This window comes from Micromonospora sp. ALFpr18c, assembly GCF_008868155.1.
Taxonomy (GTDB): Bacteria; Actinomycetota; Actinomycetes; order Mycobacteriales; family Micromonosporaceae; genus Micromonospora.
In genome coordinates, this window is the sequence record NZ_WBKR01000013.1 from 1 (window position 1) to 57,671 (window position 57,671).

41 protein-coding genes and 1 pseudogene (1 of these 42 running past the window's edge) are annotated in these 57,671 nt (G+C 72.2%); 19 read left to right on the forward strand and 23 right to left on the reverse strand.

Annotated elements, in window-relative coordinates; genetic code table 11:
* Nucleotides 1-167: pseudogene (locus F8271_RS04680) on the forward strand (abortive infection protein); the annotation flags it as partial.
* Nucleotides 168-320: 153 nt separating this feature from the next.
* Nucleotides 321-2,504: a molybdopterin-dependent oxidoreductase gene (locus F8271_RS04685; RefSeq protein WP_151488405.1), complete on the forward strand. Its 2,184-nt coding sequence runs from the start codon at nucleotides 321-323 to the stop codon at nucleotides 2,502-2,504.
* A gap of 124 nt (nucleotides 2,505-2,628) precedes the next feature.
* Here F8271_RS04685 and F8271_RS04690 read toward each other — a convergent pair whose 3' ends face one another.
* The gene (locus F8271_RS04690) at nucleotides 2,629-3,813 is read right to left on the reverse strand and encodes an acyltransferase (protein WP_151488406.1); all 1,185 of its coding nucleotides are present in this window, start codon (nucleotides 3,811-3,813) and stop codon (nucleotides 2,629-2,631) included.
* Nucleotides 3,814-4,093: 280 nt separating this feature from the next.
* On the opposite strand from F8271_RS04690, the gene F8271_RS04695 reads away from it, so the two are divergent.
* Nucleotides 4,094-5,341 (forward strand): cytochrome P450, encoded by a 1,248-nt coding sequence (locus tag F8271_RS04695; protein ID WP_151488407.1) that lies wholly within the window; start codon nucleotides 4,094-4,096, stop codon nucleotides 5,339-5,341.
* 73 nt (nucleotides 5,342-5,414) lie between these two features.
* Nucleotides 5,415-6,635, forward strand: coding sequence for a cytochrome P450 (locus F8271_RS04700; RefSeq protein ID WP_151488408.1), 1,221 nt, complete (start codon nucleotides 5,415-5,417; stop codon nucleotides 6,633-6,635).
* Here the strand turns inward: F8271_RS04700 and F8271_RS04705 are convergent.
* Complete coding sequence (locus F8271_RS04705) at nucleotides 6,619-7,200, reverse strand: TIGR03086 family metal-binding protein (RefSeq protein ID WP_151488409.1); 582 nt, start codon at nucleotides 7,198-7,200, stop codon at nucleotides 6,619-6,621. The genes F8271_RS04700 and F8271_RS04705 overlap by 17 nt on opposite strands.
* 101 nt (nucleotides 7,201-7,301) lie before the next feature.
* Complete coding sequence (locus F8271_RS04710; protein ID WP_225854163.1) at nucleotides 7,302-8,687, reverse strand: aspartate aminotransferase family protein; 1,386 nt, start codon at nucleotides 8,685-8,687, stop codon at nucleotides 7,302-7,304.
* 315 nt (nucleotides 8,688-9,002) lie between these two features.
* Between F8271_RS04710 and F8271_RS04715 the strand changes: the two genes are divergently transcribed.
* From F8271_RS04715 to F8271_RS04735, 4 genes are all read left to right on the forward strand, one after another.
* Nucleotides 9,003-9,818, forward strand: coding sequence for a hypothetical protein (locus F8271_RS04715; protein ID WP_151488410.1), 816 nt, complete (start codon nucleotides 9,003-9,005; stop codon nucleotides 9,816-9,818).
* A gap of 34 nt (nucleotides 9,819-9,852) precedes the next feature.
* Nucleotides 9,853-10,086, forward strand: coding sequence for a hypothetical protein (locus F8271_RS04720; RefSeq protein ID WP_151488411.1), 234 nt, complete (start codon nucleotides 9,853-9,855; stop codon nucleotides 10,084-10,086).
* Between the two features lie 80 nt (nucleotides 10,087-10,166).
* Entirely contained in the window at nucleotides 10,167-11,522 is a 1,356-nt protein-coding gene (locus F8271_RS04725) for an NAD(P)/FAD-dependent oxidoreductase (RefSeq protein WP_225854164.1), read from the forward strand.
* Nucleotides 11,523-11,786: 264 nt separating this feature from the next.
* Complete coding sequence (locus tag F8271_RS04735) at nucleotides 11,787-13,103, forward strand: DUF4872 domain-containing protein (protein ID WP_225854165.1); 1,317 nt, start codon at nucleotides 11,787-11,789, stop codon at nucleotides 13,101-13,103.
* Nucleotides 13,104-13,106: 3 nt separating this feature from the next.
* Here F8271_RS04735 and F8271_RS04740 read toward each other — a convergent pair whose 3' ends face one another.
* Nucleotides 13,107-14,681, reverse strand: coding sequence for a 4-hydroxyphenylacetate 3-hydroxylase family protein (locus F8271_RS04740; protein ID WP_151488414.1), 1,575 nt, complete (start codon nucleotides 14,679-14,681; stop codon nucleotides 13,107-13,109).
* A gap of 263 nt (nucleotides 14,682-14,944) precedes the next feature.
* On the opposite strand from F8271_RS04740, the gene F8271_RS04745 reads away from it, so the two are divergent.
* Nucleotides 14,945-16,570, forward strand: a complete 1,626-nt coding sequence (locus F8271_RS04745) for an MFS transporter (RefSeq protein WP_151488415.1) — start codon at nucleotides 14,945-14,947, stop codon at nucleotides 16,568-16,570.
* Nucleotides 16,571-16,817: 247 nt separating this feature from the next.
* Here F8271_RS04745 and F8271_RS04750 read toward each other — a convergent pair whose 3' ends face one another.
* Nucleotides 16,818-18,212, reverse strand: a complete 1,395-nt coding sequence (locus tag F8271_RS04750; protein WP_151488416.1) for an NAD(P)/FAD-dependent oxidoreductase — start codon at nucleotides 18,210-18,212, stop codon at nucleotides 16,818-16,820.
* Between the two features lie 298 nt (nucleotides 18,213-18,510).
* Here F8271_RS04750 and F8271_RS04755 point away from each other — a divergent pair, with 298 nt between their 5' ends.
* The 4 genes from F8271_RS04755 to F8271_RS04770 all read left to right on the forward strand — a co-directional run bounded on the left by F8271_RS04755 (nucleotide 18,511) and on the right by F8271_RS04770 (nucleotide 22,525).
* A complete protein-coding gene (locus tag F8271_RS04755; RefSeq protein ID WP_151488446.1) occupies nucleotides 18,511-19,527 on the forward strand; it encodes an RNA polymerase subunit sigma-70 in 1,017 nt (338 codons plus the stop codon).
* Nucleotides 19,528-19,765: 238 nt separating this feature from the next.
* The gene (locus tag F8271_RS04760; RefSeq protein ID WP_192580141.1) at nucleotides 19,766-20,965 is read left to right on the forward strand and encodes an acyl-CoA dehydrogenase family protein; all 1,200 of its coding nucleotides are present in this window, start codon (nucleotides 19,766-19,768) and stop codon (nucleotides 20,963-20,965) included.
* A 31-nt stretch (nucleotides 20,966-20,996) separates the two neighbouring features.
* Entirely contained in the window at nucleotides 20,997-21,419 is a 423-nt protein-coding gene (locus F8271_RS04765; protein WP_151488418.1) for an SgcJ/EcaC family oxidoreductase, read from the forward strand.
* Nucleotides 21,420-21,511: 92 nt separating this feature from the next.
* Nucleotides 21,512-22,525 (forward strand): SDR family NAD(P)-dependent oxidoreductase, encoded by a 1,014-nt coding sequence (locus F8271_RS04770; RefSeq protein WP_151488419.1) that lies wholly within the window; start codon nucleotides 21,512-21,514, stop codon nucleotides 22,523-22,525.
* Nucleotides 22,526-22,589: 64 nt separating this feature from the next.
* Here the strand turns inward: F8271_RS04770 and F8271_RS04775 are convergent, their stop codons facing one another.
* The 4 genes from F8271_RS04775 to F8271_RS04790 are packed head-to-tail and all read right to left on the reverse strand — an operon-like array spanning nucleotide 22,590 to nucleotide 30,400.
* Nucleotides 22,590-23,972, reverse strand: a complete 1,383-nt coding sequence (locus tag F8271_RS04775) for a condensation domain-containing protein (RefSeq protein ID WP_151488420.1) — start codon at nucleotides 23,970-23,972, stop codon at nucleotides 22,590-22,592.
* Nucleotides 23,973-23,986: 14 nt separating this feature from the next.
* The gene (locus F8271_RS04780; RefSeq protein ID WP_151488421.1) at nucleotides 23,987-25,495 is read right to left on the reverse strand and encodes a tryptophan 7-halogenase; all 1,509 of its coding nucleotides are present in this window, start codon (nucleotides 25,493-25,495) and stop codon (nucleotides 23,987-23,989) included.
* 31 nt (nucleotides 25,496-25,526) lie between these two features.
* Nucleotides 25,527-27,134 carry a tyrosine 2,3-aminomutase gene (gene cmdF, locus F8271_RS04785; RefSeq protein ID WP_151488422.1) on the reverse strand — a complete coding sequence of 536 codons (1,608 nt, stop codon included), beginning with the start codon at nucleotides 27,132-27,134 and terminating at the stop codon, nucleotides 25,527-25,529.
* A gap of 5 nt (nucleotides 27,135-27,139) precedes the next feature.
* Nucleotides 27,140-30,400, reverse strand: a complete 3,261-nt coding sequence (locus tag F8271_RS04790) for an AMP-binding protein (RefSeq protein WP_225854169.1) — start codon at nucleotides 30,398-30,400, stop codon at nucleotides 27,140-27,142.
* Between the two features lie 277 nt (nucleotides 30,401-30,677).
* Between F8271_RS04790 and F8271_RS04795 the strand changes: the two genes are divergently transcribed.
* Nucleotides 30,678-30,968, forward strand: coding sequence for a phosphopantetheine-binding protein (locus tag F8271_RS04795; protein WP_151488423.1), 291 nt, complete (start codon nucleotides 30,678-30,680; stop codon nucleotides 30,966-30,968).
* A gap of 151 nt (nucleotides 30,969-31,119) precedes the next feature.
* Here the strand turns inward: F8271_RS04795 and F8271_RS04800 are convergent, their stop codons facing one another.
* The 13 genes from F8271_RS04800 to F8271_RS04860 all read right to left on the reverse strand — a co-directional run bounded on the left by F8271_RS04800 (nucleotide 31,120) and on the right by F8271_RS04860 (nucleotide 50,401).
* Nucleotides 31,120-31,809 carry an O-methyltransferase gene (locus F8271_RS04800; protein ID WP_151488424.1) on the reverse strand — a complete coding sequence of 230 codons (690 nt, stop codon included), beginning with the start codon at nucleotides 31,807-31,809 and terminating at the stop codon, nucleotides 31,120-31,122.
* Nucleotides 31,806-33,176 carry a cytochrome P450 gene (locus F8271_RS04805; protein ID WP_151488425.1) on the reverse strand — a complete coding sequence of 457 codons (1,371 nt, stop codon included), beginning with the start codon at nucleotides 33,174-33,176 and terminating at the stop codon, nucleotides 31,806-31,808. Before F8271_RS04805 ends, F8271_RS04800 begins: the two co-directional genes overlap by 4 nt.
* Nucleotides 33,173-33,754 carry a flavin reductase family protein gene (locus F8271_RS04810; protein WP_151488426.1) on the reverse strand — a complete coding sequence of 194 codons (582 nt, stop codon included), beginning with the start codon at nucleotides 33,752-33,754 and terminating at the stop codon, nucleotides 33,173-33,175. The genes F8271_RS04805 and F8271_RS04810 overlap by 4 nt, the downstream gene beginning before the upstream one ends.
* A 19-nt stretch (nucleotides 33,755-33,773) precedes the next feature.
* Nucleotides 33,774-34,208, reverse strand: a complete 435-nt coding sequence (locus tag F8271_RS04815) for a thioesterase family protein (protein WP_151488427.1) — start codon at nucleotides 34,206-34,208, stop codon at nucleotides 33,774-33,776.
* Nucleotide 34,209: 1 nt separating this feature from the next.
* Nucleotides 34,210-39,954: a type I polyketide synthase gene (locus tag F8271_RS04820; RefSeq protein WP_151488428.1), complete on the reverse strand. Its 5,745-nt coding sequence runs from the start codon at nucleotides 39,952-39,954 to the stop codon at nucleotides 34,210-34,212.
* Nucleotides 39,951-40,964, reverse strand: coding sequence for an enediyne biosynthesis protein (locus tag F8271_RS04825; protein WP_151488429.1), 1,014 nt, complete (start codon nucleotides 40,962-40,964; stop codon nucleotides 39,951-39,953). Before F8271_RS04825 ends, F8271_RS04820 begins: the two co-directional genes overlap by 4 nt.
* Before the next feature lie 5 nt (nucleotides 40,965-40,969).
* Nucleotides 40,970-42,919: a CRTAC1 family protein gene (locus F8271_RS04830; protein WP_151488430.1), complete on the reverse strand. Its 1,950-nt coding sequence runs from the start codon at nucleotides 42,917-42,919 to the stop codon at nucleotides 40,970-40,972.
* Nucleotides 42,920-43,295: 376 nt separating this feature from the next.
* Nucleotides 43,296-44,282, reverse strand: coding sequence for a DUF1702 family protein (locus F8271_RS04835; RefSeq protein ID WP_151488431.1), 987 nt, complete (start codon nucleotides 44,280-44,282; stop codon nucleotides 43,296-43,298).
* 70 nt (nucleotides 44,283-44,352) lie between these two features.
* On the reverse strand, nucleotides 44,353-45,414 hold the full coding sequence (locus F8271_RS04840; protein WP_151488432.1) for a carboxymuconolactone decarboxylase family protein: 1,062 nt from the start codon (nucleotides 45,412-45,414) through the stop codon (nucleotides 44,353-44,355).
* Entirely contained in the window at nucleotides 45,411-47,066 is a 1,656-nt protein-coding gene (locus F8271_RS04845; RefSeq protein WP_151488433.1) for an FAD-dependent oxidoreductase, read from the reverse strand. The genes F8271_RS04840 and F8271_RS04845 overlap by 4 nt, the downstream gene beginning before the upstream one ends.
* Entirely contained in the window at nucleotides 47,063-47,593 is a 531-nt protein-coding gene (locus F8271_RS04850) for a DUF5987 family protein (RefSeq protein WP_151488434.1), read from the reverse strand. The genes F8271_RS04845 and F8271_RS04850 overlap by 4 nt, the downstream gene beginning before the upstream one ends.
* Nucleotides 47,594-47,887: 294 nt before the next feature.
* On the reverse strand, nucleotides 47,888-49,420 hold the full coding sequence (locus F8271_RS04855; protein ID WP_192580142.1) for a polyketide synthase dehydratase domain-containing protein: 1,533 nt from the start codon (nucleotides 49,418-49,420) through the stop codon (nucleotides 47,888-47,890).
* A 30-nt stretch (nucleotides 49,421-49,450) separates the two neighbouring features.
* Nucleotides 49,451-50,401: a DUF1702 family protein gene (locus F8271_RS04860; protein ID WP_151488436.1), complete on the reverse strand. Its 951-nt coding sequence runs from the start codon at nucleotides 50,399-50,401 to the stop codon at nucleotides 49,451-49,453.
* A 458-nt stretch (nucleotides 50,402-50,859) separates the two neighbouring features.
* Between F8271_RS04860 and F8271_RS04865 the strand changes: the two genes are divergently transcribed.
* From F8271_RS04865 to F8271_RS04885, 5 genes are all read left to right on the forward strand, one after another.
* Nucleotides 50,860-51,675: a TIGR03084 family metal-binding protein gene (locus F8271_RS04865; protein ID WP_151488437.1), complete on the forward strand. Its 816-nt coding sequence runs from the start codon at nucleotides 50,860-50,862 to the stop codon at nucleotides 51,673-51,675.
* A 539-nt stretch (nucleotides 51,676-52,214) separates the two neighbouring features.
* On the forward strand, nucleotides 52,215-52,874 hold the full coding sequence (locus F8271_RS04870) for a helix-turn-helix transcriptional regulator (protein WP_225854167.1): 660 nt from the start codon (nucleotides 52,215-52,217) through the stop codon (nucleotides 52,872-52,874).
* Nucleotides 52,875-53,516: 642 nt separating this feature from the next.
* On the forward strand, nucleotides 53,517-54,965 hold the full coding sequence (locus tag F8271_RS04875; RefSeq protein WP_192580143.1) for an MFS transporter: 1,449 nt from the start codon (nucleotides 53,517-53,519) through the stop codon (nucleotides 54,963-54,965).
* Nucleotides 54,966-55,017: 52 nt separating this feature from the next.
* Nucleotides 55,018-55,527: a helix-turn-helix domain-containing protein gene (locus F8271_RS04880; protein ID WP_151488440.1), complete on the forward strand. Its 510-nt coding sequence runs from the start codon at nucleotides 55,018-55,020 to the stop codon at nucleotides 55,525-55,527.
* A gap of 106 nt (nucleotides 55,528-55,633) precedes the next feature.
* The gene (locus tag F8271_RS04885) at nucleotides 55,634-56,989 is read left to right on the forward strand and encodes a cation:proton antiporter (protein WP_151488441.1); all 1,356 of its coding nucleotides are present in this window, start codon (nucleotides 55,634-55,636) and stop codon (nucleotides 56,987-56,989) included.
* Between the two features lie 49 nt (nucleotides 56,990-57,038).
* On the opposite strand, the gene katG is transcribed toward F8271_RS04885, so the two are convergent.
* Nucleotides 57,039-57,671, reverse strand: partial view of a catalase/peroxidase HPI gene (gene katG, locus F8271_RS04890; RefSeq protein WP_151488442.1) — the end only. The gene runs 1,644 nt beyond the window's last position; the window shows 633 of its 2,277 coding nt (coding positions 1,645-2,277); its start codon lies beyond the right edge, outside the window; its stop codon occupies nucleotides 57,039-57,041.

The window sequence follows — 57,671 nt, forward strand, 5'->3', positions numbered from 1 at the left end:
CCCCCGACCCCCGCCTCGACCTGGACACCGCCAGCATGGCGATCGTCAAGACCATCCGGGACGACTTCGCCGACACGAGTTCGACCTACCGGGTCGAACCGAAGGAGTCCTTCCACGCGGTCGCCGACCACTACGCGCACCTCGGCTTCCAGGCGGCCCGCCGCTGACCCTCCCGGCCGACCGGGACACCGTCCGGCCCGACAACCCACCGTCACCGCAGCCCGCGCGTCCGCGTCGGCACCCGGCCGGGGGACCTCGATGGTCCCCCGGCCGACCGGCGTCCCACCGTCGGCGCCGGGCCCGACCCCTCAGGGAGCACCATGCGAACCGCGCACCGGACCTGCCCGATCTGCGACGCCGTCTGCGGCCTGCGGCTTACCCTCGACGACCACGACCACGTCACCGCCGTCCGGGGTGACCCCGACGACCCGTTCAGCGGCGGGTACGTCTGCCCGAAGGGTGCCAGCCTCGGCCGGCTCGACGAGGACCCGGACCGGCTGCGCACGCCGATGGTGCGCGACGGGGACCAGTGGCGGGAGGTGACCTGGGAGGAGGCGTTCCGCCGGGTCGACGAGGGCCTGAGCGGGGTGATCGCCGAGCACGGCCGCGAGGCGCTCGCCGTGTACTTCGGCAACCCGACCTACCACACCATGGCGGGCTTCATGTACCGCGAGCCGCTGACCCAGGCGTTGGGCAGCCGCAACATCTTCTCCGCCAGCACCATCGACCAGATTCCGAAGCACGTCTCGACCGGCTACATGTTCGGCGACCCCTTCGCCATCGCCGTGCCCGACGTGGACCGGACCGACCACCTGCTGATCATCGGGGCGAATCCGTTGGAGTCGCACGGTTCGCTCTGCGCCGCACCGGACTTCGCCGGCCGGTTGCGGGCGCTGCGGGCACGGGGTGGCCGGGTCGTCGTGGTCGACCCGCGCCGGACCCGGACCGCGGCGTTCGCCGACGAGCACCTGCCGGTCCGACCCGGCACCGACGCGTTCCTGCTCCTCGGGATCGTCCACACGCTGTTCGCCGAAGGGCTGACCCGGGTCGACATCGAGGTGGAGGGGCTCGACGAGATGCGCGCGCTGGCCGCCGAGTTCAGCCCGGAGGCGGTCTCCCCGGTCTGCGGGGTCGGCGCCGCCGACGTCCGGCGGTTCGCCCGGGACCTGGCCGCGGCCCCCACCGCCGCCGTCTACACCAGGGTGGGTACGTCCACCGTGGAGTTCGGCACGGTGGCCCAGTGGTTGGTCGACGTGGTGAACATCCTGACCGGCAACTTCGACCGCCCCGGCGGGGTGATGTTCACCCGGACGGCGGCGCTGGAGATCTTCCGCACCGGGCAGCCGTTCGCCACGGGCCGCTGGCACAGCCGGGTCCGCAAGCTGCCGGAGGTGCTCGGGGAGATCCCGGTGGCGACCCTCGCCGACGAGATCGACAGCCTGGGCGAGGGGCGGATCCGCGGGTTCGTCTGCATCGCCGGCAACCTGGTGCTCTCGGCGCCGAACGGGCCACGGCTCGACCGGTCGCTGCCCGACCTGGACTTCATGGTCGCGATCGACCCGTACCTCAACGAGACCACCCGGCACGCGGACGTCATCCTGCCGCCGCCGCGGATCCTCCAGATGCCGCACTACGACTTCCTGCTGCTGATCGTGACGGTCCGCAACTACACCCGGTTCTCGCCGCAGATCCTGCCGCTGGCACCGGGCCAGCCGTCCGAGGCCGAGATCATGGCCCGGCTGCTGCTGATCATCTCCGGTCAGGGCGCCGACGCCGACCCGGCGCTGGCCGACGAGGCGATCCTCGACGCGGTGCTGCGCGGCGGCACCTCCGTACCGGGCTCACCGTTGGCCGGCGCGGACGTGGCGCAGCTGCGCGCCGAGCTGACCGGTGACAGCGGCCCGGAGTTGATGCTCGACGCGATGCTGCGGCTCGGCCCGTACGACCTGTCGCTGGAGAAGCTGCGGGCCAACCCGCACGGCATCGACCTGGGTCCGCTGGAGCCGCGCCTGCCGGAGCTGCTGCGCACCGCCTCGGGGCGGGTCGAGCTGGCCCCGCCGCAGCTGACGGCGGACGTGGCGCGCCTGCGGGCCCGCTTCGCCGGGCCGCAGCCGGAGTTCCTGCTCGTGGGCCGCCGTCAACTGCGCTCGAACAACAGCTGGCTGCACAACACCTCCACCCTGGTGGGCGGCAGCAACCGCTGCACCCTGCACGTCAACCCGGCCGACGTGGCCCGGCTCGGGCTCGACGGGCATGCCGTCGTCCGGTCCGCCGCCGGCGAGGTGGTCGTCGCGGTCGAGGCGAACGACACGGTCATGGCCGGCGTGGTGAGCCTGCCGCACGGCTGGGGGCACCGCCGGACCGGACAACGGCTGGCGGCCCTGGACCCCGGGGTGAACGCCAACGCGCTCACCGACGAGACGGTCGTGGACGTGCTGTCCGGCAACGCCGTGTTCAGCGGGGTGCCGGTGACCGTCGCGCCGGCGCTGGCGCCGGCCGACTGACCCGCACAGCGCGGCGCCCCCGCCCGATCCGGCGGGGGCGCGTCGACGGGCGGATCCCCGGCGGGTTGGCGACGCTGCCACCCACCGGGGATCGTCCACCGGCCGGCCGGGGCCGGCGGCGGGGTCAACGGGGTACGGCCGGAGCACGCTCGCCGCGTCGGGGGTACGCCCAGAGCCGCATCGCGGGCCGTTCGACGAGGGTGTAGAGCACCCAGGAGACGAGGATGCAGACCAGGTAGACGCCCACCAGGAACGCGATGCCGGTGACCGTGTCGAACTGGTACGGCTGATACGCCGCCCGCACGCCGAGCTGACCGTTCACCGCGGCGTGCAGCAGGAACAGGACGTGCACGTGGACCAGGAAGAAGGCGTAGGAGATCTCGCCGAGCCACACCATCGGCCGGTTGTTCAGCAGTGATCCGCGCCCGGCCACGTCGCCCGCCGCGGCGGCGGTGATCAGCAGGGCCATCGGCACGAGCAGCACCGACTGGTAGCCGTCCATCAGGCTCAGCGGCACGGTCGCCGCGTAGACCACCACCAGCAGCAGCGCCGGCAGCAGGGGACGCAACCCGATCCAGCGACCCGAGATCAGGATCCGGGCCATCACCATGCCGACCAGGAACTCGAACAGTCGCGCCGGCGGGAAGAAGTAGACGAACCACTGTTCGGTCCAGCTCAGCGTGGTCGACATCGGGCTCAGCGGCGAGTCCGGCAGCGCCGCTCGGGCGATCACCGGCAGCAGCATCGCGCCGGCGGTGAACAGCCCGGCGGTGAGCCAGAGCCGCTGCGGCCGGATCCGGTTCACCAGCGGCAGCAGTGCCGGGAAGAGCGCGTAGAACAGCAGCTCGACCGAGAGCGACCAGGTGACGCCGTTGACGGCGAACAGGTGGTAGTTCGGGTCCGGGAGGAAGCCCTGGATGAGCGGGAGGCTGGCCAGGGTCGGCCCGAGCATGACCGGCAGACCGGCGACCAGCATCAGCGCCAGCACGCCGAGATAGACCACCACGTGATTGGGAAAGATCTTGAAGAAGCGTCGGCGGTAGAACGATCCGGTGGTGTCGGTCGACCGGGCCGACCAGGTGAGGACGAAACCACTGAGGACGAAGAAGAAGGCGACGCCGACCGAGCCGGTGTTGTGGGCGAGGATGCCGTACACCTCGTTGACGTCGTCGTTGCGGAACATCGGGTAGATCAGCCCGTGCCCGATGAACACCAGACTCGCGGCGATGATGCGCAGTGCGGTCAGGGATGGGAGTCTCGTCGGAACGGACTCCTTTGCCTGCGTCGCCGCCTCGTCTATCGCTGTCATATTCGCGGCCGTCCTTTCCAGGCGCCAGGCTTGTCTACACGGCTAACGCGACTGGCATTTGCGTTGCCGGCAATCTAGCAACGTGGATCCCTCGCCAGTTCTCTCGAATTGCGGAATTGCGGGTGGGTGCGGCCGGCCGGACCGGGCACCCGCACCGCCCATCGCAATCCGGAGGATGCGCAGGCCAGCCGAGGGACGAGACGGTTGACAGCGTCGTGTCAGCAGCAGACCGCGCCGTCCGCGGGACGAGGAGTTCCGCCTTTCCTCACGAGGGGTGGCCATGGCCGTGCCAACGAAGACCACATCGGAGCCGGGCTCGGCGGAGCTGCCGAGCTACCCGATTCCCCGGGAGTGCCCGTACCGGCCGTCGCCGGAGACCGCCCGGCTCCGTGAGCCTGGACCGATCTCGAAGGTCCGGCTGTACGACGGCAAGGTCGCCTGGTTCATCACCGGGCCGACCGAGGCCCGCGCCCTGCTCGCCGACCGCCGGGTCTGCAACCGCTCGGACTTCCCCAACTACCCGGTGATGGACGAACGCCACACCCGGATGCGGGCGACCCGCGAGATGGCCAAGGAGGAGGAGGGCGGCTTCGCCGGTGCCCTGTTCGGGGTGGACCCCCCGGAGCACACCCGGCAGCGGCAGATGCTCGTGCCACGGTTCACGGTGCGGCGGGTGGCGGTGCTCCGCCCCGAGATCGAGCGCATCGTCGAGGAGTGCCTGGACGCCCTCATCGACGAGGGATCGCCCGGCGACCTGGTGTCCACCTTCTCCACCCCGGTGCCGACCCGGGTGGTCTGCGCCTACCTCGGCGTGCCGTACGCCGACCGGGCCATCTTCGAGCCGCTGACCCGCGACCTGTTCGAGCCGGAACGGGCCGACGAGGCGATGGAGTGGCTGACCGCGTACCTGACCGGCCTGGTCGAGGCGCGGCAGGCGCAACCGGCCACCGGCCTCATCGACGACCTCATCGCCGGGCAGGTCTCCCAGGGCACCCTGACCCCGAAGGAGCTGGTCTCCTTCGCGATGGCGATCCTGGTCGCCGGCACCATCACCACCTCGAGCATCATCGGGCTGGGCACCCTGGCCCTGTTGGAGAACCCGGACCAGTACCAGCGCCTGGTGGCCGACCCCGACCTGGTGCCCGGCGCCGTCGAGGAGATGCTGCGCCACATCTCGCTGGTCGAACAGCTCGCCCGGGTGGCCGTGGAGGACATCGAGATCGGCGGACACGTGATCCGGGCCGGAGACGGCATTCTGGTCAGCTTCGCCGGCGCCAACCTCGACCCGACCGTCACCAGTCACCCGGACACCCTGGACGTCACCCGGCCGCCGTCCAACCACCTCGCCTTCAGCTACGGCATCCACCACTGCCTGGGGCACAACCTGGCCCGGCTGGAGCTGGACATCGCGTTCCGCGCCCTGGTGCGGCGGCTGCCCGACCTCCGGCTCGCGGTGCCGGCCGCGCAGATCCCCACCTTCCAGAGCGGGGACGTCCAGCGCCTGGCCTGCCTGCCCATCGTCTGGTGAGCCGCCCTCCGACCGCCACACCGGGCGCCCCGCCCGACGACCTGCCCACCCGCCGCAGTCCACGAGGAGTCCGATGCACAACCCAGACGGCGCGGTCGCGCTGAGCACCGAGGTGTTCGCCAACCCGTTGGCGCTGCTCACCGAGTTGGGCGAGCGACGCCCGGTTCACCGGGTGACCCTGCCGGACGGCATGCCCTCCGTCCTGGTCACCGGCAACCGCGAGGCGCGGGAGGCGTTGTCCGACCCCAGGTTGGTCCGCAGTGTCGAGGCCGCCGATCCGGAGCTGCACAAGTACCACCCGCTGGCCAGCGACGACTACCCGCTCTCCCGGCACATGCTCTTCGCGGACCCGCCGGACCACGCGCGGCTGCGGCGGCTGGTGTCCAAGGCGTTCACCCGCCGCCGGGTCGAGCAGATGAAGCCACGGATCCAGGAGATCACCGACCGGCTGCTCGACGCCGTGCTCGCGCAGGGGCAGGCGGACCTCGTCCGGGACCTGGCGCTGCCACTGCCGATCGCGGTGATCAGCGAGATGCTCGGCGTCCCGTTCGAGGACCGCGCCGAGTTCGAGCACCATGCCGAGACCCTCACCGGGATCAACGCCTCCGCCAGCTTCGACTCCATCATCGCCGCCGGCACCTGGTTCGACCAGTACCTCGGCGACCTGGTCGAGCTACGCCGCCAGGATCCCCGCGACGACCTGATCTCCGCCATGATCGCCGCGCAGGAGAAGGACGACCGGCTCAGCGACCTGGAGCTGCGCTCCAACGCGCTGCTGCTGCTCAGCGCCGGCTTCGAGACAACCGTCAACCTGGTGGCCAACGGGCTGCTGGCGCTGCTGCGTCACCCCGACGCCGCCGAGCTGCTGCGGTCCACCCCGACGCTGATGCCGAACGCGGTCGACGAGCTGCTGCGCTACGACAGCCCGGTCTCCTGCGTGACCTACCACTTCGCCCGGGAGCCGCTGGAGATCGGCGGCTTCGAGATCCGTGCCGGCGAGCACGTGGTGATCGCCGCCGCGGTGGCGAACCACGACCCGTCGGTCTTCACCGACCCGGGCCGGCTCGACGTGCGCCGCGAGAACAAGGGGCAGATCCTCAGCTTCAGCCACGGCATCCACTTCTGCCTCGGGGCGCCGCTGGCCAAGCTGGAGGGCGAGGTGGCGTTCGAGACGGTCCTGCGCCGGTTGGAGGGCCTCGCGCTCGCCGTACCGGCCGACGACCTGACGTGGAAGGCGAGCTTCGTCCTGCACCGTCTGGAGCGGCTGCCGGTGACGTTCACGCCGCGCCCCTGAGCGGGGCTCCTCGACGGCCGTCGTCGTGTCGGCCCAGGTACGCCAGGAGGCGGGCCTGCGCGTCGGCGTCGTCCGGGGGCGGGACCGCCGGCCCGAAACCGAACCGGACCTCCTCCTCGCCGACCAGCTCGATGGTGTGCCAGAGGTGATCCACGTCGGCCGGGTCGATGCGGGCCCGCCAGCCGAGGGCGCGAGCCAGGTCCCACTGGTGCACCACCAGTTCCATGCCGATCGCCCGGTCGACGACCTGCGTGTACGTCCAGTCGCCGAGCCGTCCGCCGACCCGTGCGCCGGCGACGTCGACGTCGGCGAGCGCGGCCTGGACCTGCTCCCGGATCGCGTGCCACGCCCCGGACGGGTCCTCGGCCAGCGACGGCACCGGCCGTGGTGTCACCCCGACCCGGCCGAAGTGGATGAGGTTCATCTCGGCGACGTGGGCCACCAGGTCCCGTACCGTCCAGTCCCCGCAGGGCGTCGGAGCGCCCCAGCCGGTGTCCGGCACCGTCGCGGCGGCGCGGGCGAAGGTCTCCACGCGCCGCACGTACCGGTCCGCGACCTCGTCCATCCCGGCACTATAGGACGCGTCCGGTGTCGGGACGGTCCACACGCGCCGGTGCCCGGCATCGGCGGGGACAGCCGTTACCGGGCACCGGGGATCGGGATCGGTCAACTGGGGTTGACCTTGCCGGCCTTGACGTCCAGCCGGGACAGCACGTCCACGATCGCCGAGGACGCCCGCTTGGCCTGCTGGTCGTCGAGGACCAGCGGCGGGGAGAGCACCAGCGTCGGGCCGTAGTTGCGGGTGATGACCCGGTGGTTCTCGTAGAGCTCGTCGGCGACGGCGAGGGCGAGGTCCGGCGCGACCGGCTCCCGCGTCTCGGGGTTGCTGACCAGCTCGATGCCGACGGTGGCGCCCTCGACCCGGACCTCGCCGACGGCCGGCAGCGCCGCGGCCGGCGCCAGCCCTGCGCGCAGCCAGTCGCCGATCTCCAGGGACCGCTTCAGCAGCCCCTCGTTCTCCAGCAGGTCCAGGTTGGCCAGGGCGACCGCGCAGGCGGTCGGGTGACCGGAGTAGGTGTGGCCGTGGAAGAAGCTGGCCTCCCCGGCGGCCATCACGTCGGCCACCCGGTCGCGCATCAGCACCGCGCCCAGCGGCAGGTAGCCGCTGGTCAGGCCCTTCGCGGTGACGATGATGTCGGCGTCCATGCCGCGCTCGGCGGAGTCGAACCAGGCGCCGGTACGCCCGAACGCCGTGATCACCTCGTCGGCGATCAGCAGGATGCCGTAGCCGGTGAGCAGCTCGCGCACCCGCGGCCAGTAGTCGGAGGGCGGCGCGATCACGCCGCCGCCGCCGAGGATCGACTCACCGATCATCGCGGCGACGTTCTCCGGCCCCAGTCGCTCGATCGTCGCCTCCAGCTCCCGCAGGAGGAAGTCGGTCGGGTCCGCGCCGCCGTACATCTCGCTGTGGTACGGGTACGGCGGGGTGACCTTCTCCACGTGCGGCAGGTTCGGGCCGACGCCGACCTGCATGTCCGGGATGCCGGTCGCGGTGCCGCCGCCCAGCGTGGCGCCGTGGTACCCGAAGTGCCGGGCGATGATCCAGTTGCGCTCGGTCTGCCCGCGCCGGTGGTGGAACAGCCGGGCCAGCTTGATGGCGGTGTCCACACCCTCGGAGCCACCCGAGGTGTAGAAGACGCGGTTGACGTCGCCCGGCGCGAGGTTGGCCAGGCGCTGGGCGAGCAGCGCCGACTTGTCGTTGCCGAACTCGAAGAAGCTGGTGAAGTGGGCCAGCTCGGTGATCTGCGCGGCGGCCGCCTCGGCCAGCTCCCGGCGGCCGTGGCCGACCTGGGCGACCCAGATGCCGCCGCCGAGCATGTCGAGCAGCTCCCGCCCCTCGGCGTCCCAGACGGTGGAGCCGACGCCGCGCACGATCATGCGGCGGAACGGCCGCTGGTCGCGCTGGTGCGAGTGCAGGACGTAGCGCTTGTCCAACTCCCCCAGCTCGGCACCGGACACGGCGCGCCCGGCTCTGGACGTAGAAATCGTCACGTGACTACTCCCTCGTTGCAGACGATGCGGGCTTCCCGGAACGTGGTGGCGACGACCGCGCGGGCAGGGTCCACTGTGGGCGCTACCGCACCGGCCGGCCGGGCGGTGGACTCCCCGAAACAATGGCAGCCGGTCGGGGCCCGAACATCTTCCGGCGTGCGCAGCGCCGGTCACGGTCGCGGCGGCGACCGGGCCGGGGAAATAAGCATTCTGGAAGATGCAAGCCGGCGGGGCCGCTGATTACCGTACGCGTTCGAGATGACGGTGCCGACACAGAGCGGAATGGACACCGCATTTACCAGGATGGGGGGAAAGATGCCTGTACGGGGCGGAAAGATAACCACGGCGGTGGCCGCGGTGTTGCTGGTGCTCACCGCCGGCTGCGCCGACGGCGGCTCGGGCGGCAGCGACGCCAAGGCCGAGGCGCCGGCCCCGGCGACACCGAAGGCGCCGGCCGACCTCAAGGACCTGCTGACCAACCCGCACGAGGACCAGAGCAAGGACGAGGTGCTGACCTTCGACTTCAAGCAGGTGGCGGAGAAGTCGCTGCTGGCGCCTCCGAAGGGGATGGCCTTCACTCCGGACTCGTGCGTGAACTACGTGACCATCGGCGACGCCGCCAGCACCCCGCTGCAGACCGCGCCGGCGGCCAGCATCGCCGGCCTGAACGGGTACATGCAGTTCAACACCGCGAGCCCGGTGGGCAAGGACCACAACCTGGGCCACGACAACTTCTTCGCGCAGTTCGTGGTCGAGCTGCCGGAGGGTCCGAAGCTGGAGGCGATGCACAAGGCCGCGACGGCGTGCGCCAAGGGCGACATCACGCTGGACGGCAAGGTCCCCGGCACGTTGAGCAACGTCGACTTCCAGACGCCACCCCTGGCCGGCGCCGAGACCAAGGGCCTGATCCAGCGGATCACCTTCCCGCCGCAGAAGGACAAGGCCGGCACCGACGTGCTCAAGACGTTCTACGGTGCGGTCGGCCCGGACGGGGGGATCGACCGCTTCAAGCACATCGTCATGGTGGTGATGGGCAACGTGCTGTACTACGGCATCGTCACCGACCCGGCCACGGCCAACAAGATGGCCGCGAACTTCCACCGGCTGGCCACCGCACGCGGTCTCTCCTGAACCCACCCCTTCCGTGCCCACGCCCGCTGCGGGCGTGGGCACGGTCGTGTCCGCGGTCGGGCCGCTCTCGGCCGCGGACGCACCGACCGGGGCAACACAGAAGATGCCCGCCCTGCCGTTGAATGCCACCATTACCTCGTGGCCGATAAGGCGAAAAACAGTCGGCACGCCATTCTCGGAGATTGCTGACCAGCGGTTCACCACCATTTCCCCGATTGAGGCGCAGTGCCTCACCCGGCCAGATTCCTCGTCCTCTTTCGACGAATGAGGAAATGGCATTGGCGGGGAGGCCGCGCAGAACCGTTGACAGCTTCCCCGGTTTCGCTCGACAGGTAGGAGATGGTAGCCGTGGGTTCCGAAGTTGGAAATCGCGTGGTGGTGCTCGGCGGGAGCATCACCGCGCTGTTCGCCGCCAGCGCGCTCAGCGAAGGCTACCGGGAGGTCGTCCTGGTCGACCGCGACGAGCTGATCGACGTCTGGGACGCGCGGCGGGGCGCGCCGCAGGGCCGGCACATCAACGGCCTCATCGCCCGGGGCTCCCGGGCGATGGAAGACCTGTTCCCCGAGATCACCGCCCAGATGGTCACCGCCGGTTGCCCGCTGACCGACCTGGCCGGCACGGTCAAGTGGTACATGAACGGCAGGCCGCTGGCCCAGACCCGGGCCGGCCTGACCTGCGTCGCCGCCCGGCGACCGGTCATGGAGGCGCACGTGCGGCGGCGGATCGCCGCCTTGAAGAACGTCACCTTCATGGAGCGCACCGACATCACCGGCCTGGTGTTCAGCACGGACAAGTCCCGGGTCATCGGCGCGCGGGTGCAGCGTCAGGGCGAGGGCAACCGCGAGGAGACACTCACCGCCGACCTCGTCGTCGACGCCACCGGGCGGGGCTCGCGTACCCCGGTCTGGCTGGAGGCGCAGGGCTACCAGCGCGTGCCGGAGGAGGGCACGAAGATCGGGCTCGGCTACGTCACCCGGCACTACAAGCTGCGCCACGACCCGTTCGGCACCAGCCACTCGATCATCTCGGTGGCGTCGCCGGACAACCCCCGCGGCGCCATCTTCACCAAGTCCGACGGCGGCAGGGTCGAGCTGACCACCTACGGCATCATGGGCGACCACCCGCCCACCGACCCGGAGGGCTTCAACCAGTTCGTCAAGTCGCTGTCCGCCCCGGAGATCTACGAGGGCATCTCCGACGCCGAGCCGCTCGACGACCCGGTGCTGTTCAAGTTCCCCACCACGCTGCGCCGGCGCTACGAGCTGATGTCCCGTTTCCCCGACGGCCTGCTGGTGCTCGGCGACGCGGTCTGCACCCCGAATCCGGTGTTCGCGCAGGCCCAGACGCTCGCCGCCCTGGAGGCGCTGGCGCTGCGGGACCTGCTGCGCACGGGCCAGGCCCCCCGGTCCAAGGAGTTCATGCGCACGGTAGGACGGATCATCGACCCGGCCTGGGAGATGACCGAGGCGATCAACCTGACGTTCCCCGACGTCGAGGGCCGGCGTACCCGCAAGGTGCAGCTGCTGCACGCCTACATGAAGCGGCTGCACCTGGCCGCCACCAAGGACGCCAGCCTCACCGAGGCGTTCATGCGCTCCGCCGGTCTGGTCGACCCGCTGGAGGCGCTGCTGCGCCCGAGCGTGGTCTGGCGGGTGATGCGTCACTCGCGGGCCGAGATGCCGCTGCTCGGCGGGCGGATCTGACCCGCCGGTCACCCGGGGCCTGGTCGCTTCCCGGTGTGACCGACACCGCCGGTACGCCGGCCCGCCGGACCCCGTCCCACCAGGGACGGGGTCCGTTCGTCGTGGTGGTCGGCGCGTGTCGAACCGCCCCCGACGCCCGCCGGGAGCACGTATCCTCCGACGAGGCGTCGACCGGGCGCGCCGGGCGCCGGCGGATCCGGGGCGCCCGGCGGCGTACCCGGCCGCCCCGTCGGCCACCAGCGACAGCTCGCCCGAGGGGGGACCATGACCACCCGCAAGCCCAGCGAAGCCCGGATCCGCACCCGGATGGCCCGGACCGGCGAGAGTTACGCGACCGCGCGTGCCGGCCTGTCCGGCGCCCGGACGTCGCCGAAGCCGGTCACCGACGCCGGCTGGGCGCTACGGGGCGGGTTGCACGCCGAGACCTCCAACGTGACCAACGTGCTGACCCATCTCGGCGGCGACGCCACCGGGGCGCACCTGAGCGAGGCGATGCTGCTCGGCGTCGGCGGCGGCCTCGGAGCCGGCTACATGCTCTGGGAGATCAAGGGGCAGACGCCGAACCTGTTCCTGGGATTCCGGTACCGGTGGACGTTTCACGACTGGGCCGAGCGCACCATGGACCGGCTCGGCGTCGGCTACCAGGTGAAGACGACCGGCAGCAGCAAGGCCGCCGCCACCACGCTGCACGAGCAGCTCACCGACGGCAACCCGGTCCTCATCGCACCGGACCGGCAGCTGGTCGGGTACTGGCACCTGCCCGCGGCACCAGCCCTGGCCGGCCGCGGCCGTCCGGTCTTCGCCGGCGCCCGGCGCAGCCCCCTGGTGGCGTACGCGCTCACCGACGACGGCATCCGGGTCGACGACCGCAACCTCGCCCCGCTCACCGTCGACGCGGACATCCTCGCCGAGGCCCGGGCCCGGGTCAGCTCCACCAAGAACCGCATGATCGTGGTGCACACGGTGCCCGAGACGTACGCCCTGGCCGACGCCGTACGGGCCGGCATCGCCGACTGCGTCGCGCACCTGGACGCCAAGGCGGCCACGGTGGCGTTGCCGGCGTGGAGCAAGTGGAGCCGCCTGGTCACCGACGAGCGCAACGCCAAGGGCTGGCCCACGTTGTACGGCAAGGCCGGGATGGCCACCACGCTGCTGTCGGTCTGGGAGCACGTCGAGCCGGCCGGGCTCACCGGCGGCAACCTGCGCGACCTCTACGCGGACTTCCTGGACGAGGCGGCGCCCCTGCTCGGCGACTCCGCCGACGCGGCGGCGGACGCGGCGCAGCTGTTCCGCCAGTCCGCCCGGCTGTGGCACGAGATCGCCGAGACGGCGCTGCCCTGGGACGTCCCCGAGTACGCCCGGCTGCGGGAGCTGGTCGCCACCATCTCCGCCGGTGTCGCGGCCGGCGACCCGGCCGTCGCCGACCGCGCCGAGGCCGCCGACACGCTGTGGGACCTGATCGCCGAGTACGACCGCAAGCCGCCCGCCGAGCCGGACCTGCCCCGGTTGTCCGAGCAGATCCAGGCGGTCTACGACACCGAGCGGGAGGCCGTCGGGGCGCTGCGCCACGTGGTGGGCTGAGCCCTACCGGTCGCGCAGCACGTCGCGCAGCCCGCGCAGGTCCTGGAACGAGTCGAGGTCGTCGACCAGCCAGCCGTCGAGGTCGTACTCGCCCAGACACCTGTCGACGAACGCCTTGTAGCTGTCCAGTTCGCCACCGAGGATCTGGGCGTTGAGCAGCTCGACCCGTGTGTTCTCGTGGTTGCCGGCGTAGTTGCGCTCGTACAGCTCGTGCCGGCCACCGAACTCGGAGCCGACCGCGTCCCAGAGCAGCTTCATCAGCTTGACCCGCTCGACCGCGTCGACGCCGCCCGACCCGCGGACGTACTTGTCGAGGTAGCGACGCAGGTCCGGGTTGGCGAAGTCCTCCGCGCTGGAGTTGACGTAGATGAGGCCGCTGGCCACGTCCTGCAGGACGATCTCCCGTACCCGGGCGTAGCCGACCTGCATGAACCAGCGGTACGCCATGCCGTAGGCCGGGTTGGGCAGGACCGCGCCGTTGTGCCACGGCACCGGGTTGCGGGCGGCCGCGTCGGAGAGCCCCCAGAACAGGTTGCGCCAGGCGAGCACCTCCCCGAGCCGGCTCTGCACGCCCCGGAAGTCGGACGTCCCGGTGGTGTCCAGGGCCTTGGCCAGCAGGCCGGCGATGAATTCGAGTTTCACGGCGAGGCGGGTGCAGCCGTGGAAGGTGAAGCGTTCGGTGAAGCCGGACCGGCCGGCGAACATCTGCACCTTGCCGAGGTCCCCGTAGATGAACACGTTCTCCCACGGGATGAGGACCTTGTCCAGCACCAGGATCGTGTCGTTCTCGTCCAGTCGGGACGACAGCGGGTAGTCGAACGGGCTGCCCATGACGGCGGCGCTGGCCGAGTAGGACGGTCGACAGATCAGCTTCATCCCCGGCGCGTCCATCGGCACGGTCGCGACCAGGGCGAACTCCCGCTTGCGGACCGGAAGGCCGTAGTGGGCCAGGAAGTTGTGGTGGGTCAGCGCCGAGGCGGTGGCGACGACCTTCGCGCCGCTGACGATCACCCCGGCGTCGGTCTCGCGCTCCACGTGGACGAAGACGTCGGAGACCTCGTCCGGCGGCCGGGACCGGTCCACCGGCGGGTGCACGATGGCGTGGTTCCAGTACAGGACCTTCTCCTGCGCCTCGCGGTACCAGCGGCGGGCGTTGTCGGCGAACGGATCGTAGAAGTCGGCGTTGGCGCCGAGCGTGCCGAGGAACGCGGCCTTGTAGTCCGGGCTGCGTCCCATCCAGCCGTAGCTCAACCGGGCCCACGCCGCGATGGCCTGCTGGTCGGCGACGAGATCCTCGGCGGAGTGGGGGGTGGTGAAGAACCGGTGCGTCCAGCCCTCGCTGCCGGTGTCCGTGGGCGTGGTCAGCACCGGACGGGACCGCGGGTCGTGCAGCGCGTCGTAGAGCCGGGCGGTCATCCGTACCGGGTTGCGGAAGGCGGGGTGCCGGGTGACGTCGCGGACCCGGTCGCCGTAGAGGTAGATCTCCCGTCCGTCGCGCAGGGACTCGACGTACTCGTCACCGGTCATCGGGCGGGTCCGGCGGACGCCGGTCGTCGGACGGTCAACCAACTCGGTCATGGAACGCCTTTCGCCGGGCCGGGCAGGCCGCCGGGCGGGACGGACCGGGCAGCCGTCGCGCCTTGTCTGGTCCGCATTCAGCATGGTGAGCGCCGGAGAGCGGGACAAGGTGGTACGCCGCAGAGCGCAACCGGGAAGACGCCGGTGGTCGCGTCGGACGATCCGGGACACCGGAGTCGCGGGGAGCGATGACTTTTGCCCGGGCCTGCCGTCTCAACAGTGAGCCGCAGGACAGCGCGGCCGATATCGAGAGGACCAAGACCATGACTACAGTCGACGGGCAGGCGGGCGCAGCCGCCGCCCCGGCCGTGGCTCCTCGGGCCACCTGGCGGGAGTGGCTCGGCCTGGCCGTTATGTGCCTGCCCACCATGTTGACGACGGTGGATCTCAACGTCATGTTCCTGGCGTTGCCACACGTGACCGCTGATCTGGGGCCGAGCAGCACCGAGCAGTTGTGGATCTCCGACATCTACGGGTTCCTGATCGCCGGTTTCCTGGTCACGATGGGGACGCTCGGTGACCGGGTCGGCCGCAAGAAGGTCCTGCTGTTCGGTGGCGCGGCGTTCCTCGCGGCGTCGCTGCTGGCCGCGTTCGCGACCTCCACGATCGTGCTGATCATCGCCCGCGCCCTGCTCGGCGTGGCCGGCGCGACGCTGATCCCGTCGATCCTCGCGCTGCTCCGGACGATGTTCAAGGACCCGAAGCAGATGGGCGCCGCGATGGGCCTCTGGGGTACGTCCCTGATGGCCGGTGTGGTGCTCGGCCCGGTGATCGGCGGCCTGATGCTGGGCGCGTTCTGGTGGGGCTCGGTGTTCCTGCTCGCCGTCCCGATCATGGGTCTGCTGCTGATCGCCGGCCCGGTGCTGATCCCCGAGTCGAAGGACCCGACCGCGGGCCGACTGGACCTGTTCAGCGTGGCGCTGTCCCTGCTGGCCATCCTGCCGTTCGTCTACGGTCTCAAGGAGCTGGCGCGCAACGGCTGGGAGCCGGTGCCGCTGATCGCCCTCGTCGCGGGGCTGGTCTTCCTCGTCGTCTTCCTGCGCCGGCAGGCCCAGCTGGCCCACCCGCTGCTGGACCTGAGCCTGTTCAGGATCCGCGCGCTCTCGACGGCGCTGACGATGGCCCTGATGATCGCCTTCGTCATGGGCGGCGCCGGTCTGATGGGCAGCCTCTACATGCAGATGGTCGAGGGGCTCACCCCGGTGCGGGTCGGCACCCTGCTGCTGATCCCGTCCCTCGTGATGATCGTCGTCGGCAACCTGGCGCCGGCGATCGCCCGCAAGGTCCGTCCGGCGTACGTGCTCACCGGCGGCTCCCTGATCGCGGCGGTCGGCATGGTGGTGCTGACGCAGGTGGGCAGCACCGCCGGGTTGACCACCCTGCTGGTCGGTCTGGCGATCGTCTACGTCGGTGGCGCGTCCGTCGGCCCGATGACCCCGTTCCTGGTGATGTCCTCCACGCCTCCGGAGAAGGCCGGCGCCGCCGGGTCGCTCTCCTCGGCCGTCGGCGAGCTGGGTGTCGCCCTGGGTGTGGCCATCCTCGGCCTCATCGGCACCGCCACGTACCGGGGTCAGGTCACCGTCCCGGGCGAACTGCCGGCGGACGCCGCGGCCACCGCCAAGGAGAGCATCGCGGGTGCGACCGTGGTGGCCGAGCAGGTCGGTGGCCCGTCCGCGGGTTCGCTGCTCGACTCGGCCCGGGAGGCGTTCACCAGCGGCCTGAACACCGTCGCGCTGGTCTGCGTCTTCGTCTTCGTCGCCCTGGCCGTGGTGGCGTTCCTCGGGTTGCGGCACGTGCCGTCGCTCGGTGACATGCCGATGCCGGGCATGCCCCCGAAGGAGGCCAAGCCGGCACCGGAGACCGCCGACTCGGCGCAGCCGGTGCACTGACGCACCGGCCCCTCGTATCGCGGCCGCTCCGGTCACCCGCTCGGGTGCCCGGGGCGGCCGGCGTACGTGCTCGACGTCCCCATGCCGCGCGGCGGGCGAGCCGCGCCCGACGGGACATGCGACACCGCCGGGACATGCCGGGGCCGGCGGGACATGCGACACCGGCGGGACATGCCGGGGCCGGCGGGACACGTCGCGCCCCGGGCCGGTGCTCCGGCCCGGGGCGGTGTCCGGCGGTGGACGGGGATCAGGCAGCCGGTGGCGCCGCCGTGTCGGCCGTGGGCGTGGCCAGTGCCGGGGTGGCGGGCGGGGCGGCCGGTCGCAGCGGCGCGTGTCGCAGCACCCGCAGCACCATCGACGGCCGCATCAGCGCCTGTGGTGGGTCGATCAGGCCGGCCACGCGCATGAAGCCGTCAGTCACCCGGGCGTCCCTGGTGGCCGCGTACTGCACTCGGGCCATGTAGGCGTTACCGACCCGCACCTGCAGCGTGCGCCGGCCCTGCACGCCCGGGAAGTCCAGGTCGCCGCCGGCGGAGATGTCCCACGGCGTGTCGATCACGCGGGACATGTCGGCCATGAACGCGCCCGTCTGCGGCGGTCGTCCCAACCGCAGGTGCTCGCGCAGCTTCAGCGCCTCAATGGACGCGACGCTCATCCCCTGCCCGTAGACCGGGTTGAAGCTGCACACCGCGTCGCCCATGACGAGGAGCCGGTCGGGCATCCGGGTCAGCCGCTCGTAGCGCCGCCGGACGCTCGCCGGGAAGGTGAACGACACCGGGTCGTCGAGCGCCTCGGCGTCACGCACCGCGTCGTAGACGTCCGGCACCGGCAGCGAACGGACGAAGGCGAGGAAGCCTTGGGGGTCGGTCGGCGGGTGGTCGCCGAGCACCCCGGTCAGCGACAGGATGCAGACGTCCCGGCCGACCTGCCCGAAGAAGGCGCCACGGGGGTGCGCGGGCGACGCGACCGGGTTGATCGACTGGACGCCGTCGAACATCTCCGGACGCAGCCGGTAGTGCCGGGTGGTGTAGGCCAGCCCAACCTTGACCCGGTCCTCCTCCGGCCGCTGGTAACCGAGTTCCGCCAGCCAGGCCGGGGTACGCGAGCCGCGCCCGGTGGCGTCGACCACCAGGTCGGCGTCCAGTTCCTGCGGTTGGGCGTCGGTGGCGCGCGAGCGGACCCGGACACCGACGACGCGTTCCCGGTCGTCGGTGGTGGTCAGGCCGAGGACGTCGTGCTGCTCCAGGAACCGCACGTTGGGCAGGGCCGCCACCCGGCTGCGGACGTGGTGTTCCAGCACCGGCCGGGGGGCGGTCACCGAGACCAGGCCGGTGCGGGCGGGAAGGATTTTGCGGGCGTTGAAGAACCAGCGCATCTCGCCGAGGTCACCGGTCGGCACGCCATCGGCGGTCAGCTCGTCGGTGATGCCGGGGAAGAGTTCCTCCATGTTCAGGTGACCGCGGGCGTGCAGGCCGTGCGCGTGCACCGTGTGCGGTGCGCCGCGGCGGGGCTCGCGTACGCCCAGCAGCGTGTCCCGGTCGACGACCAGGACCTCGCCGTAGGACTCGGCCAGCACCCGGGCGGCGAGGACGCCGGCCATGCTGCCGCCCAGCACGACGGCGCGTCTACCGATCTCACTCACTGCCGCAACCTCCCTGACGACGACCGGTTCGATCGGCCGGCGGCGACGGGGCCGGGGACGCCGCGGCGGTCGCCGCACGGGCCGCACGGCCAGCGTCACGGTCACCCGGTGCCGGTCGCATCCTTTGACGTGCGGTACGGGTGACGGACGTTCCCGACGTGACCGAAGGTGAGCTGACCGACACCGTGGCCGTGTTACGGTTCTGGCCGACCGTCATCGAGCAGTTGCTGTCGGGAGCGGGGCACGATCCGTGAGCCTTGTCAAGGTCAACTCCACCCAGTTCGAGGCAGGCCCGTCGATGCCCCTCGACGAGGTCACCTTCGGCCGCCTGGTCGAGACCCACCGCCGCGAACTGCAGGTCCACTGCTACCGGATGCTCGGGTCCTTCGAGGACGCCGAGGACCAGGTCCAGGAGACGTTTCTGCGGGCCTGGCGCAAACGGGACACGTTCGAGGCCCGGTCCACGTTCCGCGCCTGGCTCTACCGCATCGCGACGAACGCCTGCCTGGACTTCCTCAGCCGCCACCCCCGCCAGCCCCGGGCCGGCCGCGGCCCACTGCTGTCGGAGGGCGGCGCCCGTTCCACCACACCCGACGAGGTGTACTGGCTGCAGCCCTATCCGGACCGGCTGCTCGAGCCGGCCGCGCCGGCCGACGCCCAGCCGGACGCGGCGGTGGTCGCCAAGGAGACCATCGAGTTGGCGTTCCTGGTCGCGATCCAGCACCTGCCACCGCGCCAGCGGGCCGTGCTGATCCTGCGCGACGTCCTCGGCTGGCCCGCCGCCGACGCGGCCGAGCTGCTGGAGGTCAGCGTCGCGTCGGCCAACAGCGCCCTGCAGCGGGCCCGGGCCAACCTCAAGGACCACCTGCCGCCACACCGGATCGAGTGGGCGCCCGCGGAGGACCCGACCGACGAGGAACGAGCGCTCCTGCAGCGCTACATGGGGGTGCTGGAGCGCGCCGACGCGGGTGCGATGGCCCAACTGCTGCGCGAGGACATCCGGATCACCATGCCGATGTCGGTGCCCTGCGTGCCGGGGATGCCCGATCCGGCCTGGTGGGGGCGGTCCGCCTTCCTGGCCAGCCTGCGTGACGTGCTCGACCCGGGTTCGCCGGCCTACCTCGGCCAATGGCGCAGTGTGCCGACCCGGGCCAACCGGCAGCCGGCGGCGGCCCACTACGTACGCCGTCCGGGTGACACCGCGTTCCGCCCGCAGGTGCTGGAGGTGCTCCGGATCTCCGACGGCAAGATCGTCGAGATCACGGCCTTCGAGCCGGACCTGTTCCCGGCGTTCGGCCTGCCGACGACCCTGTGACCGATCGCCCCCGCGCAGGGGCGACACCCACCCGCCGCGCCGGGTCGGGCGACCACGCTGACGTGCGGCCGAGCACCGCCGGCCGCAACGCATTCGGGGAGATGCGGGGCACATCCCGCCTCTGTGATCCTCGGGGTTGACCGGCCGCGCCGACCGGCGCCCGTCCCCGGTGGAGCAGCAGCCCCGCACCGCACACGCCCGCCGTGGCGACCGGGGACGCCCGCACCGCCCAGCCGACATGTCCAAGGAGGGTGCTTTGCTCACCACCGATGTCCCGATGGCCGAGGACCTCGTCCGACGCGCCTGCGACCTCGTACCCGTGCTGCGCGGGCACGCGGCCTGGTCCGACGAGAACCGCCGCGTCCACGACGAGGCTATCGACGCGCTGGCCGACGCCGGCGTCTTCAGGTTGCGCCGGCCGGTCCGGTACGGCGGCTACGAGGTGGACACCCGGACGCTGGTCGAGGTCGCCTCGGAACTGGGCCGGGGAGACGGCTCCGCCGCCTGGGTCGCCTCGGTGTACTGGATCCCCACCTGGATGGTGGGCCTCTTTCCGGACCACGTGCAGGACGAGGTCTTCTCGACCCCCGACGTACGGGTCTGCGGCACGCTGAGCCCCACCGCCACGGCCGCCCCGGCCGACGGCGGTGTCGTGGTCAACGGCAAGTGGGGTTTCATCAGCGGCGCGCTGCACGCGCACTGGCAGGAGATCGTCGCCGTGCAGTTCAGCCCGCAGGGCGAGCCGATGCCGATCGTGGCGCTGGTGCCGATGTCGGACCTGCAGATCATCGACGACTGGCACACCGGTGGCCTGCGCGGCACCGGCAGCGTCAGCACTGTCGCACAGGACCTGTTCGTCCCGGCGGACCGGGTGCTGCCGCTGGGTGCCATCGTGCAGGGGCAGAGCGCGTCGACGGCCAACGCGGCGTCGCCGATGTACCGGTCTCCCCTGCTGCCGGTCGCCTCGGCCTCCTCGGTCGGCAGTGTCGTCGGGCTGACCCGGGCGGCCCGCGAGGTCTTCTTCGAGCGGCTGCCCGAGCGCAAGATCACCTACACCGACTACGACCGTCAGCAGGACGCGCCGATCACCCACCACCAGGTGGCCGACGCGGTGCAGAGAAGCGACGAGGCGGAGTTCCACGCGCAGCGACTGGCCGCCCTGGTCGACGGCAGGGCCCTGGACGGCTCGCCGTGGACGATCGAGGAGCGGGCCCGGGCCCGCGCCCAGCTCGGCGCGGTGTGCCGGCGTGGGAAGGAGGCGGTGGACGTCTTCGCCCTCGCCAGCGGCGGCTCGTCGGTCTACAACGACGTACCCATCCAGCGGATCGCCCGCGACGTGCAGGCGATCAACCTGCACGCGCTGATGAACCCCACCACCAACGCGGAGTTGTACGGGCGGATCCTCTGCGGACTCGCCCCGAACACCCTCTACCTCTGAGCACGTGCCCTACGACGGAAGGATCCCTCCCGTGACCACGAACAGTCTCGCACCGGACGTGTCCGCCGACGACCAGGCCGCCGTCGCCGCGGTACCCGGACGCATCGTGCAGGCGTGGGCGGCGAACGACGCCGACGCCTTCGCCGACGTGTTCACCGCCGACGGCACGATGATCCTGCCCGGCCTGACCCAGAAGGGCCGCGACGACATCCGCGCCTTCATGGCCAAGGGCTTCGCCGGCCCGTACAAGGGCACCCAGGTGACCGGTCAGCCCTTCGACGTGCGTTTCCTCGGCGCCGACGTGGCCCTCCTGCTCACCGAGGGCGGCGTCCTCGGCCCGGGTGAGACGGAGGTGCCCGCCGAACGCGCCATCCGCGCCTCGTGGCTGCTGGTGCGCACCGACGAGGGCTGGCGACTCGCCGCCTACCAGAACAGCCCGCGCGACGCCGGCTGACCCGACACGACGGCGGCGCCGGTCGGAATCCCCCTCCGACCGGCGCCGTCGCCCTGTCGACCCGCCCACCAGCGAACGCGAGGAGAGCGAACGTGCGGATACTGGTCACCGGTGGCACCGGCTTCATCGGGTCGCACACGGTTGCGGCCCTGCACCGCGCCGGGCACACGGTGCGGCTGCTGGTCCGTGACCCCGACGCGGTGGACCGCGCGCTCGGCCCGCTCGGGCTGACCGGACGGGACGTGCAGACCGTGGTCGGGGACGTGACCGACGCGGAGTCGGTGCGCCGGGCGGTCGACGACTGCGGCGCGGTGCTGCACGCCGCGTCGGTCTACTCCTTCGACACCCGCCGGCACGCGCGGATGCGGGAGGTCAACGTCGGGGGCACCGAGGTGGTCCTCGACGCGGCCGTCAAGGCGGGTGCCGACCCGGTGGTGCACGTGTCGTCGTTCGTCGCCCTGGCACCGACCGGGGGACGCCCACTCGACACCGACCTGCCGGTGGGCCGGCCACGCGAGCGGTACATGGCCACCAAGGCCGCGGCCGAGGAGGTGGCTCGCCGGCACCAGGAGTCGGGCGCGCCGGTCGTCGTCACGTACCCGATGGCCACCCTCGGGCCCCACGACCCGCACCTGGGCGACCAGCTCGACCGGCTGCGGACGCTGCTGCGCGGGCAGCTGCCCATCTGGCCGCGGGGCGGATTCCCGGTCGGCGACGTCCGCGACGTCGCCGACCTGCACGTCGCCGCCCTGCGCCCCGGGCTGGGACCGCGCCGCCTACTGGCGCCCGGCCGGTACCTGTCCACCGCCGAGTTCGTCGCGACGGTACGCGCGGTCACCGGCCGCCGGTTGCCGGTGGCCTACCTGCCCTCGGCGGCGGTGCTGCCGGTGGGAGCCGCCACGTCGGCGCTGCAACGCGTCTGGCCCTGGCACATCCCGGTGGAGTACGGCGCGGTCTACACCTGCCACTGCGACGTGCGGACCGACCGCGACGCGCCGGCGCCGACCCGTGCGGTCGCCGAGACGATCCGGGACGCCACGCGGTGGCTGCACCGCACCCGCCGGATCACCCGCCGGCAGGCCGGGAAGGCCGCGCAGCCGGACTGACCCACCACGCCGGACGACGCCGGCGGTGACCTCCACGGTCACCGCCGGCGTCGTCTCTGCCAGCTCAGGCGCGTCCCGGCCCGTCCAGCACGTCGACGAGGGTCTGCCGGAAGGTGGTGACCATCGACCGGACGGTGCTCTCGACGAACAGGTTGGTGGTGAAGCCGACGCTGCCGACCAGGCCGCCCTCGGAGGACGCCTCCAGCCCGAACAGCACCCCGTCGGGGATCTGCGAACCGACCGAGGCCGACACGATCCGCCGGCGCATCGCGGCGAAGTGCAGGTCGCCGTGCTGCTGACCGAACATCATGTCCGGCGACTGGGTCACCTGGAGCACGCACGCCGCGGCGTTCGGGCCGATGGCGTCGTTCATGATGTCCGGCGCCTCCTCGAGGATCTGGATGAACGGCAGCTCGTGCGCGTACGCCGCGAGGCAGGCCGCCCGGCTCCGGGCGATCACCTCCAGGAAACCGTCGGCGCCGGCCAGGTCGACCCGGATGGGCAGGAAGTTGTAGAACGAGCCGACGGTGTTCTGCACCCAGGCTGGGTGCCGCCCGGGGGTGAAGGTCGGCACGACCAGGTCGGTCCGCCCGGTCTGCGCCCGCAGCTGGGTCAGGTACGCGGCCAGCAGCACCATGAACGGGGTGCTGCGGGTGCGCGCCGCCAGATCGGCGGTGGCCCGGCGGAACTCCTCGTCGAGCAGGAAGCGGTACCAGGACGTCACGAACGGTTCCTCGGACCGGGTGCGATCGGTCGGGACGGCCACCACCTGCGCGCCGCGCAGGTTGTCCCGCCAGAACTCCCGCGCCCGGCGCACCTTGTCGCTGGCCTGGCTCTCCTGCTGCCACCGCACGTACTCCCGGTACTGCCGCACCGACGGCAGCTCCGGCGCGCGGCCCTCCCGGCGGGCGGCGTAGAACTCGGCCACGTCGCGCAACACCAGGTGCACCGACCAGCCGTCCACCGCGGTGTGGTGGGCGGCGAGGACCAGCACGCCGTCGTGGGCGTCGAAGCGGCCGAGCACCGCCCGCAGCAGGGGCATCTCGTCGATGCCGAACACCCCGGCCTCGATCTCGTTGGCGAAGTCCTCGGCGACCAGGTCCCGGTTGCGCTGCGGTCCCGCCCGCAGGTCGCGTACCTCCAGCGGCACCGGGGCCGGGGGGCGCACCTGCTGGTACGCCTCGGCGCCGTCGCGGACGATCGAGGTACGCAGCGTCTCGTGCCGGACCACCACGTCGTCGAGAGCGTGGCGCAGCGTGTCGATGTCCAGCTCGCCGGTGACCCGCCAACCGCCGACGATGGTGTACCGCGGGCCGAACGGCCCGGTCTGGTCACCGTGGTCGATGTGGTGCAGGAACTCCTGTTGCAGGGACAGCGGGACGCGGATCGGTGCCTCCGCCGCCGGATCACCGGCCGGTGTCGGCGGGGGCAGCAGCGTGTCGGTCATCGGGCTCCCTTCCATCAGCCGGCCGGCCGCGGTGGCGGCGACGACCAGTGCAGGCCGTCGGTGGAGGGCACCAGCCCTCCTTCGCGTACCGGGACGTTCTCGTCGGTGCTCTCGCCGAGCTCGGCCTGCACCTGGATCCGGGTGCCCTCCTTGGACACCGACCGGGCCAGGGTGGAACGCAGCAGGTCGCGGTCCTCCCCGGCCGTGCCCACCGGCTGCGCCACCAGCTCGGCGAGTTCCTGGTACGCGGCGCCCCGCTGCCCGGTGTACGCGCCGGACGAGACGAGCGCGGCCTCGTTGGAGGAGCCGCCGCCGACCAACTCCACGAACGACTCCATCTCGGAGGCGGTGGTGTTGTTGGTGACCTTCTTCGCCTTCCAGAAGTACGAGTTCTCGTCCTGGTGCATGTCGTAGAAGGCGACCAGGAAGTCGTGGAACCGCGCGTACTCGCGGCGGTAGCGCACCTCGAACTCCTCGAAACAGGTCGACTCGTCGACCCCGCCGGCCAGCGCCGTGTTGATCGACCGGGCGGCCAGCAGGGCACTGTAGGTGGCCAGGTGCACGCCGGAGGAGAAGACCGGGTCGATGAAGCCCGCGGCGTCGCCGACCAGGACCAGCCCGGGCCGCCAGAACTTCTCCTGGATGTACGAGTAGTCCTTGCGGACCCGGATCTCGCCGTACGGCCCCTCGGTGACCCGGCGGGCGTCGGAGAGGTAGTCGGCGATCATCGGGCACTGCTGGATCAGATCGAGCAGGGCATTCTCCCGGTCGCCCTGGGCGCGGTCCAACGCCTCGGGCATCAGCACCACGCCGACGCTGGTCAGCTCCTCGGTCAGCGGGATGTACCAGAACCAGCCGGCGTCGAAGGCGACGGCGAGGATGTTGCCCCGGTTCGGGGCCGGCATCCGCTTGCCCCCCTCGAAGTAGCCGAACAGGGCCAGGTTGCGGAAGAACTCGGAGTACCGCCGCTGGCCGCCGACGCGGGTGTGGATCCGGCTCTTGTTGCCGGAGGCGTCGACGACGTACCGGCTGCGGACCTCGCGGCGGACGCCGTCCGGGCCGGCGTAGAGCACACCGTCGACCCGGTCGGTGTCGGCGTCGGTGAGCACGTCGACCACCGAGGTCTCCTCCCGGACCTCGACGCCCTTGCGCCGGGCGTTGTCCAGCAGGATCTGGTCGAAGCGCATCCGCTCCACCTGGTAGGCGGTGGCCGCGTCGCCGGCGAACTTCGAGGAGAGGCCGAAGGAGAACGTCCACGGCTCGGGGTTGGCGCCCCACCGGAACGTGCCGCCCCGCTTGGGCATGAAGTTGGCCCGGCGCAGGTCCTCCTCGACGCCGAGGATGCGGCAGATGCCGTGCACCGTGGACGGCAGCAGCGACTCCCCGATCTGGTAGCGCGGGAACCGCTCCTTCTCCAGCAGCAGCACACGGTGACCCTGCATGGCCACCAGGGTGGAGATGGTGGAGCCGCACGGGCCACCACCGACCACCACCACGTCGTAGTCGTACTCTCGGTCGGTCATCGGATCTCCCTCGTCCGCCGTGTTCCGGCGCTCACCGCAGCTCGATGTCGCTCTGAGCGACGGCGGCGACCAGGCCGCCCCGGCTCAGCGCGACGGCGACCTGCTCGATCTCGTCGGACATGAAGCGGTCCCGGTCCAGGGTCGGCGCGATGCCGCGGACGAACTCGTACGCCGCCGCGGACGCGGGACTGAGCCCGGCGCGCCGCTTCGAGATGTCCACCGCCTGGGCCGCGGCGAGCAACTCCACGGCCAGGATGTGCTGGTTGTTCGCGAGCACCCGGCGAGCGTTGCGGGCGGCGATCAGCCCCATGCTCACCACGTCCTGGTTGTCGCCGTTGGACGGCACGCTCTGGGTGCTCGCCGCGCCGATCGTGCGGTTCTCGGCGACCAGAGCCGTGGCCGGGTACTGCGCGCCGGCGAAGCCGCTGTTGAGACCCGGGTCGCCGGTGACCAGGAACTCGGGCAGGCCGTAGCTGAGGTGCCGGTTGAGCAGCCGGTTGGTCCGGCGCTCGGAGAGGACACCGAGCTGGGTGAGCGCGATCGTCACGAAGTCCATCGCGAACGCGATCGGCTGACCGTGGAAGTTCGCCCCGTGGAAGACCTCGTGGCCCTCGAAGAAGAGCGGATTGTCGTTCGCCGAGTTGAGCTCGATGTTCAACTTGTTGGTGGCGTGGTACAGGGTGTCGCGTACCGCGCCGAGGACCTGCGGGATGGCCCGCAGGGAGTACGCCTTCTGCATGTAGACGTCGGTGCGCTGGACGTCCACACCGGACTGCTTGCCCTCCTGGAGCTGGCTGCGCAGCTGCCGGTGCTCGACGGTGAGCGCGCTACCGCGCATCAGGGAACGCATGTTCGCCGCGGTGTCGATCTGGCCCTGGTGCGGTCGGGCCACGTCGTGCCCCTCGGCCAGGAACGGGCTGGTGGATCCCTGCAGCGTCTCGATCACCAGGGCGGTGACGATCTCGGCCTGCCGGACCTGGTCCATCGACCGGCCCACGACGAGCGCGCCGAGGCCGGTCATCGCCGAGGTGCCGTTGATCAGCGCCAGCCCCTCCTTGAAGCGCAGCTGCATCGGCTCGATGCCGTGCTCGCGCAGCACCTCGCCGGTGGGCACCCGCTGCCCGTCGCGCAGCAGATAGCCCTCACCGATCACGGTGCAGGCGATGTGCGCCAGCGGGGCCAGGTCACCGCTCGCGCCCAGCGAGCCGATCTCCGGGATGGCCGGGGTCAGGCCGAGGTTCAGGTAGAGCGCCAGCCGTTCCAGCAGCTCCGGGCGGACCGCGGAGTGCCCCTTGGACAGCGCGTTGAGCCGGGCGGTCACCACCGCCCGCGCCTCGTCCTGGGCGAACAACGGACCCACCCCGGCGGCGTGGCTGCGGACCAGGTTGGTTTGCAGCTCCACCTCCTTGGCCGTGTCGACCAGCATGTAGATCATCTCGCCGTAGCCGGTGGTGACCCCGTACACCGGCACGTCCTGGCGCACGATGTCCTCGAACAGCATCCGGCTCTTGCCCGCCCGGGCCAGCGACGACGACGCCACCTCGATGGGTGCGCCCTCCTCTGCCACCCGTCGTACCCCGGAGATGTCCAGGTCCTCGCCCGTGATTGCCACTGCCTGCGCGGTCTTGGCCAACGTCAATGCACTCACTCCATCGCGTCCGTGACAGCCCTCAGGTCTGCCGAATCCGCTGGTATCGAACGGTCGTGTGCCGTGCGGGTCGCCTCGATCAGGGCGGCCATGCCGGCCAACGTGTGGTGGGTGAAGCAGTCCCGCAGCGTCACCGTGACGCCGAAGCGACGCCGGATCCGTGCCACGAGCGGTGGGACGAGCAGCGAGTGCCCGCCGGCGGCGAAGAACGTCGACTCGGCGTCGACGGGTCCCCCACCGAGCAGGGCCGACCAGACCTCGGCCAGCGCCTGCTCCACCGGGCCGGTCGGGGCGCGGCGGGCCGACGCCGATCGGGGTGCCGGCAGCCGGCGGCGGTCCACCTTGCCCGCCGCCGTGCGGGGCAACCGGCCGGGCATCGACTCGAAGGAGACGAGCACCATCGCCGTGCCGAACCGCCGGCGCAGGTGCGTCCGCCACTCACCCGCCCCGGAGAGCGGGCCGCCGTCGGGACCGCGACGCGGTACGACGTACGCGGCGAGCCGGACCACCAGGCCGTCCCGGTCGGTCACCGGCACCACGACGCACTCCGCCACCCCGTCGTGCGCGACCAGCGCCGCCTCGACGTCGGTCAGCTCGACCCGGGTTCCGAGGAGTTTGACCTGCTGGTCGCGGCGCCCGCGGAACTCCAGCAGGCCGTCCCACCGCCGCCGCGCGAGGTCACCGGTGTGATACCACCGCAGGCCCGTCCCGTCGTCCGGGTGGCCGGCGGGGGCCCGGAAGGCGGACCCGGTGCCGCCACCGCCGACGTAGCCGTCGCAGACGTGCCGGCTGCGCACCACGATCTCGCCGGTGACCCCGGTCGGGCAGGGCCGGCCCGCCTCGTCGAGGACCAGGACCTGCCGTCCGGGGATGGGACGTCCGATCGGCACGGTCGCCGGCACCGGGCCGGTGATGTCGTGCCAGGTGGCCGCGATCGTCTCGGTCGGGCCGTAGATGTTGGCCAGCCGGGTGTCCGGCAGTGCCCGGCGGAACCCGTCGACGAGCGGACCCGACAGCGCCTCGCCCATGAGCACCAGCCGGGACAGGCCGGTGGGCCGGTCGGCCGGCTCCCGGGCCGCGATGACGGCCAGCAGCTCCCGGGCGAAGCTCGGAACGGTCTGCAGGAAGGTGATCCGCTCCCGCACCAGCCAGTCGGCCAGCTTCTCGGGGTGCACGCGGATCCGGTCCGGCACCGGGTGCAGGGTGCCGCCGCCGACCAGCGTGGCGAACACCTCGCAGATGCTCGGGTCGTGCTCGGGGGTGACCCACTGGGCCACGCGGGCGCCGGGGGCCAACTCCAGCGCCTCGGCCATCCACCCGACGAACTGGGCGAGCGCGCGGTGGGGTTGGGCGATGCCCTTGGGCCGTCCGGTCGAGCCCGAGGTGTAGGCGATGTAGGCGGTCCGGGAGCCCGGGTCGTGCACCGCCGGCACGCTCGCCCCGCCCGGTGCCGGCCCGGGCGCGGTCACGTCGATCACCCGGCCGTCGAGGTCGTCGCGGAACCAGCGGGTCAGTTCGTCAGCCGGGTCCTCGCCGACCCGTAGCAGGCAGGCCGGGCGCAGCTCGGCGAGCACCGCCCGGCCCCGCTCGCCCGCGTCGCCGGCGCCGAACCACACCAGGTGGCCGCCGGCGCGCAGGACGCCCAGCGACGCGGCGAGCTGCCACGGACCGGGCTCCATCCGGACCGCGACCGGTGCGCCGTCGACGGGCAACCTGCTCAGGTACGCGGCCAGGGCCGCCGACCGGCGCTCCAGCTCGTCGTACGTCCAGCGGTCGTTTCCCCCGGCCACCGCGATCGCCTGCGGCATCCGACCGGCGTGCCGGGTGACGCTCTCGTACACCGGTGGGGGTTCGGCGTCCCGGGTCTGCGGCACCGGGTCGAGCGCCGCCGGCTCGTCCAGCGGCAGCCGGTCCACCCGCGTGTCCGGGGCCGCCAGCGCGGCCGACAGCAGGGTGCGGACCTGCCCGAGCACACCCACCGCCGAGACCGCCTCGAACCGGTCCCCCCGGTAGGTCAGGGTGCCGGACACCGTCGGCCAGGTACGGCGGACGGTGACCACCAGATCCGCGACGGTCGGCCCGCCGTCGAGGACGTCCGCCAGGTGTGTCCCGGCACCGGCCAGCCGCAGGTCGGCCTCCGGCCCGGGAACGGCCAGCACGACGTCGCAGAACGGCACCCGGCCCCGGTCCCGCTCAACGGGCAGCTCCCCGACCAGCCGCGCGAACGGCAGGTCGCGGTGTGCGGTGGCGGCCCGGACCACGGCCGCGGCGCGGCCCACCGCCTCGGTGAAGGTGGGGGCGCCGCCGAGGTCGGTGCAGAGCACCACCAGGTTGTCACAGGGGCCGACGAGACCGGTGAACCCCGGCGGGAGCACCGGAACGGGCAGCACCACGCTGATCCGGTCGTCGTCGCCGTACCGGTGCAGGACGGCCTGGAGCGCGGCCAGCAGGACCACCGTCGGGCTGGTCCGTCGGGCCCGGCAGAACGCGGCGAGTCGGCCGGCCAACCCGGTGCCCCAGTCGAACGGGTGCACGCCGGCGGTGGCCGACGGCCGGGTGCCGGGGTCGTGGTCGACGGGCAGCGGCACCGGCGGGGGCGCGGGGGTGAGGGCGTCGGTCCACCAGTCCAGCAACTGCCGGCCGGCCGGCCCGGCGACCAGGTCGCGCTGCCACCGGATGTAGTCGGCGTAGCGGGGCGCCGGTGGCAGCGCCGCCGGACCGGCGACGGCGGGCCGCACGACGGCGGCGTAGCAGACCGACAACTCGTCGACGAGGATGGAGACCGACTGGTCGTCGGCCACGGCGCGGTGCAACGCCAGCACCAGCCGGTACGCGGCCGCGCCGGTCCGTACCAGGGTCAGACGGGCCAGTGGACCATCGGTGGCGTGCTCCGGGGCGGCGGCCGCGGCGGCGCAGACCCGGTCGGCCGCGCGCTCGTTCCCGACGTCGGCCAGGTGGGTCAGGTCGACGTGGACGAAGGCGCGCTCGGGATCGACGGCGACCACCGGCACCGGACGGCCGTCCACCTCGGCCAGTCGGGTCCGCAGCACCTCGTGCCGATCCAACACCGCGCGCCACGCGATGCGCAGCGCCGGCACGTCGACCGGTCCGTCGATCTGCCAGCTGCGCACGATCCGGTGCACCCCCCGGTACGGGGCGAGGCGTTCCAGCAGCCACACGCCGTCCTGCGCCCAGGACGTGCCGACGAGGTCGGCACCCGTCTCGGACGTACCGGCCAGCGCAGTGTCTCTGCTCATTGCCACGGTCGAATCGTGGCACGCGGCAATGGGCGGGTCTTCTCAACAATTGCGATCCCGAAAATCGAGCACATCCGATTGCGGGACGGGATTCCGCCGCGTCGACCGACCGGGGTGACGCCGCCACGGGCCGCGTGCGCAGCCGCGCAATCGCAAGGATGCGCGCGCCCACCGGCCGCACCGATCATGGGATGCGCGGTACGCCGTGCCTGCTGCAGCCCGGCGTGTGGCCAGCCGGCCACGCGTACCGCACCTCGCCACGAAGGGAGCATTGCGAATGACGGATATCGATCAGGACGGCGTGCGTCAGTCAGCGGTCGAAAAGCGTGTCGAGGCGATCTGGCGCGAGGTTCTGCACATGCCGCAGGATCGACCCGACGCGACATTCTTCGAATTGCAGGGACAGTCCATCTCGGCGGTTCGCATCATCACGCGCATCGAGGACGAGCTCGGCGCGGTGGTGGACGTCGGGCTGCTCTTCGAGGACCCGGACCTGGCGACCTTCACGGCGGCGGTCGTGGCCGCCGTCGGGCAGACGGCGGACGCGCAGGCGGCCAACCCGGCCTGACCGGCACGAGATCGGACCTCGCGGACCCACCTCCGGGTGGGTCCGCTTCGTCGTGCCCGGTCCCGCCCTCCCGGGCGATCATCCGGCGCCGCCGGCGGGCGCCCCACGACGCGACCCCGGGCCCACCGGCCCGGGGTCGCGTACGGAGGGTTCAGCGGCGCTGGGCGATGGTGAGCCCGTCCGCGATCGGCAGCATGACCGTCTCGAAGCGGTCGTCGGCGGCCAGCGTCGCGTTGAACGCGCGCAACGTCTGCGCGGCGCGGCGAGGCAGGCCGGGCTCGGCCAGCTCCGGATCCAGGACGTACCCGTCGAGCAGGACGTTGTCCGCCAGCAGCAGGCCGCCGGGGCGCAGCAGCGGCACCACGGCCTCGTAGTAGGTGGGGTAGTTCATCTTGTCGGCGTCGATGAAGACCAGGTCGACGACCGTGTCGGCGGCCATCGACCGCAGCGTGCGGGCCGCCGAGCCGAGCCGGAACTCGATCCGGTCGGCCACCCCGGCCCGCTCCCAGGAGGCGCGGGCGATGTCGATCCACCGGTCCGTGACGTCGCAGGTCACCACCCGCGCGCCCGGGGCGAGCCCGCGGGCGATGGCCAGCGCCGACAGCCCGGTGAACGTCCCGATGTCCACCGCCGTACGCGCCCCGACAAGGCGGGTGAGGATGGTCAGCAGCGCGGCCTGCTCGACCGGCACCATCATCCCCGCCGCCTCGCCCACCCCGCGGGTCGAGTCGACCAGCCCGCTCAACGCGGGGTCCGGCGGCGAGCTGGACCGGACCAGATAGTCCCGGACCGCCTGGTTGACCGGCACGTGCTTGACCTCAGCGAACCCGGCGCCGGTCACACGTACCTCCTCGACGGGCCGTCCGCGGTGACCCGCATCGGCAGGCCGCCCCGGATCCGCAGCGACAGCATCGGCTCCGGGACGATCCGGTGCGCGGGATCGGCGGTGAGCCGCAGCTCCCGGATGACCATGGCGACCACGAAGGTGGCCTCCATCAGCCCCAGGTTGTTGCCGACGCAGAACCGGGGGCCCGCGCCGAACGGCACGTACGCGTACCGGGGCCGGCCCCCGGAGCGGGACGGGTCGAACCGGTCCGGGTCGAAGCGTTCCGGGTCGTCCCAGAAATCCGGATGGCGGTGCAGGGTGTACGGGCAGATCAGCACGTCCGCGCCGGCCGGCACGTGGTACCCGCCGATCTCGTCCGGCCCCTGCGCGATGCGCGAGAGCATCCACACCGGCGGGTACAGCCGCATCGCCTCGTTGACCACCTGGGCGATGAACCGCAGCCCGGCGAGATCGTCGTACACGGGCAGCCGGTCGCCGAGCACCTCCACCGCCTCGGCGTGGACCCGTTCCCGTACCTGCGGGTGCTGGTCGAGCAGATGGAAGGTCCAGCCCAGCGTGCTGGCCGTCGTCTCGTGCCCGGCCAGCAGCAGGGTGACCAACTCGTCGCGCATCCGCAGCCGGCCGACCTGTGGGTCGGCCTCCTGCCGGGTCGAGACGATCAACCTGGTCAGCGCGTCGTCACCCTCCTCGCCGCGGGCCCGCCGCTCGGCCACGAGGGCGTCGACGATCCGCTGCAACTCCCGGCGGGCGCGCCGGAAGCGCAACTGGTGCGGCAGCGGCAGCCAGGTCGGCACCGAACCCATCGTGACCATCTCGAACATGGCCTGGTCCTGCATGATCTCGAAGTTGTGCCCCACCGAGCTGTGCCCGCTGAGGTCGCTGTCGAGCAGGGTGCGGCCCAGCACCCCGAGGGTGAGCCCGGTCATCTCCCGGACGATGTCGACGGGGGCGCCGTCGCGGTGCTCGCGCAGCCGGTCGACCAACCGGGCGGCCTCCTCGACCACCACGCCGGCCTGCGCGGCGATCCGCTTGGCCTGGAACGCCGGCTGGATCACCCGGCGCTGCTTGCGCCACAGCTCACCCTCGCTGGTGAGCAGGCCGTCGCCGAGGGCCCGACGGGCCTGGGCCAGCCCGACCCCCTTGTGGAAGTTCTGGCTGTTGTCGGCCAGTACGTGCTTCGCGTGGTCGGGGTGGTTGAAGAAGTAGAGCGTCTTGAAGCTGGGCCCGAGCCGGACGGCGTCACCATAGCTCGCCGCCGTGCGCATGAGGCCCAGCCGGTCCCGGCCGAGCTGCCAGAGCGTCCGGAGCATCGCCGGCCCGGTCGGACCCACCGGCACCTGACGGATCTCCGTGGTGGTCATCCCGTCACCCCGCCCCGGGCCGTGGCGTGCCACGCCGGCACACCGTCGGCGAGGTCGACCCCGTCCGGGTTGAGCTGCCGGAACCGGCCGTGCACGAACAGCACCCCGTCGGTCTGCGGCTCACGGCGCACCGACAGGAGGCTCCCGACGAAGATGGTGTGGTCGCCACCCTCGTAGGACCGCCACAGTTGGCACTCGAAGTGCGCCAGCGCCCCGGTGATCAGTGGTGCGCCGGTGAGCCGGCCGGCGACCCAGTCGACCGCGTCGAACTGGGCGGCCCCCAGCGGGCGGCGCCGGTTCGCGAAGTGCCGGGCCACCGGCTCCTGATGCGCGGCCAGTACGGAGACCCCGAACTGGCCGCGCTCCAGGAGACTGCCGTGCATGATCGCCTGCTGGTCGACGCAGACCAGCACCAGGGGCGGGTCGAGGGACACCGACGTGAACGAGTTCGCCGTCATCCCGTGTGGACAATCGCCGCCCACCGTCACCACGGTCACGCCCGTGGCGAACGAGCCGAACGCTCGGCGCAGCTGGACGGGGTCGGACGGCTCGACGGCGGACTCTGACTGGACGTTCACGTGTACCTCCCGTGTGTCGCTACGCCACCCGTGCCCGGTAGGGCCCCAGGGCCCGGGCCAACGACTCCGGGACCCGGGCAGGGCTGGTGCGGTTGTTCGGCCCGCGCATACAGGCCACCCGTTGACGGCCACGGGCGACCAGCACCTCGTCGTCAGGGTGCAGCCGGACGTAGTCGAAGCCGAATTCGATCTGCGTCTGCGTCAGCTCGACCAACCGCATCCGGATGGCCAGCTGGTCGAAGGCGGTGATCTCCGCGAAGAACTCGCAGTCCACCCTCAACGTGAACAGCTTCAGGTCGCCGCGCAGGTCGGCGAGGATGTCGTTCGCCTTGTCGTGCAGGAACATCTCCCGGCACCGCCCCTGCCAGCGCAGGTAGTTGACGTAGTAGACGTTCCCGACGAGGTTGGTCTCCTCGAACCCCACGGTGTGCCGGTACTCGTAGTAGTCCTCCATCTCACGACCAGCCGTCGGTGAGGACGCCCAGGATGACCGGCACGGCGTCGTCTCCCACGGTGGTGGCGAGGGTGGCCACCCGCACCGGACCGGAGGCGAAGACCAGCCACCCGTCGCGTCGTACCGGGGTCAGCGCCACCGGCGCGTGCTCCGGCAGGCCGATCTGACCCAGGCAGGCCAGGACCGCCTCGATCCGGGCGCCGGCGCTGTCGCGGTCCTCGCCGGGACCGTCGACCAACTGGTCGAGCAGCGTCGCGTGCCGGCCCAGGACCGCCGACCACTCGTCCGCGGCCCGCGACGGCACCGGCCGCACGTCGGCACCGACCTGGGCGAAGGCCGCCACGGCGAGGCGGAGGCCGGCACCGTGGCTGACCGCCACCGACCGCTCACCGACCTTCTCCGGACGCCCGTCGCCGTCGTGGCGCAGCGACACGGCGTGCCCGAGGGCGCGACCGACCGCCAGGGCGTCCGGGTCGTCGGCGGTTCCGTCCGGTTCGACGGCGACCGCCACGGTGGCGCCGATCAGGTCGCCCAGGGTCCGCTCCAGGTAGGAGCCGAGCAGCGGCGCCACCCACGGACCCCGGCCGTCCTTCTTGCGGACGGCCCGCAGGTGCAGACCCTCCCACCGCTCGACGACCTCGCCGGTGCCGTTTCGCAACGCGATGTCGTAGACGTAGGTGTCACCGTCGCGCTCCCGCTCGGTGGCGCAGTAGCGCAGCGGCCCGTCGGTGCCCAGCCGTGGCCCGGCCGGGTACAGCCGCTCGATGGCCACCGGCAGCAGCGTGGCGTCCGGAACGCAGACCTGGTTGCCGTGCATCAGCGCGTCCCGGACCCCCGGGTCGCCGAGCAGCAGGGTGCCCGGCAGGTACGCGCTGAACCAGTCCGTGTCGGGCACGGCCGCCACGTCGGCGTCGACGTCGCGGGCCGCGGCCCGGTGGAAGCCGCGCAGCCGCTGGAAGCGCGCCCCCTGGAAGAGGGTGCCGCCGTACAGGTCCCGGGCCGGGTCGAGCGGCACCGGCGGCAGGTCGTCGGCGACCTGCTCCGGCGGGCCGGCCGGCGCCGGTGCCTCGACGAAGCGCAGCACCGCCTCGAAGTGGTCGGCGGCGAACCCGGTGTCCGCGGCGCGGATCACCGCCCGTACGGTGTCGTCGCTGGTGACCAGTGCCGCGATCCGGATGGTGGTGCTGCTCAGCGGCGGCACCACGATCGGTCGGGCGAAGCGGGCCTGCTCGATGACGGGTGTCTCGTCGCGACCGGTGACGGCCATGGCCGCCTGCGCCATCGCCTCCATGCCGAAGACCGCCGGGAACAGCAGGTTGCCGTCGAGGAGGTGGTCGGGCAGGTAGAGGTCGCTACCGGCGGTCAGTTCGACGTCGGTGACCAGCTCCACACCGTGGTAGCGGACCTGGGGCCGGTCGACGAAGCGCAGCAGGGGCAGCTCCGGCTCCTCGAAGCGCAGCGTGTCGAGACCGTCGGCCCGGCCGCTGGCCACCACCACCGGTGGGGTGTCCGGGTCGGTGACCAGTCGACGCAGCATCGCCACGCCCTCGTCGGGGGTGATCGGCGTGATGCCGTCGCGGGTCAACGACTCGACGACGGACAGCCGCTCCCCCATGCCGACGCCCGACCAGACCGACCACTCCAGACAGATGGACCGGCAGTTCGGGTGGGCGTCGGCGAAACGGCGGGTCTGCTCGGCGAGCCGGTCGTTGGCCGTGGCGTAGTGCGCCTCGCCCCGCAACCCGGCCCGGCCGATGATGCTGCCGAAGGTGACCAGCAGCTTCAGCCTCTCCGGCTCGATGGCGTCCAGGACGGCGGCGAGCCCGCCGACCTTGGGTGCCAGCGCACCGTGGAAGGCGTCCATGGTCAGCGAGGTGAGCGCCGCCGGCTCGTTGCGCCCGGCGCCGTGCAGCACACCGGTGACCGGGCCGAGCTGACGCTGGGCCTCGTCCACGGCGGCCTGGACCGCGAGCGGATCGGTCACGTCGGCCTGGAAGTACGCGGCCTCGACGCCGGCGGCGGCGAAGCGTTCCAGGTTGGCCGACAGCTCCGCGTCGCCGGCGAGGTCGGAGCGGCCCAGGACCGCCAGCTTGGCTCCGGCGTCGACGGCGAGGGCGAGCGCGCACTCGGCGGTGATGCCCTTGCCGCCGCCGGTGACCAGCAGCACGTCACCCTCGGTGAGCGGGGCGTCGGTACGGGCCGGAGCGATCGGCAGGGCCCGCAGGACCTGCTCCCGACGTACGCCCGAAGGGTCGTAGTGGACCTCTCGGTAGCCCTCGGTCGCCGCGACCTCGGCCAGCACCCGCTCGGCGGCGTCGAGCCCCGCCGGCAGCTGCACCACCGTGGTCCGGATCCGGGGTGCCTCCAGCCGCAGGGTGCGAGCCAGGCCGCTGGCACCGAGGCCGTGCTGCACCACGACGAAGCGGTCGCCCGCCCCGTCGGCCAGGATCACCTGTGCCCCCTGCAGAGCCGTGTTGAGCTGCTCCGCGGTGCAGTCGGCCGGCAGCCACACCAGGACGCCACCGCCCACGCCGCCGGTGGCCAGCGCCTGGCGGACCTGCTCGGCGCGCGGGTCGGTGTGCCCGCCGAACAGCTGCCACGTCCCGGCCGGCTCGGCCGGACCGGGGGTCGGCGCGGGTGTCTCGGCCAGGTCGACCGCGAAGGCCCGGATGAAGGTGTCCACGCCGGCCACGGACACCGGCTGCGCCAGGTCCTCCATCAGGCCGGTGCCGATCAGGGTGTCCAGCGCCTCGGCGACCTCCCGCACGGTCGCGGTGGCGACGTTGGTGGGCAGCCGGGATGGGGGCACGCCGAGGCGTTCCGCGGCCTGGTTGACCACCTGACTGACCGTGATCGAGCTGAGGTGCAGGTCGTCGAGGAGTCGGCTGTCCTCGCGTACCATGTCCAGCGGCAGCTCGGCCCGCTCGGCCACGAGCTGGCGCAGCGTCATCGCCGCCGACTCACCGGTGGGCGCGTCACCGGCCGCCGGGGCGGCCTCGACGGCCCGCTGCTGCGACTCGGGCAGCGTCACCTCGGGCACCGTCTCGCAGGGGCTGGTGAAGAAGGTGAACTCGTCGGTGTCCTTCAACGGTCGGATCAGCCGGCCGTCGAAGAGCTGCGGGTGCACCCGAGCGGCCCCGACGACGTACGTCGCCGCGGCCACCCGCAGCACGCTGGCGACCGTCTCGTCGTCGGTGTCGAACGCCACCGTCGGCACCGACACGTCGCCGCGGGCCAGGTCGGACAGGATGCGTCCGGGCCCGACCTCGACGAGCAGATCCACCTCCTTCGCCGCCAGCGCGACGGCCTGCGTGAACAGCACCGGATCGGTGATCTGGTCACGCAGCAGGGCGGCGACGTCGGTGTCCGGCGGCAGTTCGGCGCCGGTCACGGTGGAGATCACCTGCCGGTTCGGCGGGTTGAAGCGCTCACCGGCGAGGTACCCGCCGAACGCCTCGGCCGCCTCGGCGACCAGCGGCGAGTGGAAGGCGTGCGAGACCCGCAGTCGCTTTCCGGCGACACCGGCCGCCTCGGCGCGCTCCAGCACCCGCTCGACCGCGTCGACCGGACCGGAGACGACGGTCTGCCGCTGGCTGTTGTAGCCGCCGATGACCACCGGGTCCTCGCCGAGAAGTCGGCGTACGGTCTCCGGGTCGGCCGGAATCCCGGCCATCGTCCCGTCGGGCCGGCCGTGCTCGGCCATGGTCCGGCCCCGCGTGGCGGCCATCCGCAGCACCGACGCCAGGTCCATCACCCCGGCCCAGTGCAGAGCGGTGAGTTCACCGAGGCTGTGCCCGACCGCCACGTCGGCCTCGATGCCGAGCGCGGAGAGCACGCTGAGCCCGGCCACCGACCCGGTGACGATGCGGGGCTGGGCGACCTCGGTGGCCACCACGTCACCGGTGGGCAGCGCCGCCTCGGTGACGATCCGGTCGGCCTGGGTGAACCGGCGCCGCAGCGCCTGCGCCGGCCGTCCACGACCGGTGCCCTGCCCGGGAAAGAGGAAGCCGACCCGGGCGGTGCCCCGGGCATGGCCGAGGAAGGCCCGTCCGTCCACGGCGTACAGCCGGGTCTCCCCGGCCTGCAGGGCGGCGTGCACCCTGAGCAGCTGGCGTTCGGCGTCCTCCGGCGAGCGGGCCACCACGGCGGCCCGGTACGGCCGGTCGCCCAGCTCCCGGTAGAGGCCGGCGGCCAGGTCACCGAGTTGCGCGTAGGAGAGCCTGATCACCTGCGCGGCGAGGGTGCCGATCCGCTCGGCCAGCTCGGCCGGGGTGTCGGCGTCCAGCGCGAGCAGTTCCACGTTCTGCGTCCGGGATGCCATCGTGCGGGTCCGGGCGTCCGGGGAGCGGCGGGCGTTGTCCTCGCCCTGCAGGACCAGGTGGGTGTTGATCCCACCGAACCCCATGGCGGTGATCCCGGCGCGCAGCGGCGCGTCGGCCGGCCACGGCTCGGCGGCGGGGAGCACCCGCAGCGTCGCGTCGGCCGAGGTGAGCACGTCATGTGGGTCCTCGCACCCGACGGCCGGCGGCAGCACCTGGTGATGCACCGCGAGGACGGCCTTCAGCAGGCCGGCGACGCCGGCGGCGGCCTTGGTGTGCCCGATCATCGCCTTGATCGAGCTGATCGCGGCCGGTGTGCCGTTGGCGCCGGCGGCCCGGCGGGCTGCCGTCAACGCCCGCAGTTCCGTGGCGTCGCCCACCTCGGTGCCGGTGCCGTGCCCCTCGAACAGGGCGACGGTCTCGATGCCGAAGCCGGCACGCTCGTACGCCCGGCGCAACGCCAGCCGGTAGCCGTCCTCCTCCGGGCGGGTGATGCCGCCCTTGCCGTCGGAGGACACGCCCCAGCCGGCGATCGACGCGTAGATCCGTCGGCCCTGCGCCACCGCGTCCTCGTGTCGCATCAGGACGACCATGCCGCAGCCCTCGCCCGGCCAGAAGCCGTTCGAGCCCCGGTCGTAGACCTTCATCTCGCCGCGGGCCAGCGCGCCGGTCTTGGCGAAGCCGATGATCTCGAACGGGTCGATCGACAGGTCGACCCCGCCCGCGACGGCGACGTCCAGTTCGCCGTCGGCCAGGCCTCGGCAGGCGGTCAGCACCGACAGCAGCGAGGAGGAGCAGGCGCCGTCGACGGTGTAGCCGCCGCCCTTGAGGTCGAAGTAGTTGCAGATCCGACCGGCGATGGTGTTGGACAGGCCGCCGGCCAGGGTGTCCTCGTCGATCTCCGGGAACGGCGCCTTGTAGCGGCCCTCCAGGGTGCCGAGGAAGTCGGCGAGCTGGTCGTCGTCCCAGCCCTGCTCGCGCAGGGCCGCGCCGACGGTCCGCCGGACGTACGGCCAGCGCAGCCGCAGCACGTTGGCGCGGGCGAACTCACCGGTGAGGGTGTTGCCCACCACCACGCCGGTCCGCTCGCGGGGCAGGTTCTCCCCCATCGGGAAGCCGGCGTCACCGAGGGCGGAGGCGGCCACGTCGAGGGCCAGCCAGTGGGTGAGGTCGGTGGACCGGTACGTGCTGCCGGCGATGCGGAACTTCACCCGGTCGAACTCGTACCCTTCGATGACGGCGGCGTTGCGGGCGTAGAACCGGTCCGGGGCGCTGCGGTCGGCGTCCCAGTAGTCGGCCAGTCGCATCCGCTCGTCCGGCAGGCGGCGGAAGGCCCGCCGTCCGGTGACCGCGTTCTCCCACAGTTCCCCGGGGGACGCGGCGTCGGGATATCGGCACGCCAGGCCGACGACGGCGATCCTGCTCATGCCGGTACCGCCTCCTTGTGCGAGTTCGGCTCCGCGGCGACGAGGGGCCCGGTGCCGGTGGAGATCGAGGCGGGCAGGCCGCCCGCGGTGCCCCCGCCGTCGGCGGCCTCCCGCTGCAAGCGGACCTTGTTGGAGATGTGCAGGGCCCACAGGTACAGGCCGCGGATGAGGCAGACCGTGGCGGTGGCGAAGAAGAGCCCGTACGCGATGCCCGCGCCCGTGATCAGCCCGTAGACGGTGGCCACGCCGGCGCCGAAGGCGACCTGCGAGGCGGGGCTGGACGGGCTGGTGCCCGGGTCGGTGATCATGTAGTTCGTGAACAGCACGAACGCCACGCTGGTCATCATGCCCAGGGCACCCAGGATGGCGGTGTCGAGGATGAGCCCGCGTACCACGGCCTGCAGTGCGAACGCGGACAGCCAGCCGAGGATCAGCCACATCCGGTTGGTGAGCTTCGCGTTGAGCATGGTCCCGGCGGTGATGATGATCGCCGGGATCAGCCAGTCGCCGATCGCGGTGGTGTGCTCGGTGAAGTGGTACGGCGGGGCGATGCTGGCCCAGGGGAACAGGATCAGGATGACCGCGATACCGAAGTTGGACGGGTTCATGTAGTGCCGCAGCCGGCCCCGGACGGGTGCCCGCAGGATCCACTTCGCGGCGATCGCGACGGTGACCCCGAACATCATCACCCAGACCCGGTCGTTGACGTAGGTCAGCATGTTCACGGCCAGCGAGGTGATGTGCGCGGGGAGGAGGAACTCCATGAACCCGCGCTTGCCGCCGCCGAGGAAGCGCGGGGCGCGACCCTCGGCCCGGGCGCCGATGGCCTCGAGCACGATCTCGACGGTGTACCCGGTGGCGAGTGCGATGAAGGGCCACAGCCAGGGCTGCTCGAAGCCGAGATAGGTGTAACCGACGATGTTGAAGATCGTGATCGACATGGCGAAACGCCGTAGAGCAGTCGTGATCTTGGCGTCGTGCCGGATGGGGTTGGTCGTGGTCTCGGCCATGTCCGTTACCTCTCGTTGGCCTGCGAGCCGAGCTGCACGTCGTGCCAACCCGGGGTCAGCTGAAGGTCCTGCTTGCGAATCTGTCCGGTGCGGTCGCGCCAACAGAGGCTGACCTTCACCGGGCCGGTGACGTTGGCGCCCAGCCCGATGTGCACCTCGTTGCTGCGCTTGCCGGAGTGCCCGCCGCCACCGTCCACCTTGGAGACCAGCGTGCGGCCGTCGGGCGTGGTGACGGCGACCTGGGCGCCGACGGCGGGCGAGCCGCGGCCGGCCGGGTCGGCGGACTGGTGGGTCAGACGCAGGCCGAGGAAGGCCCCCGCGGTCGGACTGGTGTTGCGGTAGAAGATCGGCTCCGCCCACTGTCGGGCGACGGCGAGGTCGAGCCGGCCGTCACCGTCGGAGTCGCCGGTGGCCAGCCCCCGGGTGGGTACGGGGATGTCCAGCCCGATCTCGGGCGCGATGTTGACGTACCGGCCGTCCTCACCCCGGACGAACAGGTGCAGCCGCTGGTTGCCGCCAACGTCGTCGCCGGCGCGCACGTTCGGCCACCAGGCCGGGTTGTGGACCAGGGTGTCGTTGGTGGTGGCCAGCTCCTGGAGCTGGGGCCAACGGTTGACCTCACCCCGGACGAAGCCGGTGGCCTGGGCGATGGCGAGCCGGCCGCCGTTGTCGAAGTCGGCCATCTTGACGTCCCAACCCCAGCCCGACCAGGCCAGGCCCAGATCCGCGCTGCGGTCGTCGAACGGAGCGTCACCGCCGCTGAAACTGGTCTTGACCTCACCCTGGTTCTTCGCGGCGTTGATGAACGCGTAGTTGCTCTCGTGGATGCCGAACGGGGTGGTGATGTTGCTGACGAACAGGTCGTACAGCCCGTCGCCGTCGATGTCACCGAAGTCGGCGCCCATCCCCTTGAAGGAGTCCTTGCCGAGCACCTTGGACTTCGGGACGGTCGGGCCGCGAACCCCGTCGACCAGGACGAACTCGATGTTGCCGGGGGTGGAGCGGTTGTAGAGCAGCCGGTCCGGGCCGAAGTCGTGGGCCAGGTACAGCTCGGGCAGCAGGTCGCCGTCGATGTCGGCGGCCGACGCGCCGAGGGCCCAGCCCTTGGAGACGTCCCGGGGGATCACGTTGTTGACCCGCTGGAAGGTGGCGGTCGGCTCGGCGCCGGCGGCGCCGCCGGTCCACCGGAAGACGTAGTCCTCGCCACCGTTGATGCCGTTGGACATCGAGTCGTTCATCTCCACCCCGCCGTCGACCGTGTCGTCGAGGACCGGGCTGTGCGGGAAGTAGTTGCCGATGTAGATGTCGACGTGGCCGTCCCCGTCGAAGTCGTCGACCGCGACCGCGTTGGTGTTCCACAGTGGTCCGCTGTACTCGCCGGCACCGACGCCGGGCACCAACTCGACGGCACGGAAGGCGGTGTTGCCGAGGGCGAGGGCCCCGCCCCGGGCGAGGAAGAGGATCGGCGTACGGCCCCAGTAGTAGACCAGCAGGTCCATCCGGCCGTCCTCGTTGAAGTCACCCGGTGCGCAGCCCATCGGCGCGGTGATCCGACTGATCGGCAGTGGCGTGGGGTCCAGCGCGAACGGCTGGTACCGCTGCTCACCCCTGCCCGGTGTCGGCGTGACGATGCTCTGGTCGGTGCGGGGATCGGTGACGCAGAGGTCGTTGGCCAGGCCGTCGCCGTCCAGGTCGTTCATGGCGATGCCGGCACCTACGGAGGAGATCCAGGCGTCGATGTTGGTGTAGGCCTTGTTGACCTTCCGGACGGACTGCTGGACAGCCCCGGAGGGCAGGGCGATTCCCATGGGCTCGAACGCGTACCGGGACGCCAGCCCTGTCCGCTCCGCCGCGGAGGCGCTGGGCAACCGGACGGCGAAGAACATCCCGACCACGAGTGCGAGGCCGATGAACCCGGCGAGCTGCCGGCGCAGCAAGCCAAACGTCGCTGACATGAACTCAAGACCTCCCGTTTGTGACGGACTCGTCGGAGCGACCCACCGCGCGTCGCGGTGGCGTACCGGCCCGGGCCGGTCGGATCGCGGGCCGCGCCCGGCACCTGCGGTGTCGCCGGCCGGCCCGGCCCCGACCGGAGGCGGTCGACAGGCGACCGGTCCGGCGGCCGGGACGACCCGGACGAGGTTCGGTGCTGCCGCCCGCCCTGCGGGGGACGTGTCAGCAGATCCTCACAGGACGCCCGAACCCGGGCTACTCGAAAATTGCTGAGCATTGTCGTACATCGAATTGATGACACATCTAGATAATGCGTCCCAGGGACGGGACTCAGTTTTCGATAAAGACTCGCCAGATCACCGCGACGACTATGTGGAATTACTCCACAACAGCCCTGTCGAAATGCCGACGGATGTTCGTGCGCCAAATCTCGTACGGCGGGACCGGCCCCCCGGAGTCGGCCCCCGGAGCGGTGCCGTCGGCCAGCGCGACGGCAGCCGACACGGACAGGTCGGTCAGCGCGGCGGCGGCCACCGCCGAGTGCGGGGGCACGAAGCCCGCGTGCACCCGAGCCCGCATGGCGAACACACTGCCCAGCGCCAGCTCCGGCGCGTGCCGGCCGGCTCGGCGGCGCAGGGCCGCGAGGTCGTCCGCACCGCACCCACCGGCGAAGGTGGCGGCCAAACCGACACCGCTGAACAGGTCCGCCTGCCGTTGCGGGGCGAAGCGACGCACGGCGGCGTCCACGTCCTCCACCCGGGCGCCGTGGATGAACCACAGTGCCCGGCCGATCCCCTGGTCCACCGCACGGCCGAAGTAGTCCGGCCTCCCCTGCCAGGCGTACGGCGCGGGCACCCGCTGCTGGTCGACCCACGTGCCGACGTCGAAGTAGGCCAGGTCGAAGCCGTAGCCGTCCACCGCCAACCAGGTCATCGTCGGATGGAACGGGCCCGGCTCCAGGTCGGGCACCACCTTGCGCCACAACGGTCGGGGCAGCCGCGCCATCGCGAAGCCGATCCCGATGTAGGCCAGGAAGAGGTGTGGCGCACCCGGGCCGAGCAGCAGCTCACGGGTGCGTCGTCGGCGACCGGCGCCCATCGCGTCCAGCACGGTGAAGGCCATCGTGACGCCCTCGTACGCGAAGCCACGCATGCCGTCGTCGACCAGCTCGACCCGGTCGCGCACCTCGGTGAGGTCGCGGGCGTCGATGCCCCACTCGAAGCCGCACACGACGGCCCGGGGAATCGCCTCCAGCCGCGCGGTGGCGGGCGACGCCGGCCCGGGGAAGCCTCGGCGGGCGAAGCTGACCTCACTCAACGCCGGTGCCAGCGCGAGCCTGCGCAACGAGCCCAGAACGGTGGACATGTTTTCCTCCCGGACAGCGACGGACAGGACGGACGCCCGCCGCCGGCGGGCTGCCGACGGCGGGCACGGGTCACGACGGGCGCGGTGGCACGACCGGATCGAGCGGCACCCAGGCCGCCGCCCGGCGTGCCGCCGCCATGCTGGCCCAGGCCGTCAACTCGATCAGGGCACGATCGTCCGCCCCGCCGGCACGCACGGCGGCCACCACCTCGTCGTCGACCTGGTAGGCCGCGAACGCGGTGAGCAGCGCCAGCCGGCCGGCGGGGCGGTCGGCGGCGGGCAGGTCACCCACCGCGTCGCCGACCCAGGCCCGGCTGAGCCCCGTCGGGCGGCCATCCCAGGCGTCGAGCCGGGAGGCGACCAGGTCCCGTACCGACTCCGGCACCGAGCGGCGCCCGGCGGCGTCGACGGCCGCGGCGCCACGGGCGAGCGCGTCGGCCAGGATCGGGTTGCCGGCGGCCCAGGCGAGGTCCGGCGCGGGCGGCGCGGACGGCAGCAGCTCCAGCGCGGCGCCCGCCGGCCGGTCGCCCCGCGCCCCTCGGGCCATCAACCGACCGAAGGTCCGGCGTACGCCGCCACGGATCGGCTCGGGCACGCCGGCGGGAATCGGCGAGGGTTCGAGGAAGATGTTCACCATCCGGTTGAGGTACTGGAAGACCAGTGCGACGCCGAGAAGTTCGACGGCCTCGTCGCGGGCGACCGGGGGCACGGCGTGCCGGGCCGACGTCCGGTCCGTCGCGGCCCGGGCCCAGTCGGCGACCCGCGCCAACCGGGTGTCGGCGGGCGCGTCGCTCGCCGGCCGGACCAGGCCGGCGAGCGTCGCCGAGTGCACCTCCACGCAGTACGGGCAGGAGTTGGCCGCCGAGACCGCGGCCGCCACCGTCTCCCGGGTGGCGCGGTCCAACCGCCCGGCGGCGACCAGCGTCTCGCGCAGCGTCACCCAGCATGCGGCCAGCACCTGCGGCGCGGGCGAGTGCAGGCTGACCGGCGGCGCGAGCATGCCGAAGTCGCGCTCCACCTGCTGGTAGACGGCGGCCACCAGGCCGTCGGCCCGCTCGACCCGCACCGGGGTGACCCGCCGCACGTGCCCCCGCGAGGGCCGCCGGGCGACCCGTGCGTACAGACCGGTCACCGCCGCCGCGCTCCGCTCACCAGCGGCAGCACGGCGTCGCGGCTGCTGGTGGCCCCGTCCGGCGCGGGCGCGCCGTAGCGGACGTCCACGCCACGCGCGCGGGCGGCCTCGACGATGCCCGGCACGGCCCGCTCGGCCAGCGCCGCGATCGTCATCGCCGGGTTCACCGTCAGTCCGCCCGGCACGGCGGAGCCGTCGGTGACGAAGATGCCGGGATGGTCCCGCAACTCGTGCCGGTCGTCGAGGGCCGAGGTCGCCGGGTCGTCGCCGATCCGGCAGGAGGCCAGCGGGTGCACGGTGTACGCACCGACCACGTCGTTGGTCCACGGCATCACCCGCGCCAGGCCGTCACGCTCCAGGATGTCGCGCACCTCGGCGTCGGACAGCGCCCACCCGCGCAGGGTGTTCTCGGTCGGCTCGTAGCGCAACGAACCCCGGCCCAGCATCTGCTGCGACAGTCGCATCGAGTTGCCGCTGGACGGCGGCGGACCGAAGACACCCTCGTTGTCGTCCTCGCTCATCGTGAAGATGGTCAGCCACGACTGCCAGCGCCGCAGCAGCTCCTTCTTCTCGACGCCGAACCAGCTCGGGCCGACGGCGTCGGGCACCTGGGTGAGGATCGTGCCGAACCCCGGCGGGAAGTAGAGCTGCTCCAGCGAGTACCGCTCGTACTCGGGCAGGGATCCGTCGAGCCGGTCCCAGGTGGCCACACAGGGGCCCTTGCCGATCTGGTACGCCTCGTACGGCACGCCGTCGGGCCGGCTCAGGCCGAGCACGTCACGGATGCGGTCCTCGTCGAAGATCGCGGTGTTGAGCCGTTCGCCGTTGCCGGAGAAGTACCGGCCGACGGCGTGCGGCATGGCGCCGAGGGTCGGTTCCGAGCGCTGGAGGATGACCGGGGTGGCGCCGGCACCGGCGGCCAGTACGACGATCTTCGCGTCGATCGTGCCGCCGCCCACCTCGACCCGGTAGTCGACGTCGTCGAGCACCGTGTAGTGCACCCGGTAGCCGCCGTCGTCGGTACGGGACAGGTGCTGCACCTCGTGCAGCGGACGGATCTGCGCGCCGTGTGCCAGCGCGGCCGGCAGGTAGTTGAGCAACAGCGACCGCTTGGCGTCGAACCGGCAGCCGGACATCATCCAGTTGCAGTTCGTGCATCGGGACGTGTCGACCGCCGCCGGCACCGCGTTCGCGGTCCGTCCGGCGTGGTCGCAGGCCGCACCGAACAGCCCGCCGGAGAACGGCACGGTGTCCCAGGCGGTCTGGGTGACGGGCAGCGCCTCGGCCACCCGGTCGTACCACGGTTCGAGCGTGTCCCGGGACACCGCCGCCGGCCACATCCGCCGGTTGAAGCGTCCCTTGCGGTCGAAGACGAACCGGGGCGCGCGGGGCATCGCGGCGAAGTAGACCACGCTGCCACCGCCGACGCAGTTGCCGCTGAGCACGCTCATCCCGTCGCCGATGACGAAGTCGAAGATCCGGGTCGACGACGAGCCGAACTTGAAGTCGTGCTGGAAGTCCTCGCCGGTCAGCCACGGCCCGCGCTCCAGCACGACGACCCGCGCGCCGCCCGCGGCGAGGTGGTACGCGGTGATCGCGCCGCCGAAGCCGCTGCCGATCACGAGGACGTCGGTGCTCTCGGAACTCGTCATGAAGGGCTCCCGGAGGGGGTCGTGTCGGGGTGCGGTCGGGCCAGCTGCCGGCCGTAGCTGTAGGTGTCGAACCGCCACAGCCCGTCGCTGTCCGGCGCTCGGAAGCCCATCGTGGTCAGGCCGACGTGTCCGGCGGCGAGCGCCTCGACGGTGCTGGTGTGCGACCCCGCGTCGAAGGCGATGGTGCAGAACATGGCGAGGCTGATCCACGCGTCGCACTCCGGGTTCGCACGGTCGGTCAGCCGCTGCACCAGCAGCACCCGGTCCGGGTAGTGCAGCGAGACGAACGGCGGGACGTCGGCGTCCAGCTCGATACCGCTCTCGGCGGCGTAGGCGCGGGCGTGCTCGTTGAGGCCGTCGGCCAGCATGTCCAACGCCGGGGCCATGCCACCCTCGGCGGAGCGGAGGACCTCCAGCGCGCCGGAGGCGACGGCGCCGCCGCCGCGTGAGACACCGGCGACGGCCCGGTCTCCCGGCCAGCGCCGCTCGCCGGGCAGAATCGTGTCGGCATACGCTTCCAGCGACATCGTCCGCGCCTGCTCTGTTTCGATTTCCCTGGGCACGGGCATCACCTCCGACGATCTCTCGAATTGACAGAAAACGCGTTGCACGGCTGTGGCCGCGCAATGTCCGGGTCGCCGGAAACCGTCCGCGACATTCCTCCGTCGTGACGCAATCCAATGGTGGCCGGGCACCGGCACGGACACATCTCGCGGTTTGCTGTCCGCGTCCACAAAGAACGCAAGCGAGAGGACGTGGCGGGCGACCGGCTCGGGACGCGACGGGGCCGCCGCGCACCGCGCGGCCACCGGGGGCGAGGATCAGCCGGCCGACGCCACCGCGACGGACAGTTCCGCCGGCGCGCCGCGCAGCGCCACCACGCAGGTGGCGACCCGCCACCGGCCGGCGGTGAGCAACACCCACCGGTCCGGGGTGTGCCGGGCGTAGGTGAGCGGGGTGACCGCCGTGACACCGACCTTGTGCAGCGACTCCAGTGCCGACCAGACCCGGGTCGCCGCCGTGGACAGCGGCTCCCCGGTCTCGGCGGCTATCAGGTCGGCCAGGGCGAGGTGCCCACCGAGCAGCCGCCGCCACTCGGCGTGTTCGCGTCGCGCGACGGGTTCGAGGTCGCAGCCGACCGGCGTGCCCGAGACGACCGCCATTGTGTACGCCCCGCCGTGCGCCGCCGACACGCACCGGCCGCCGCCCAGCTCGGGCCGCCCGTCGGGGCGGTAGCGCACGGTCGTGCGGGCGCCGAGCAGTCGGGACACGGCCAGCGCGGTGTGCTCGCGGCGCCGTTCACGGCGCAGGCCCGGCTCGAGCACCGCGGCGGCGTCGAAGCCGGCCAGTTCGCGGAGTCTGCGGTGCAGGTACGGCCCGAACACCTGCGCCGGCCACGGGCCGGGCGGGCGACCTGCGGGCACCAGCCGCAGCCGCAGCCCGGTCCAGCGCTCGACGACCCGCCCACCGGCCACCGCTTCCAGGTCGAACCGGTGCACGTCGCCGTCGCGCTCCCGGCGGAGGGCGTACAGCGTCACCTGCTCGTACGGGCCGGCGCCGGCGAGCCAGATCCGGTCCACCCCCAGCGGTTGCAGCACCGCGTCGGGTGCCCAGGCCTGCACGGCGTGCAGCAGCGCGTCGCGCAGGCCGGGGTCGCCGAGGATCAGTGGTTCCGGCGGGGCGGCTCCGAACCACCACATCGCGCTGGCCCCGGCGAGTTCGGCGACGCAGCCGGACGTGGTGATCTCGCGGTACCGCAGCAGGCGGTGCAGCCTCCGGTCGCGGCGGACCAGCGTGTCGTACACCTCGCGGGCCGTGTTGATCGCCAGCGGTGGCTGTTCGGGGTGCCGCGCGGGAGGCACCGGCAGCGCGGTCGGGACGGGCACCGTGGCCGCCGGGTGCCACACGACCGGCATCCGGTCACGCACCCCGCCGGCGCCGCGGTGCCGCAACCGGGCGCGGACGCGCTCCACCTCGTCTCCGAGGTACGCGCTGCGCAGCGTTACCGTCGCCGTGCTGGGGTGCGCGCCGGCCACCGCGGTCAGCCGCAGCTCGACGACGCGGTCGCGGGGCACCACGAGCGGCTGACCGAACTCGACCGCCTCGATCACCGGAGGCCCGTCGTGCCCGGTCAGCGCCGCCCATCCCTGCGCGACGGCCTCGAGGGCGCACGCGGGCGGGAACACCGGCGCCGCGTCACCCCCGGGGTCGTCGAGGTACGGGTCCTCCCCCGGGCCCAGGGTCGTCGTCGTGACCAGCAGCCGACCCGGTTCGTGGACGAGCACCGAGGCGGTGAAGCGCGCGGCGGGGGCACCGCCGGGCAGCGTGCGGGGCCCCGTCGTGATCCGCTCCACGGTGTCCACCCTCCCGATGTGGTTGTGCGGTCAGGCGAAGTGGGCCTGGATCCGCTGACGCCAGACCTCGTACGCGGGCTCGGGCCCGTCCGGCCCGAGGGTGTCGCGCTCGGCGTCGGTGATCGCGGCCGCCTCCTGCGGGGTGCAACCGCAGAAGATCTCGGTGGCCAGGGGCGTGTGATCGGTGACCAGGCCGGCTCGCAGCCGCGCCTGCGCGGCGAAGGCGGAGCCCTGGGCGAGCTGCGGGCGGTACTGGGCGGCGTGGACGTACAGCTTCTTGAGGTCGTCGGAGTCGGCGCCGCCGGCGTAGGTGGCGGCCAGGCCCATGCCGCTCCACAGGTCGCCGTGGCGGGACTCGTCGAAGCGGCCGATCAGGTCGGCGGCGACGTCGGGGTCGGCGCCGGCGACGAACCAGCTGGCCCGCCCGATGCCCTGATCGATGGCGCGCCGCGCGTAGTCGCCGGGCACGTCCGGTGGCCACGCCACCGGCGCGACCTGCTGACGGCGCACGAAACGGTCGGTCTCGAAGTAGGCGCGGTAGAAGCCGAGTCCGTCGAGCACCAGCCAGCGCAGCAGCGGGTCCGGCGCGACGACGGCCCGCCAGCGCCACCTGGGCAGCTTGGCGTACGCCCAGCCGATCCCGACGTACGCCATGTAGACGTGCGGCGCTCCGGCGCCGGTCAGGAAACGGCCGGTGCGGCCGCCGCCCGGCGCGACACCGTCCAGGATGGCGTACCCCATGGCGGCGCCCTCGTAGGCGAACCCGCGGAACTGCCGCTCGATCAGGTCCAGGCGGTTGATGTCGGCGTCCTCGCGGGCCTCGACGGCCGCGCGGAAGCCGGTGAGGAAGCTGGCGCCCACCGACTCCAGCCTGCGGCGGGTGGGTTCGTCCTTGACGTGGAATCCCCGCCGGCTCATCGTCGTCTCGACGATGTCCGGCGTCATCAGTCGTGCACGGAGGGTGCGCCACAGGCCTGCCATCGGCTCTCCCCATGGAAGACGGACGCCCGTGGCGTCCGTGTCCTTGTCCCGGTGGATCCGGATGAGCCGAGGCTAGGGGCAGCCCGAGGTGATCGCCTACTTCACGGTTGCTCTGCGTGATCACATGATCACGCCCATTTTCCCGCCGGCGCCTGCGAACGTGATCGACACCCACCGTAATTACTGGTCGAGGGCCGGTCGAGTGACGGCACGAACAGAGAAGAACTACGGTCGCCAACTGAGGCACACTCGGAAAGTCTATTCGACACAGATCACTACCTGAGCGGGAGTGGCGAGGTATTACACGGAAGTTTATTGACCTTAAGGAACGGTCACCGCAGTTTCCCAATCCAATGTACCGCGCAGCTTCATCCAAAATTGGATTCGGTGCACCGTGAAGGATCAGACGGTCGAGCAGACAACTCGTTCGTGACGACTATCAGGAAGAGGGCACCGACGTGACCCAGGCACCCGACGTGATCGCCGATCTCACCGCGGAGAGCGAGGCCCTCGACGCCCTCGTGGCGAAGCTGGACGCCGAGCAGTGGGACACCCCGACCCCGGCGCACGGCTGGGCGATCCGGCACCAGATCGCCCACCTGGCCGCGACCTTCCGGCTCGCCGGACTGGCCGCCGCGCAGCCGGCCGCGTTCCAGCAGGTGGTCAGCCGACTCAGCGACGACTTCGACGCCAACGTGGCGGCCGCCATGGCCGACTTCGTCGTCGAGCCACCTGCGGTCCTGCTGTCCCGCTGGCGCACCGAGCGCGCCACGGCCGAGAAGGCACTCGCCGCGGTGCCGGCCGGCCAGCCGGTGCCGTGGCTGGTGCGCCCCCTGCCGGCACCGGTGCTTGCCGCGGCCGGGATGATGGAGGTCTTCGGGCACGGTCAGGACGTCGCGGACGCCCTGGGCGAGCGCCGGACGCCCACCGACCGACTCGGTCACCTGGTCGGCTTCGCCGTCCGGACCTGGGACTTCGGGTATCTGGCGCGCGGGCTGACGCCGCCGGACGTCGAGTTCCGCTTCGAGATCACCGCACCTTCCGGCGCGGTGTGGGCGTTCGGCCCGGAGGACGCCGAGCAGCGGATCACCGGCCCGGCCGAGGACTTCTGCCTGCTCGTGACCCGGCGCCGGCACCGGGACGACCTGACCATGACGGCGGTCGGCGACGAGGCCGACCACTGGCTGGACATCGCCCAGGCGTACCGGGGGCCGGCCGGGACCGGGCGCTCCCCGGGCCAGTTCAGCCGGAGTCCGCAACCGCAGTCCCGTTGACGAGATCGCACGCACGACGGCGTCGGATATCCGTCCGGCACCGTTGTGCCCGCCGGCCGGGGCGACGGACCGCACCTTTCCGCCATACCGGCCGGCGGGCACCCGACAAACCGGATCGAACAGCCAGAGATTGCCCGGCGACAGCGGCTAATGTCTTCACATTCGGGGCAAGCGTCCATTTTAGGCAGCCCTGACCAGTCTGCAGGAAACCGTATCTCCACCCGGGAAAATGGGTGTGTTGATTGCGGGTCCAGCGGCCGCTAGCATGGGCGCACCGTCGCCAACCATTGCTCTGCATCTATTCCCTTAGGTGCTTAACAAGTAATTGCCGCCCGGTGAACGAACCGGGGGCGCAAGCGGGACCGGCGTATCGCCACGCGCCACATCTGAGGTGCCCGGCCACCGGCACCAAATCCTGCGTCACACGTGTACCAACCATCGGATTGGGGGATGCGATGGAAGACAGTATCCAGAGAGCCGTCGGTCGCGTCATCAAGGCTATCCGGGATGATCTCGCTGAACAACACACCGTGGACGGCATGGCCAGGACCGCGATGTTCAGCAAGTTCCACTTCACCCGGATCTTCCAGCGAACGACCGGCATCTCTCCGGGACGCTTCCTCATGGTCATGCGGCTGCACCGCGCCAAACAGCTCCTGCTGTCCACCTCGTTGAGCGTCACCGAGATCACCCATGAGGTCGGTTACGCCAGTGTGGGCACCTTCAGCTCCCGGTTCAGCAGCAGCGTCGGCGTCTCGCCGAGCACCTTCCGCAGGCTGGGTGGGGTGACGCCGCAGGTTCCCGTCGACCGCCGGCCGGCCCCCCAGCCGCCGGTCACGACGATCATGGGCACGGTGCACGCGCCCGAGTTCGACCAGGACGGCGATCGCACCGTCTTCATCGGGCTCTTCCGCGACCCGGTACCACTCGGGCGCCCGGCGAGCTGCACCGTCCTCGAACGCCCCGGCCCCTACCGGCTGGAGAACCCACCGCCCGGGCAGTGGTACGTCCTCGCGTACTCCAGCCTCCGGGAGGGCCCGAGCTACTGGCGCGCCAACCCCGAGGACCAGGACGTGCTGATCGGCGCGTCCGGCCCACTCACCATCTGTCGGCGTCCGGGCGCGACGGAGGCGGACCTCCACCTGCGACGGATGACTCCCCTCGATCCGCCGATCCTGCTGGCCCTTCCCGTCCACTGAGCCGTACCCCTCCGAGCACCGCGCCCACGTCCCGCCCAGCGCCGCGTCACACGACGCCCACACGGACGGGACGGGGGGCGGATCGGCGCGGAGGGCCGGGACCGCCATCGACACCGCCGGACCGTGGCCCGAGGTCGGGCCACCGCGGCACACGTCGGCGTGGCCGTCGCTCCAGCCGGTCCACAGCAGGGTCAGGGTTCGGGGCCGTACCCCCGATCGACGCTGTGTCGCGCCCCGCGACGGCCGGTCGTCGGCCCGCCGGTGCGGCCCGCCCCGCACCGGATCCAGGGCCGGCGGGGGGCCGCGGACCGCGGCGACCTGCACGTCGGACAGCCGCGCCGTCCACCCCTGCGGCGTGGTCTTGTCGGGATGTGCGGCGCTGCCCCGCGACTGTGCTCCGAAGGGTCGTGCGAGCGAGTCTCTGCTGCTATCTTCATTGCGCGACGTCAGTTTCAAATCCGCACTGAGTGGTTGTCGATGACGTCGCATGAGCGACAGCCGGGGCCCGCCCAGCACACCCGGGCCGTCGCACCTCCGGTCTGTCGCACCCATGGCCGCCGTGGGCCGGATGACAGCCCGCGGCGCGCCTGACGCCTGTCGATGCGGCTAGCTCCCGCACCACCGGGAAACCAAGGGGCTGGGATGGTGGACAACTTCAGCGCACCGGCGCCGATGGCACCGCGACTCGGCAAACGCCAACGGCTGGCCCTCGGCGCGCTCGGTGCCTCGTTCCTGATGGTGGCGGTGGACAGCACCATCGTCTACGTCGCCATTCCGAGCATCCAACGTGGACTCGGGTTGTCCACGGTGACCGTCCAGTGGCTCATGTCGGCCTTCCTGCTCAGCTTCGGTGGCATGCTGTTGCTCAGCACCCGGCTGGCCGACCTGTTCGGGCGCCGCCGGTTGTTCACCACCGGCCTCGCTGTGGTGGCCGCCGCCTCGCTGCTGTCGGCCGTGGCCTGGTCGGGTGGTGCGCTGATCGCGGCCCGGGCCCTGCAGGGGGTCGGCGCGGCACTGGTCGCGACGACCGCGCTGCCGCTGCTCGCGTTGTCCCTCGGCAACGGCCCGGCCCGGTCCCGCGCGCTCGGCCTGTGGACCCTGATCGGCGCCTTCGGCGGCACGGCGGGGCTGCTGCTGGGCGGCATCCTCACCGACGGTCCCGGCTGGCGCTGGGTGTTCCTGCTGAACGTGCCGGTGGGCATCGCCGCCGCACTGCTCGCGCCGGTCCTGCCCGCCGACCGGTGCGCCCTTCCCGGCCGTCCGCTGGACGTGGCCGGCGCGGCGAGCCTGGTCGGCGCCCTGGTCCTGTTCGGGTGGACGATCGTCGGGGCGTTCGCCACCGAGGGCTCGGCCGTCAACGCCCTGCTGCGGTTGGCCGGCGCCGTCGTGCTGTTGCTGCTCTTCCTGGCGGTCGAGTCCCGTGCCGCCCGTCCCCTGGTCCGCCCCGGGCTGCTGCGCTCCCGGACCCGACTCGCCGGGCTCATCGTGCTGTTCACCGCCGGCACGATCGTCGACGGCGTGCTCCTGCTGATCACCCTCTACGGTCAGGAGTCGCTGGGGCTCTCCGCCACCGGCTTCGGCGTCCTGATGGTCGCGCTGACCCTGCCATCGGTGATCGGCTCGTACGCCGGCCAGGCCGTGGTGCTGCGGCACGGGCTGCGGACGGTCGCCATGGCCGGCATGGCGCTGGTCGGCGCCGGCCTGCTCGCGCTGACCATGGTGCGTGGCCCGCTGGCCGCCGGGTACATCGTCAGTGTGCTGCCGGTCATCGGGGTGGGCGCGGGAGCCGCCTTCGTGGCCGCGCAGATCGCCGTCACCCTCGGGGCCACCGACGCCGACTCGTCCGCCACGACGGGCCTCACCGACGCCTCGTTCAGCATGGGTGGAGCCATCGGGCTCGCCATCGTCTCGGCCGCCCTCGTCGCACACCAGGCGGCACCCGGCGCGCCCGCGGCGCCCGGACAGGTCGCCGCCGGCCTGCAGACCGCGTTCGCGGTCGCCGCCGGCCTCGCCGTGATCGGGCTTCTCGCGGCGCTCGTGCTGCTCCGGCGTGGCGGCAACCACCTGCCGATACGTCGATTCGACCCGTGAGGTGCGCAATTTTCTCGGGGTTGCCCGGTCGTACGGGCACTAGGATGACGCTGTGTCTCGACGTGGGTACGGACAGGACTGCTCGATCGCACGCGCTCTCGAGGTCGTCGGCGAGCGCTGGACGCTCCTCATCGTCCGCAACGCGCTGGTGGGTGACTGCCGCTTCGACTCGTTCCTCAGCGACCTCGGGATGGCCCGCAACGTCCTCGCCCAACGCCTGAACACCCTGGTCGAGGCCGGCATCTTCGAGCGGGTCCCCTACAAGTACCGCCCCCTGCGACACGAGTACCGGCTCACCGCGCGCGGACGGGACCTGGCGCCGGTGCTGATGGCGTTGATGCGGTGGGGTGACAAACACAGCACCGGTGCCGGCCAACCGGAACGGGCCAGCGTCCACACCACCTGCGAGCACCCGGTCGAGCTGGTGGTGATGTGCACCTCGTGCGGCGGGCCGGTCCCGGTGGACGAGGTGGCCACCCGTCCGACCACGTCGTCCTCTCCGGTGCCGGAGCAGGGCTCCATGATGGACAGTCGGTCGACGGTCCAATCGGTCACGTCCTGACCGTCCCGGCACGACCATCGGCCCGACGGGAAGGGCACGCCGGGAGACGCCTCGCGCTCGCACCGACCAGAGAATAAGGGGACGCATCCGGCAAGGAGGTCGTCCCGTGGTCCTGTCCGCCGCCCCGGCACCGATGGCCCACCATCAGCTCCTGGTCTTCCTCAGCGCCCTCACTGTCCTGCTGCTCCTCGCGCGTCTGCTCGGCGGGCTCGCCGAACGGCTCGGCATGCCCGCCGTGGTCGGCGAACTGCTCACCGGGGTCATCCTCGGCCCGTCGCTGCTCGGGCACCTCACGCCGGGGATCACCGGATGGCTGCTGCCCGACGACCCGGGACAGATGCATCTGCTGGACGCGGTCGCCCAACTCGGCCTCCTGCTGCTCGTCGGCATCACCGGCACCCACGTCGACGTGACGGTGCTGCGCCGTCACCGCCGGGCGGCCACCGCCGTCAGCGCGTGCGGGCTGCTGATCCCGCTCGCTCTGGGCATCGGCCTGGGCCTGCTGATCCCGGCCTCGGTCTCGGCGACACCCGCCGCGCAGCGGTGGACGTTCGCACTCCTCATCGGGGTGGCGATCTGCGTCTCCGCGGTGCCGGTCATCGCCAAGACCCTCTCGGACATGCGTCTGCTGCACCGGGACATCGGTCAGCTCACCCTCGCCGTCAGTGTCATCGACGACGTGGCCGGCTGGCTCCTGCTCTCGCTGGTCGCCACCGCCGCGACCGTCGGCCTGACCGTCGGCGCCGTCAGTCTCTCCGTCGCATACCTGCTGGGGTTCGTGGCGTTCGCCGCCACGGTGGGGCGGTTCCTGGTCCGCCGCGTGATGAAGCGCGTGGCGCGGTCGGGCGAGCCCGGACCGGCGGTGGCCGCCGCGGTCGTCATCGTGCTGGTCGGCGCGGTGATCACGCATTCGCTACGCATGGAGGCGCTCTTCGGCGCGCTGGTCGCGGGGGTCCTCATCGCCACCACCCGCTCGGCCCAGGTGCTCCTCGCGCCCTTGCGGGCGATCGTGCTGTCGGTCCTCGCCCCGATCTTCCTGGCCACCGCCGGCCTGCGGATGGACCTCACCGCGCTGGCGGAGCCGGCCGTGACGCTCACCGGGCTCGCCGTGCTGGCGGTGGCGATCGTCGGCAAGTTCACCGGCGCCTTCGTCGGCGCGTGGCTCGGCCGGCTCGACCGGTGGTCGGCGATGGCCCTCGGCGCCGGCATGAACGCCCGCGGCGTCATCCAGGTGATCGTCGCGCTGACCGGTCTGCGCCTGGGCGTACTGAACACGGCCATGTACACCGTCGTGGTGCTGGTCGCGATCGTCACCTCGCTGATGACACCGCCACTGCTGCGGTACGCCACGAACCGGATGGCCGAGGGCGAGACGGAACGGCTGCGCCGGCTCGAACACGACACGTGGCAGGGCCGCAGCCCGGCGACGGCGGTGACACCGACGGCGACCCCCGACCCCTGAGGCCCGACGAGCCCCGGTCGGTCGACCGGGGCTCGTCGGGCACAGCGGATCAGTTGAGGTCGAACCGGTCCAGTTCCATGACCTTCGTCCAGGCCTGGACGAAGTCGGTCACGAACTTGTCGCGCGCGTCCTGGCTGGCGTAGACCTCTGCCAGGGCCCGCAGCTGCGAGTTGGAGCCGAAGATGAGGTCGACCGCCGTGGCGGTCCACTTCACCTCGTCGGTGGACAGGTCACGGATCTCGTACACGTGCTCGTCGGACTTCGACGCGCTCCACCGGGTGCCCGGCGAGAGCAGGTTGGCGAAGAAGTCGTTGGTGAGCACACCCGGCCGGTCGGTGAGGACACCGTGCTGCACGCCGCCGGAGTTGGCGCCGAGGGACCGCAGGCCGCCGATGAGGACGGTCATCTCGGGTGCGGTCAGGTTCAGCATGTAGGCGCGGTCGATGAGCAGCACCTCCGGCTGGGTCTTCTCGCCCTCGCGCAGGTAGTTGCGGAAACCGTCGGCGCGCGGCTCGAGGACCCGGAAGGACTCGGCGTCGGTCTGCTCCTGGGTGGCGTCGGTGCGGCCCGGCCGGAACGGCACGGTCACCTCGACGCCGGCGTCGCGCGCCGCCTTCTCGACGGCGGCCGAACCGGCCAGCACGATCAGGTCGGCGAGCGAGATGCTCGCCCCACCGGCGGA

Bases quoted from the DNA above. Each gene is read 5' to 3' on its own strand.
- F8271_RS04860 (WP_151488436.1), bottom strand. From the start codon at position 50,401: ATGGCAGGCCTGTGGCGCACCCTCCGTGCACGACTGATGACGCCGGAC.
- F8271_RS04825 (WP_151488429.1), bottom strand. From the start codon at position 40,964: ATGGCCGAGACCACGACCAACCCCATCCGGCACGACGCCAAGATCACG.
- F8271_RS04775 (WP_151488420.1), bottom strand. From the start codon at position 23,972: ATGACCGACACGCTGCTGCCCCCGCCGACACCGGCCGGTGATCCGGCG.
- F8271_RS04740 (WP_151488414.1), bottom strand. From the start codon at position 14,681: ATGACCGAGTTGGTTGACCGTCCGACGACCGGCGTCCGCCGGACCCGC.
- F8271_RS04850 (WP_151488434.1), bottom strand. From the start codon at position 47,593: ATGTCGCTGGAAGCGTATGCCGACACGATTCTGCCCGGCGAGCGGCGC.
- F8271_RS04705 (WP_151488409.1), bottom strand. From the start codon at position 7,200: ATGGACGAGGTCGCGGACCGGTACGTGCGGCGCGTGGAGACCTTCGCC.
- F8271_RS04875 (WP_192580143.1), top strand. From the start codon at position 53,517: ATGGTGGACAACTTCAGCGCACCGGCGCCGATGGCACCGCGACTCGGC.
- F8271_RS04745 (WP_151488415.1), top strand. From the start codon at position 14,945: ATGACTACAGTCGACGGGCAGGCGGGCGCAGCCGCCGCCCCGGCCGTG.
- F8271_RS04760 (WP_192580141.1), top strand. From the start codon at position 19,766: ATGTCCAAGGAGGGTGCTTTGCTCACCACCGATGTCCCGATGGCCGAG.
- F8271_RS04805 (WP_151488425.1), bottom strand. From the start codon at position 33,176: ATGACCACCACGGAGATCCGTCAGGTGCCGGTGGGTCCGACCGGGCCG.
- F8271_RS04715 (WP_151488410.1), top strand. From the start codon at position 9,003: ATGCCTGTACGGGGCGGAAAGATAACCACGGCGGTGGCCGCGGTGTTG.
- F8271_RS04830 (WP_151488430.1), bottom strand. From the start codon at position 42,919: ATGTCAGCGACGTTTGGCTTGCTGCGCCGGCAGCTCGCCGGGTTCATC.
- F8271_RS04690 (WP_151488406.1), bottom strand. From the start codon at position 3,813: ATGACAGCGATAGACGAGGCGGCGACGCAGGCAAAGGAGTCCGTTCCG.
- F8271_RS04815 (WP_151488427.1), bottom strand. From the start codon at position 34,208: ATGGAGGACTACTACGAGTACCGGCACACCGTGGGGTTCGAGGAGACC.
- F8271_RS04695 (WP_151488407.1), top strand. From the start codon at position 4,094: ATGGCCGTGCCAACGAAGACCACATCGGAGCCGGGCTCGGCGGAGCTG.
- F8271_RS04820 (WP_151488428.1), bottom strand. From the start codon at position 39,954: ATGAGCAGGATCGCCGTCGTCGGCCTGGCGTGCCGATATCCCGACGCC.
- F8271_RS04835 (WP_151488431.1), bottom strand. From the start codon at position 44,282: ATGTCCACCGTTCTGGGCTCGTTGCGCAGGCTCGCGCTGGCACCGGCG.
- F8271_RS04735 (WP_225854165.1), top strand. From the start codon at position 11,787: ATGACCACCCGCAAGCCCAGCGAAGCCCGGATCCGCACCCGGATGGCC.
- F8271_RS04845 (WP_151488433.1), bottom strand. From the start codon at position 47,066: ATGACGAGTTCCGAGAGCACCGACGTCCTCGTGATCGGCAGCGGCTTC.
- F8271_RS04780 (WP_151488421.1), bottom strand. From the start codon at position 25,495: ATGACCGACCGAGAGTACGACTACGACGTGGTGGTGGTCGGTGGTGGC.
- F8271_RS04795 (WP_151488423.1), top strand. From the start codon at position 30,678: ATGACGGATATCGATCAGGACGGCGTGCGTCAGTCAGCGGTCGAAAAG.
- F8271_RS04685 (WP_151488405.1), top strand. From the start codon at position 321: ATGCGAACCGCGCACCGGACCTGCCCGATCTGCGACGCCGTCTGCGGC.
- F8271_RS04700 (WP_151488408.1), top strand. From the start codon at position 5,415: ATGCACAACCCAGACGGCGCGGTCGCGCTGAGCACCGAGGTGTTCGCC.
- F8271_RS04755 (WP_151488446.1), top strand. From the start codon at position 18,511: ATGCCCCTCGACGAGGTCACCTTCGGCCGCCTGGTCGAGACCCACCGC.
- F8271_RS04790 (WP_225854169.1), bottom strand. From the start codon at position 30,400: ATGAGCAGAGACACTGCGCTGGCCGGTACGTCCGAGACGGGTGCCGAC.
- F8271_RS04870 (WP_225854167.1), top strand. From the start codon at position 52,215: ATGGCCAGGACCGCGATGTTCAGCAAGTTCCACTTCACCCGGATCTTC.